The 56,255-nt window shown below is 58.7% G+C and carries 53 protein-coding genes, 1 tRNA gene and 1 pseudogene; 31 read left to right on the top strand and 24 right to left on the bottom strand.

Annotated elements, in window-relative coordinates; all coding sequences use genetic code 11:
- Positions 1-754: 754 nt before the first annotated feature.
- Both BK658_RS13615 and BK658_RS13610 read left to right on the top strand, forming a co-directional pair.
- Complete coding sequence (locus BK658_RS13615; protein WP_123582857.1) at positions 755-1,099, top strand: toxin; 345 nt, start codon at positions 755-757, stop codon at positions 1,097-1,099.
- Complete coding sequence (locus BK658_RS13610) at positions 1,096-1,410, top strand: helix-turn-helix domain-containing protein (RefSeq protein WP_123582736.1); 315 nt, start codon at positions 1,096-1,098, stop codon at positions 1,408-1,410. The genes BK658_RS13615 and BK658_RS13610 overlap by 4 nt, the downstream gene beginning before the upstream one ends.
- A 61-nt stretch (positions 1,411-1,471) precedes the next feature.
- Here BK658_RS13610 and BK658_RS13605 read toward each other — a convergent pair whose 3' ends face one another.
- On the bottom strand, positions 1,472-1,750 hold the full coding sequence (locus BK658_RS13605; protein WP_123582735.1) for a DUF3077 domain-containing protein: 279 nt from the start codon (positions 1,748-1,750) through the stop codon (positions 1,472-1,474).
- 610 nt (positions 1,751-2,360) lie between these two features.
- Here BK658_RS13605 and BK658_RS13600 point away from each other — a divergent pair.
- Positions 2,361-2,861, top strand: coding sequence for a phosphate-starvation-inducible protein PsiE (locus tag BK658_RS13600; RefSeq protein ID WP_123582734.1), 501 nt, complete (start codon positions 2,361-2,363; stop codon positions 2,859-2,861).
- On the opposite strand, the gene BK658_RS13595 is transcribed toward BK658_RS13600, so the two are convergent.
- Both BK658_RS13595 and BK658_RS13590 read right to left on the bottom strand, forming a co-directional pair.
- Entirely contained in the window at positions 2,858-3,175 is a 318-nt protein-coding gene (locus BK658_RS13595) for a DUF3509 domain-containing protein (protein WP_123582733.1), read from the bottom strand. The two genes, BK658_RS13600 and BK658_RS13595, sit on opposite strands and share 4 nt — an antisense overlap.
- 266 nt (positions 3,176-3,441) lie before the next feature.
- Positions 3,442-4,818 carry an L-serine ammonia-lyase gene (locus tag BK658_RS13590; RefSeq protein WP_123582732.1) on the bottom strand — a complete coding sequence of 459 codons (1,377 nt, stop codon included), beginning with the start codon at positions 4,816-4,818 and terminating at the stop codon, positions 3,442-3,444.
- A gap of 135 nt (positions 4,819-4,953) precedes the next feature.
- On the opposite strand from BK658_RS13590, the gene BK658_RS13585 reads away from it, so the two are divergent.
- From BK658_RS13585 to BK658_RS13560, 5 genes are all read left to right on the top strand, one after another.
- On the top strand, positions 4,954-5,901 hold the full coding sequence (locus tag BK658_RS13585; RefSeq protein WP_123582731.1) for a LysR substrate-binding domain-containing protein: 948 nt from the start codon (positions 4,954-4,956) through the stop codon (positions 5,899-5,901).
- Positions 5,902-6,114: 213 nt separating this feature from the next.
- Positions 6,115-6,522 (top strand): HPF/RaiA family ribosome-associated protein, encoded by a 408-nt coding sequence (locus BK658_RS13580; RefSeq protein WP_123582730.1) that lies wholly within the window; start codon positions 6,115-6,117, stop codon positions 6,520-6,522.
- Positions 6,523-6,742: 220 nt separating this feature from the next.
- A complete protein-coding gene (locus tag BK658_RS13575; protein ID WP_123582729.1) occupies positions 6,743-7,654 on the top strand; it encodes an SDR family oxidoreductase in 912 nt (303 codons plus the stop codon).
- A gap of 809 nt (positions 7,655-8,463) precedes the next feature.
- Positions 8,464-8,814: a hypothetical protein gene (locus tag BK658_RS13565; RefSeq protein WP_259740082.1), complete on the top strand. Its 351-nt coding sequence runs from the start codon at positions 8,464-8,466 to the stop codon at positions 8,812-8,814.
- 156 nt (positions 8,815-8,970) lie between these two features.
- Positions 8,971-11,445: a dermonecrotic toxin domain-containing protein gene (locus BK658_RS13560; protein ID WP_185019822.1), complete on the top strand. Its 2,475-nt coding sequence runs from the start codon at positions 8,971-8,973 to the stop codon at positions 11,443-11,445.
- A 25-nt stretch (positions 11,446-11,470) separates the two neighbouring features.
- Here BK658_RS13560 and BK658_RS13555 read toward each other — a convergent pair whose 3' ends face one another.
- On the bottom strand, positions 11,471-12,277 hold the full coding sequence (locus BK658_RS13555) for an IclR family transcriptional regulator (protein WP_123582727.1): 807 nt from the start codon (positions 12,275-12,277) through the stop codon (positions 11,471-11,473).
- Between the two features lie 165 nt (positions 12,278-12,442).
- Between BK658_RS13555 and hmgA the strand changes: the two genes are divergently transcribed.
- From hmgA to maiA, 3 genes are read left to right on the top strand one after another with little or no spacing between them, the layout of a single operon-like run.
- Positions 12,443-13,747: a homogentisate 1,2-dioxygenase gene (gene hmgA, locus BK658_RS13550; protein ID WP_123582726.1), complete on the top strand. Its 1,305-nt coding sequence runs from the start codon at positions 12,443-12,445 to the stop codon at positions 13,745-13,747.
- Between the two features lie 3 nt (positions 13,748-13,750).
- Positions 13,751-15,055 carry a fumarylacetoacetase gene (gene fahA, locus BK658_RS13545; protein WP_123582725.1) on the top strand — a complete coding sequence of 435 codons (1,305 nt, stop codon included), beginning with the start codon at positions 13,751-13,753 and terminating at the stop codon, positions 15,053-15,055.
- Between the two features lie 12 nt (positions 15,056-15,067).
- Positions 15,068-15,706: a maleylacetoacetate isomerase gene (gene maiA / locus BK658_RS13540; protein ID WP_123582724.1), complete on the top strand. Its 639-nt coding sequence runs from the start codon at positions 15,068-15,070 to the stop codon at positions 15,704-15,706.
- A 152-nt stretch (positions 15,707-15,858) separates the two neighbouring features.
- Here maiA and BK658_RS13535 read toward each other — a convergent pair whose 3' ends face one another.
- On the bottom strand, positions 15,859-16,662 hold the full coding sequence (locus tag BK658_RS13535) for a SirB1 family protein (RefSeq protein ID WP_123582723.1): 804 nt from the start codon (positions 16,660-16,662) through the stop codon (positions 15,859-15,861).
- A gap of 184 nt (positions 16,663-16,846) precedes the next feature.
- Here BK658_RS13535 and BK658_RS13530 point away from each other — a divergent pair, with 184 nt between their 5' ends.
- From BK658_RS13530 to BK658_RS13515, 4 genes are all read left to right on the top strand, one after another.
- Complete coding sequence (locus BK658_RS13530; RefSeq protein ID WP_123582722.1) at positions 16,847-17,866, top strand: Leu/Phe/Val dehydrogenase; 1,020 nt, start codon at positions 16,847-16,849, stop codon at positions 17,864-17,866.
- 101 nt (positions 17,867-17,967) lie between these two features.
- Positions 17,968-19,065, top strand: coding sequence for a pyruvate dehydrogenase (acetyl-transferring) E1 component subunit alpha (pdhA, locus tag BK658_RS13525; protein ID WP_123582721.1), 1,098 nt, complete (start codon positions 17,968-17,970; stop codon positions 19,063-19,065).
- Complete coding sequence (locus BK658_RS13520; protein WP_123582720.1) at positions 19,058-20,044, top strand: alpha-ketoacid dehydrogenase subunit beta; 987 nt, start codon at positions 19,058-19,060, stop codon at positions 20,042-20,044. The genes pdhA and BK658_RS13520 overlap by 8 nt, the downstream gene beginning before the upstream one ends.
- Before the next feature lie 28 nt (positions 20,045-20,072).
- A complete protein-coding gene (locus tag BK658_RS13515; RefSeq protein ID WP_123582719.1) occupies positions 20,073-21,182 on the top strand; it encodes a dihydrolipoamide acetyltransferase family protein in 1,110 nt (369 codons plus the stop codon).
- A 154-nt stretch (positions 21,183-21,336) separates the two neighbouring features.
- Here BK658_RS13515 and BK658_RS13510 read toward each other — a convergent pair.
- From BK658_RS13510 to BK658_RS13495, 4 genes and pseudogenes are all read right to left on the bottom strand, one after another.
- Positions 21,337-21,576: pseudogene (locus BK658_RS13510) on the bottom strand (YebG family protein); the annotation flags it as partial.
- 184 nt (positions 21,577-21,760) lie between these two features.
- Positions 21,761-22,465: a hypothetical protein gene (locus BK658_RS13505; protein WP_123582717.1), complete on the bottom strand. Its 705-nt coding sequence runs from the start codon at positions 22,463-22,465 to the stop codon at positions 21,761-21,763.
- Positions 22,466-22,725: 260 nt separating this feature from the next.
- Positions 22,726-24,252 carry a sensor histidine kinase gene (locus BK658_RS13500; RefSeq protein WP_123582716.1) on the bottom strand — a complete coding sequence of 509 codons (1,527 nt, stop codon included), beginning with the start codon at positions 24,250-24,252 and terminating at the stop codon, positions 22,726-22,728.
- Complete coding sequence (locus BK658_RS13495) at positions 24,249-24,965, bottom strand: response regulator transcription factor (RefSeq protein ID WP_123582715.1); 717 nt, start codon at positions 24,963-24,965, stop codon at positions 24,249-24,251. The genes BK658_RS13500 and BK658_RS13495 overlap by 4 nt, the downstream gene beginning before the upstream one ends.
- Positions 24,966-25,117: 152 nt before the next feature.
- Here BK658_RS13495 and msrB point away from each other — a divergent pair, with 152 nt between their 5' ends.
- From msrB to msrA, 3 genes are all read left to right on the top strand, one after another.
- A complete protein-coding gene (gene msrB, locus BK658_RS13490; RefSeq protein WP_123582714.1) occupies positions 25,118-25,636 on the top strand; it encodes a peptide-methionine (R)-S-oxide reductase MsrB in 519 nt (172 codons plus the stop codon).
- A 44-nt stretch (positions 25,637-25,680) separates the two neighbouring features.
- Positions 25,681-27,492, top strand: a complete 1,812-nt coding sequence (locus BK658_RS13485) for a cytochrome c biogenesis protein DipZ (protein WP_123582713.1) — start codon at positions 25,681-25,683, stop codon at positions 27,490-27,492.
- 228 nt (positions 27,493-27,720) lie between these two features.
- On the top strand, positions 27,721-28,428 hold the full coding sequence (gene msrA, locus BK658_RS13480; RefSeq protein WP_123582712.1) for a peptide-methionine (S)-S-oxide reductase MsrA: 708 nt from the start codon (positions 27,721-27,723) through the stop codon (positions 28,426-28,428).
- 7 nt (positions 28,429-28,435) lie between these two features.
- Here the strand turns inward: msrA and BK658_RS13475 are convergent, their stop codons facing one another.
- The gene (locus tag BK658_RS13475; RefSeq protein WP_123582711.1) at positions 28,436-29,449 is read right to left on the bottom strand and encodes a GGDEF domain-containing protein; all 1,014 of its coding nucleotides are present in this window, start codon (positions 29,447-29,449) and stop codon (positions 28,436-28,438) included.
- A 131-nt stretch (positions 29,450-29,580) separates the two neighbouring features.
- The gene (locus BK658_RS13470; protein WP_123582710.1) at positions 29,581-30,489 is read right to left on the bottom strand and encodes a LysR family transcriptional regulator; all 909 of its coding nucleotides are present in this window, start codon (positions 30,487-30,489) and stop codon (positions 29,581-29,583) included.
- Between the two features lie 102 nt (positions 30,490-30,591).
- On the opposite strand from BK658_RS13470, the gene BK658_RS13465 reads away from it, so the two are divergent.
- Positions 30,592-31,773 carry an aspartate aminotransferase family protein gene (locus BK658_RS13465; protein ID WP_123582709.1) on the top strand — a complete coding sequence of 394 codons (1,182 nt, stop codon included), beginning with the start codon at positions 30,592-30,594 and terminating at the stop codon, positions 31,771-31,773.
- 126 nt (positions 31,774-31,899) lie between these two features.
- Here the strand turns inward: BK658_RS13465 and BK658_RS13460 are convergent, their stop codons facing one another.
- Positions 31,900-32,478 (bottom strand): DedA family protein, encoded by a 579-nt coding sequence (locus BK658_RS13460; protein WP_123582708.1) that lies wholly within the window; start codon positions 32,476-32,478, stop codon positions 31,900-31,902.
- A 77-nt stretch (positions 32,479-32,555) separates the two neighbouring features.
- Positions 32,556-32,885, bottom strand: coding sequence for a hypothetical protein (locus tag BK658_RS13455; protein WP_123582707.1), 330 nt, complete (start codon positions 32,883-32,885; stop codon positions 32,556-32,558).
- A gap of 212 nt (positions 32,886-33,097) precedes the next feature.
- On the opposite strand from BK658_RS13455, the gene BK658_RS13450 reads away from it, so the two are divergent.
- Together BK658_RS13450 and BK658_RS13445 are read left to right on the top strand one after the other, a co-directional pair.
- Complete coding sequence (locus BK658_RS13450) at positions 33,098-33,808, top strand: response regulator (protein WP_123582855.1); 711 nt, start codon at positions 33,098-33,100, stop codon at positions 33,806-33,808.
- Between the two features lie 8 nt (positions 33,809-33,816).
- A complete protein-coding gene (locus BK658_RS13445) occupies positions 33,817-35,154 on the top strand; it encodes a sensor histidine kinase (protein ID WP_123582706.1) in 1,338 nt (445 codons plus the stop codon).
- Between the two features lie 102 nt (positions 35,155-35,256).
- Here BK658_RS13445 and BK658_RS13440 read toward each other — a convergent pair whose 3' ends face one another.
- Positions 35,257-36,501, bottom strand: a complete 1,245-nt coding sequence (locus BK658_RS13440; RefSeq protein ID WP_123582705.1) for an MFS transporter — start codon at positions 36,499-36,501, stop codon at positions 35,257-35,259.
- A gap of 104 nt (positions 36,502-36,605) precedes the next feature.
- On the opposite strand from BK658_RS13440, the gene BK658_RS13435 reads away from it, so the two are divergent.
- Positions 36,606-37,490 carry a LysR substrate-binding domain-containing protein gene (locus tag BK658_RS13435; protein ID WP_123582704.1) on the top strand — a complete coding sequence of 295 codons (885 nt, stop codon included), beginning with the start codon at positions 36,606-36,608 and terminating at the stop codon, positions 37,488-37,490.
- Positions 37,491-37,637: 147 nt separating this feature from the next.
- Here the strand turns inward: BK658_RS13435 and BK658_RS13430 are convergent, their stop codons facing one another.
- From BK658_RS13430 to BK658_RS13410, 5 genes are all read right to left on the bottom strand, one after another.
- Positions 37,638-38,096 (bottom strand): hemerythrin domain-containing protein, encoded by a 459-nt coding sequence (locus BK658_RS13430; RefSeq protein ID WP_123582703.1) that lies wholly within the window; start codon positions 38,094-38,096, stop codon positions 37,638-37,640.
- 377 nt (positions 38,097-38,473) lie between these two features.
- Entirely contained in the window at positions 38,474-38,695 is a 222-nt protein-coding gene (locus tag BK658_RS13425) for a formate dehydrogenase subunit delta (protein WP_123582702.1), read from the bottom strand.
- Complete coding sequence (fdhF, locus tag BK658_RS13420) at positions 38,692-41,580, bottom strand: formate dehydrogenase subunit alpha (protein WP_123582701.1); 2,889 nt, start codon at positions 41,578-41,580, stop codon at positions 38,692-38,694. The genes BK658_RS13425 and fdhF overlap by 4 nt, the downstream gene beginning before the upstream one ends.
- The gene (locus BK658_RS13415; protein WP_185019821.1) at positions 41,577-43,139 is read right to left on the bottom strand and encodes a formate dehydrogenase beta subunit; all 1,563 of its coding nucleotides are present in this window, start codon (positions 43,137-43,139) and stop codon (positions 41,577-41,579) included. The genes fdhF and BK658_RS13415 overlap by 4 nt, the downstream gene beginning before the upstream one ends.
- On the bottom strand, positions 43,136-43,612 hold the full coding sequence (locus BK658_RS13410; protein WP_123582700.1) for a formate dehydrogenase subunit gamma: 477 nt from the start codon (positions 43,610-43,612) through the stop codon (positions 43,136-43,138). Before BK658_RS13410 ends, BK658_RS13415 begins: the two co-directional genes overlap by 4 nt.
- A 669-nt stretch (positions 43,613-44,281) precedes the next feature.
- Between BK658_RS13410 and BK658_RS13405 the strand changes: the two genes are divergently transcribed.
- From BK658_RS13405 to BK658_RS13395, 3 genes are all read left to right on the top strand, one after another.
- Entirely contained in the window at positions 44,282-45,271 is a 990-nt protein-coding gene (locus BK658_RS13405) for an Abi family protein (RefSeq protein WP_123582699.1), read from the top strand.
- Between the two features lie 301 nt (positions 45,272-45,572).
- Entirely contained in the window at positions 45,573-45,956 is a 384-nt protein-coding gene (locus tag BK658_RS13400) for a DUF6124 family protein (protein ID WP_123582698.1), read from the top strand.
- A gap of 34 nt (positions 45,957-45,990) precedes the next feature.
- Positions 45,991-46,248, top strand: coding sequence for a hypothetical protein (locus BK658_RS13395; protein ID WP_123582697.1), 258 nt, complete (start codon positions 45,991-45,993; stop codon positions 46,246-46,248).
- 114 nt (positions 46,249-46,362) lie between these two features.
- On the opposite strand, the gene BK658_RS13390 is transcribed toward BK658_RS13395, so the two are convergent.
- The 5 genes from BK658_RS13390 to BK658_RS13365 all read right to left on the bottom strand — a co-directional run bounded on the left by BK658_RS13390 (position 46,363) and on the right by BK658_RS13365 (position 49,972).
- Positions 46,363-46,941, bottom strand: coding sequence for a hypothetical protein (locus BK658_RS13390; RefSeq protein ID WP_123582696.1), 579 nt, complete (start codon positions 46,939-46,941; stop codon positions 46,363-46,365).
- A gap of 286 nt (positions 46,942-47,227) precedes the next feature.
- Positions 47,228-48,292 carry a hypothetical protein gene (locus BK658_RS13385; RefSeq protein WP_123582695.1) on the bottom strand — a complete coding sequence of 355 codons (1,065 nt, stop codon included), beginning with the start codon at positions 48,290-48,292 and terminating at the stop codon, positions 47,228-47,230.
- Positions 48,293-48,689: 397 nt separating this feature from the next.
- The gene (locus BK658_RS13375; RefSeq protein WP_123582694.1) at positions 48,690-49,190 is read right to left on the bottom strand and encodes a DUF3916 domain-containing protein; all 501 of its coding nucleotides are present in this window, start codon (positions 49,188-49,190) and stop codon (positions 48,690-48,692) included.
- 148 nt (positions 49,191-49,338) lie between these two features.
- Complete coding sequence (locus BK658_RS13370) at positions 49,339-49,668, bottom strand: hypothetical protein (RefSeq protein WP_123582693.1); 330 nt, start codon at positions 49,666-49,668, stop codon at positions 49,339-49,341.
- A 219-nt stretch (positions 49,669-49,887) separates the two neighbouring features.
- A tRNA-Leu gene (locus tag BK658_RS13365) sits at positions 49,888-49,972 on the bottom strand.
- A gap of 107 nt (positions 49,973-50,079) precedes the next feature.
- Here BK658_RS13365 and queA point away from each other — a divergent pair.
- The 6 genes from queA to BK658_RS13335 all read left to right on the top strand — a co-directional run bounded on the left by queA (position 50,080) and on the right by BK658_RS13335 (position 56,167).
- A complete protein-coding gene (gene queA / locus BK658_RS13360) occupies positions 50,080-51,129 on the top strand; it encodes a tRNA preQ1(34) S-adenosylmethionine ribosyltransferase-isomerase QueA (RefSeq protein WP_123582692.1) in 1,050 nt (349 codons plus the stop codon).
- Between the two features lie 14 nt (positions 51,130-51,143).
- Complete coding sequence (tgt, locus tag BK658_RS13355) at positions 51,144-52,259, top strand: tRNA guanosine(34) transglycosylase Tgt (protein WP_185019828.1); 1,116 nt, start codon at positions 51,144-51,146, stop codon at positions 52,257-52,259.
- Positions 52,260-52,302: 43 nt separating this feature from the next.
- A complete protein-coding gene (yajC, locus tag BK658_RS13350) occupies positions 52,303-52,638 on the top strand; it encodes a preprotein translocase subunit YajC (RefSeq protein ID WP_019693477.1) in 336 nt (111 codons plus the stop codon).
- Between the two features lie 63 nt (positions 52,639-52,701).
- Positions 52,702-54,570 (top strand): protein translocase subunit SecD, encoded by a 1,869-nt coding sequence (gene secD / locus BK658_RS13345; protein ID WP_123582690.1) that lies wholly within the window; start codon positions 52,702-52,704, stop codon positions 54,568-54,570.
- A 9-nt stretch (positions 54,571-54,579) separates the two neighbouring features.
- Complete coding sequence (gene secF / locus BK658_RS13340; protein WP_123582689.1) at positions 54,580-55,494, top strand: protein translocase subunit SecF; 915 nt, start codon at positions 54,580-54,582, stop codon at positions 55,492-55,494.
- A 118-nt stretch (positions 55,495-55,612) separates the two neighbouring features.
- A complete protein-coding gene (locus BK658_RS13335) occupies positions 55,613-56,167 on the top strand; it encodes a glycine zipper 2TM domain-containing protein (protein ID WP_123582688.1) in 555 nt (184 codons plus the stop codon).
- The last annotated feature ends 88 nt before the right edge of the window (positions 56,168-56,255 follow it).

Genomic DNA, 56,255 nt, shown 5'->3' with positions numbered 1-56,255 from the left:
CGATTTACCTAATGTGGGAGCGAGCTTGCTCGCGATGGCGGTCTGACAGCCGACCAATCTCTTGCAGATGTACCCCAATCAAAATTGTGGGAGCTGGCTTGCCTGCGAAGGCGGCCTGATAGCCGACCCATCTCATGCTGGTGTACATATCCATTCCTGCGGTAACGGCCACTTAGGGTTTCGCCTGACGGCGACTCACTTTTTTTACAAGCGCCTAAAAAAAGTAAGCAAAAAAACGCTCGCCCCAAGCGTACGGCACCTCGCCTAGGCTCGGCGTTCCCTCGCTCCGGTGTCCATCAGGGGGCATCGCCTCCGGTCTGCTTCGCGACGACCTCCTCTCGATGTGTCCGGCTGCGCCGTACGGCGCTGCGCGCCCACCCCCTGATGAACACCTGCGCTCGGCCTGCCGAAGGGGCGGGTGGATCAAGATCAACTGCAACAGCACGGCGGCCTACCGGCCGGCCTGAGTGGTAAGAGCGCGAACGGCGTTAGATTGATCGTTCCCACGCTCTGCGTGGGAATGCATCCTGTGACGCTCTGCGTCACAATTCGTAAGCTGATGCAGAGCGTGGGAACGATCACAATCATGCGCAGATGTACACCAATCAAAACTGTGGGAGCGAGCCTGCTCGCGATGGCGGCCTGACAGTCGACCAGTATCTGGTGGTGTATGCGAGCCATCTGTGGATGACTGTTCGTCAGCGCGGGGAATCGTCGCTTGCGAAACTATAAGCAACTTGCCTATAGTTTTGTCATACGAACCGTTTTCTTCGAAACCTCCTCGTTTACGGCAACTGTCGGTGACTATCTGACGGATGATGAGTATCGAGCGCTTCAGGTTGATATGCAGTTGAATCCACAGGCGGGTGACGTTATGCCCCGCACTGGCGGTTTCCGTAAGCTGCGATGGGCAGATGGGCGCCGGGGCAAAGGCAAGCGAGGCGGTTTGCGGGTTATCTATTATTGGCTGATGAATGACGGTCAGTTCTGGATGTTCGCGATTTATGACAAAGATGAGCTTGAGAACTTGAGCACCGATCAAGAGAAGGCACTCAAGAGAGCGATAGAAGCCGAGTTGAAGGCAAGAGGTACCCTATGAAAAAGCGCGATCTGTTTGCAGAAATGATGCAGGGCGTGGGTGAAATGGCCGCGCAGCGCGAAGGCAAGATCACACTCCGTCAGAACACGATCGAAGAAATGCCCGTCCCCGAAGTTTCGGCGCAGGAGATTGTGGCGCTGCGTGACAAACTCCACATGTCTCAGACAGTCTTCGCCAGGCGTATTCGCACCAGTCCTGGCACGCTGAGGAACTGGGAGCAAGACAAGTCGAAACCCAACGCTCAGGCGGCACTTTTGATCAAATTGGTGGAGAAATTCCCCGACATGGTTGATCGATTGAGTACGGTCTAAAGACGTTCTGCAACTGTACAAAAAAGCCCCGCCTTCAAGAGAAGCCCGGGGCTTTTTCCATTCAAACGGGGTTATTACCCGGTGCCCCCAACACCTTCACCACGTCATCGATCACTGCCTTGCTCATCTCCTGCAAGTAATGCGACGCCCACGCATAGCGGTCCTTGCCGCGTTCCATCGCCGCGTCTTCGGCCAGCAGTTTGGAGCGGTGGAGCAAGTCGGAGACGTGGGACAAGGCTTCGTGGATCGAAACGCCGCTGTTGACGCGGAACAGGGCTTGGTCGGAGTGGATGGAAAAGGGCGTGAGGCCGGCGGTTGTCAGGTCTTGGAGATTAGTCATGGATCACCTCCGAGGGGGCGGAGGTGGTAAAAGCGCGAACTTTGGACGGATCAATAGCGTGCATTAGCAATACTCCAGAAACAAAGTAGAGCGGCCACGTTCGTTCTCAGGCGAATGGGTGGCAGCTATGCGCAGGCTGAGAAACCGGTATGCACGCGCCCCGGCAGACCCGAAGGTCTCCCACGCACAGCCGCCATTACACGGAAATTCGGACATAAAAACGCCGGCAGTCGTGATTTTTTGGTGCTGGTGCACGCGCATATTACCCAGGTTCTCAGGCCCGGTCGCTGAATGGGCAGCGACGGTTTGACGTTAGCGTGCAGAGATTGGTGGGCACAATCGTAGCGATGTGCTGGCTCTGTATGGTTTTTTGTCGCCTGTGAGGCTGCTAATCGCCGCAGGGCGCGTTCCTGCTGGCGCGCCCCCAGAAATCCATCCGATGCACAAAAACCAAATTCAGAACGGTCCTACATTTACCCAAAGCACCCCAACGTGCCTCATATCATCCCGCTACCATCTCACTCCATGCCGCTGGCCTTTTTTCTGCATGCAGAACAACCATCACGTCGAACCCGCATCATCGGTCGAACCGACCTAAGGAAGAACTACCGTGAATACCAATTGGGCTGAAAAGCTTCGCCAGAACGTCCATGAGTTGGCCGGATCGCTGGGCAACCTGTTTGTTGAGACGTTCCATTACCTGGCGCTGTTCGCCATCGGTGCAGTCACCGCCTGGGCGGCGGTGGTGGAGTTTTTGCTGATGATCAAGGAGGGTGACATCAAGATCGATGACATCCTGCTGCTGTTCATCTACCTCGAGTTGGGGGCGATGGTCGGGATTTACTTCAAGACCAACCACATGCCGGTGCGCTTTCTGATCTACGTGGCGATCACCGCGTTGACGCGCCTGCTGATCTCCAACGTGTCGCACCACAACCCGCCGGATATCGGGATCATCTACCTGTGCGGCGGGATTCTGTTGCTGGCGTTTTCGATTCTGGTGGTGCGCTATGCCTCGTCGCAATTCCCGTCGGTGAAGATCGCACACCCGCAGCGCACGACCGGGGTGGGCTCCGGTGAACATCCGGAAGTCGAGAAGGGCGAGCTTTAAAACCTTGCCGGCCGAGGGGGTTGAGTCTTGGGTGAGGGCGGCGGCAATTTGAGGTTGTCGCCGTTGGTCATCGCTTCAAGGATCGCCACGGCGCTGTGGCCCTGTTCGATGGCGATGCCGAACTGAATGCTTTGCACCAGCCGTTTCAGGCGTTGCGGGTCATTGCGTTGTTCGGCGCTGATCATCCGTTTGGCGACGATTCGGCCGGCGTTGGAGAGGGTCAGCATGATGCTGCCGTCGAGCCCTTGAATGCTCAGGTTGACCTGATAATCCGGCGCAAAAGCGTCGGTGATCAGTTGAAAGGGGTTATCCATAATGCGTCACCGCTTGATTGGATCGTGCAGTCATTGACCCGCCGGGATCAGGATTGGTTCGCTTTTCCAGACCATCGGCAGGCCGTTCGCTGAGGTTTCAACAACATCCGTGTGCCTCCATTCTGACGAAGCAAGGGCCATGCCGGTCCTGCTCCGGGTCAATAAACCGGCAATAAAAAGGCGAGCTCAATGGCTCGCCTTTCTCATTCATGGGCCGTTTCAGGGCATGACGGAGTAGATGATCGTTGACAGGGCGATCAAGCCGATCAGCACTCCACCCAGCTCACCGCCAGGCCGCCCCGTGAAGTCTCTTTGTATTTGTCGTGCATATCGGCGCCGGTATCGCGCATGGTGCGGATCACCCGGTCCAGGGAAATGAAGTGTTTGCCGTCGCCGCGCAGGGCCATTTGCGTGGCGTTGATCGCCTTCACGGCGGCTATCGCGTTGCGCTCGATGCACGGCACCTGAACCAGCCCGCCGACCGGGTCGCAGGTCAGGCCGAGGTTGTGTTCCAGGCCGATTTCGGCGGCGTTTTCCAGTTGCTCGGGTGTCGCGCCCAACACTTCGGCGAGGCCGGCTGCGGCCATGGCGCAGGCAGAGCCCACCTCACCCTGGCAGCCGACTTCGGCACCGGAGATCGAGGCGTTCTTTTTGCAGAGGATGCCCACCGACGCGGCGGCGAGGAAAAACGCCACGACATCGTCGTCCGAGGCGTCGGGGTTGAACTTCATGTAGTAATGCAGCACCGCCGGGATGATGCCCGCCGCGCCGTTGGTCGGTGCGGTGACCATGCGTCCGCCGGCGGCGTTTTCTTCGTTTACGGCGAGGGCGAACAGGTTCACCCATTCCATCGCCGAGAGGGTCGAACTGATGACGTTCGGTTTGCCGATTTCCAGCAGGCTACGGTGCAGTTTCGCGGCGCGGCGCGGCACATCCAGGCCACCCGGCAGCACGCCTTCGTGGCGCAGGCCTTGCTCGACGCATTCACGCATCACCGACCAGATGTGCAGCAGGCCGCTGCGAATTTGCGCATCACTGCGCCAGGCCCGTTCGTTGGCCATCATCAACTCGGAAACCCGCAGGCCGTGCTGGTTGCACAACGACAGCAATTCCACGGCGCTGGAAAACTCGTACGGCAACACCACGTCGCTGGCGGCCGGCACACCGGACTCGGCTTCGGCCGCTTCGACGATGAAACCGCCGCCGACCGAGTAGTAGGTTTGTTCCCACAACTGACCGTTTTCGCCAAAGGCTGTCAGCGACATGGCGTTGGGGTGGTAGGGCAGGCTTTCATCGAGCAGCAGCAAATCGCGTTGCCAATCGAAGGCAATGGTCCGGCGACCGGCCAGTAGCAGTTCGCCGCGTTCACGCAATTGCTGGATACGCGGACCGATGCAGGTCGGGTCGATGCTGTCGGGCCATTCGCCCATCAGGCCCATGACGCAGGCGCGATCGGTGGCGTGGCCGACGCCGGTGGCGGACAGCGAGCCGTAAAGACGCACTTCCACCCGCCGGACGTGCTCCAGCAAGCCCTGGTCAAACAGCGCTTGGGCGAAGGTTGCCGCAGCGCGCATCGGGCCGACGGTGTGAGAGCTGGACGGACCGATGCCGACTTTGAAGAGATCGAAAACACTGATAGCCATGCTAAAGCCTTACAAACAATGGAGTAGGAATCGCCGCCATTTTTTGTAGGCCAAGCGCAATGTCGGCGATACTGCCTACCTCGGTCAGCCCTGACCAACGAAACTTCCTAAGACAGGCTTTAGTAGGACTAAACGATGAGTCGTCAATTTCATGCCCAGACCTACGTCTGGCTGCATGTGTTTTCCTGTGCGGCACGCCACTTGTCGTTCACCCGCTGCGCCGAAGAACTGCACATCACGCCCGGCGCCGTGAGCCAGCAGATCCGCCAGTTGGAAGAGCGCCTGGGATTTCGCCTGTTTCACCGCCGCGCCCGGGGCGTCGAATTGAGTGCCGAAGGCCAGCGCCTGGCGCTGACCGTCAATGAGGCCTATGGCAGCATTGACGCGGAATTGCGCCGGCTGGATGCGGGGATGATCAGCGGCATTCTGCGTTTGCGCTCGATTCCTTCATTTCTCGGCAAATGGCTGACGCCGCGCCTGCCGCGATTGCAGCAACGGTTTCCGGATATCCAGTTGCGGCTGGTAGCCGAGGACAGCAGCGTGGCGCTGCACGAAGGCGACTTCGACCTGGCCATCGACTTGAACGATGGCAGTTACCCGGGATTGTTATCCACAGCCTTGCTCGACGAGCAGATTTTCCCGGTCTGCGCGCCGAGCCTGTTGCGTGGCCGACCGCCGCTGCATGGGCCGGCGGATCTGGTGCATTTTCCGTTGTTGCACGACATCACCGCCTGGCGCGGCAGTTATGAATACGCGGAGTGGGAGTTTTACCTGAACGCCACCGGCTTCGACGGTGCCGACGTACGGCGCGGGCATACCTTCAACCGCAACCACCTGACCATCGAGGCGGCGATTGCCGGGATGGGCGTGGCCATCGCCCGGCGGACCTTGCTTAACGATGAGCTGGAGCGTGGCACGCTGATCGTGCCGTTTGGCGTCGCAGTGCCCAACTACAAACGCTACGTGTTGCTGTATTCACCGGGGGCGCTGAGCCATCCGGGCGTGCGCGCGGTGCATGACTGGCTGGTGGAGGAGGCGGAGATTTTTCGCGGGTTGCACCCCCTGGGTGAGGGGCAATTGTGAGGATTTATTGCGGCGTTGCGGATCGAGTCGACTCCCGACATTAACAGCGCTTTTGTCGGTTGTCCGGCTTTTTTTGCGTAGGAATATTTATCTTTTTTTAGGGGTTGAATTGTTTCTCCATCTGCCCAACTCTGTAACTAAGAGGTCACGGTCACCCAGGTTTCAAACACTGCACCGGACCTCTCGCGAGCTAGCTGAAATAAGGGATGAACTATGCAAATCCAAGTCAATAGCGATAACCATATTCAAAGCAGCATCCGACTGGAGGAGTGGGTACGTACTACCATTGAGAGCACGCTCGAACGATACGAAGAAGACCTGACACGGGTCGAAGTCCACCTGCGGGACGAGAACGGCGATAAACCCGGTCCACACGACATGCGCTGCCAGCTTGAAGCGCGGCCAAAAGGCCATCAACCGGTTTCCGTTACTCATAAAGCCGACACACTGGAACTGGCCATCGACGGGGCGGCCACCAAGCTTGAACATGCGCTGGAACACCTGTTCGGCAAATTGCGCGGTAAACGCGCCACTGTCACGCCGATCAGCTCGGGGGCTCATGCCGACGCGCTGCTGGAAGAAGAATTTCTCGAGAACGAACAGGCCGCGCTCAATAGCTGATGCCTGAAACACCCTTACCACCCCACTGAAAACGGGCCTGCAAATGCAGGCCCGTTTCGTTTTACGCCTTGAGCACTGTCGTGCAGGGGCGTCAGCGTATCTGGCGCCCATCATCCCCCCGCCTTATTGCACACCATTCAGCCTCAGCCCTGTTGATTGTGACTGCCCGCGCCGTGCCTGACACTCGGGCTCACTGTCCCTGGCCTGCTGGAGTTTGGTAATGAAAGAGTCTGTGCGCTTTGAAGATAAAGTGGTGATCGTCACCGGTGCAGGCGGCGGTCTCGGACGGGCTCATGCGTTGTTATTCGCCAGGCAGGGCGCCAAGGTACTGGTCAATGATCTCGGCGGCTCGGCTCAAGGCGAAGGCGCCAATGCCTCGGCAGCCGACCGCGTGGTGGCAGAGATTCGCGAGGCCGGCGGCACTGCTGTGGCCAACCACGATTCGGTGACCGACGGCGACAAACTCGTGCAACACGCCCTCGATACCTTCGGCCGCATCGACGTGGTGGTCAACAACGCCGGGATTCTGCGCGACAAGACCTTCCACAAAATGGAAGACGGCGATTGGGACCTGGTTTACCGCGTGCATGTCGAAGGTGCTTATAAAGTCACTCGTGCCGCGTGGCCGCACATGCGTGAGCAAAACTACGGTCGAGTGATCTTCACTGCCTCGACCTCCGGCATCTACGGCAACTTCGGCCAGTCCAACTATGGCATGGCCAAACTCGGTCTTTATGGCCTGACCCGCACCCTGGCCATCGAAGGCCGCAAGAACAACATTCTGGTCAACGCCATTGCCCCGACCGGCGGCACGCGCATGACCGAAGGCCTGATCCCGCCGCAAGTCTTCGAACAGCTGAAGCCGGAACTGGTCAGCCCGCTGGTGGTGTACCTGGCCAGTGAGAACTGCCAGGAAACCTCCGGCCTGTTCGAAGTCGGCGGTGGCTGGATGGGTAAAGTGCGCTGGGAACGCAGCCTCGGCGCCGGTTTCGATCCTCGCGAGGGCTTCTCGCCGGAAGACGTTGCTGCCCATTGGCAACAGATCTGCGACTTTGAAGGCGCAGCGCATCCCAAGGACAACATTGAAGCGTTGAAGGAAATGATGGCGAATCTGCAGAAGTATTCGCTGTAACTCCGAAGACTATTGCCGGCGTGCGCTCAATCAGCTTCGCCTCCGAACACTTCCCCCATCGAACCCCGTGCTCACGGGGTTCTTTTATTTCGCCCATAAAAAAGGCCGCTGCAAACGCAGCGGCCAAGGTAAGACGTTGGATCAAGGAGCTACAAATCAACGTCAGTAAACACGGGGCGATGAACTGAAGGGATTGCTTCAACTCATCTGAACTCAGTCGCAGTGCTAGCGGGCTGTTCACACTTCACTGCGTGTGCGTTTTCAGGCGGTTTGCCGTGAAAGCCAGGCAAGGATAAGTCCTTATCCCCAAAGGAAAAATAGCGATTCGGGACAATGACTGTTACAGCATCGGCAACAGTCGCTGCCACGGCCCGATGCACGTCAGGTGCCGTCAGCGACGCTGGAGTTGATCCAGGGGCCGGACTAGCCAGAGGTGGCAACTCTTGTACAAAACCAGTTGAGTCAACGTGAAATAGAAGTGTTTAAGTTAGTCGCTCAAGGTAACGCGAACTAACGAATTGCCGACCCTTTGTTTATATCGTTACATACGGTAAAAGCCGGGCGCGACGGATCAATGGAACGTTGGGCGTGGGGCGAGGAACTCAGGAGGTGGCCAGGGAAACAGTGCAGGGGTTCAGTATTTTAAGTGTGGGTTGAGCACGATCTTGTTGTGGTTGTTTACGAATGCATACATGTTCTGGGGTGTACTTTGATGGCGGGAATCTTTATAAGGTGTTCGTCGGCCCGGCTCATGTGAATTTATCTATTGTGCGGGGGGTGATCACTTATTTATTAAAAGGATTTCAGAGATGTTGAATATGGATTTGTTGAATATGGATTTGTTGGAAGAGATCAGTGCGATGCTGGATAAGGATTTTGAACAGTTGAAGTATGGTATCAAAGCCGATGAGACTTACCTGAACTCGACAGTGGTCAATGACCTTGGGCAGCAGGTAGTCGATTACTCGCAAACCCTGAGCTGGGCGATCATGGAGAAGGTCCAGGATGACGAGTTTCCAGCGTTCGGTGATGAGTATGCGGGTGTGTTTACCCGGCAATGGACGTTTGATCCGCTTTATCGCGTGGATGACAAAATCTTCAATATTGAAAAGCTGAATTTGTTTGGTCGCGGTATCGTCGAGTATTACCGAGCGCAATAAGCAGCTTCTTATAAGTCTGTGCGGTGGCCGATGAATGGATTGAGTCGGTAAAATCCCTCGTGCGATCAGTGTGCGGGGTGTTAAAGAATTTTATTGGCTGTGACTAATAATAATTTTGTACTTGGTAATATCATTGGATGCCAAAAGGAAGTGTGCATGAGTGTTAATGATTTAACGACAGGTGCGGGTAGTGAAGTTCAGGAAGAACTTCGACGCCCTTCGAAACCAGCAATGGCCGAACAACCTCACCTGATACCGGACTGGCTACAGCGTGCCAGTGAAGAAGATCGCCAGTATTATGTCGATACGGAACAGTCCCTGGCAGCAAAAGAACAAGCGCTTGATGCACTGCTGAAAGAAACCAGGTCCCTCAAGGCGTTCGCACATTTTTATGCCCAGGAGTTTGTCCGAATTCTCTCCGGCGAACTCATCGACCCGGAGCAGATTTTCGTCAACGCTCGTCATACGTTCTATGTGGGTCAGCAAAAGGTTGTTCAACGTAATCGCCTGACGCTTCCCGAGTTCATGCTCAATGGTTTGTATGATCCGGCCTCTGTTCCATTGGAGATCACCCTTGAAGGTGAAGCGCTGCCGACAGGCTTGACCGAACAAGACCTTTTGGAGGTGATGGGCAGCCAGAGCGTGCGCTCGCTGTATGCCGAGAAATTTGAAGAAAAATACACCAGCGAAGCGGTGCTGCATGCCCTGCAAGCCGTGCTGGACAGTCGCACGGACCTGAGTTCGTTCAGCGCAAAGTTGCAAGGGCATATCAGTGACGACAGTCTCAAGATCGTCGAATTGGCCAGCCAGAACACCGGAAATTATTCGGCGGGAGAGCTTTCGTTCGATGGCTGGAAAATCCCCTTTCAAGGGATGATTGTCTATTGCGGACCGGAAGGTGAGGGCGGTGCTTGCGTGCTCTATGCGCCGGACGCTCCGGGGGGCAGGGTCTGGTTCGAGTTTGCAAGCTTCAAACAACTGAACTTCCATGTGTTCGACTGGACGAGGCTGCCAGAAGCACGCAGTTACCTGAGTCGGCAGTCTCACGCCAGTGAGCGAGAGCGCACCCAGTCGTACATGCGGCATTTACAGGCAGAGCTACCGGTTCAATGGGGTATCAAGCGCAACGCCTGGCCATCGGTGGGGCATGGTGCATTACGCCACGCTGTCTTGCTCAATGTCGGTTGGCTGCGGGGCGAAGTGGAGGCGGTCATTCCTGTCGGTTATCGTTCGGCTACACCCTACCATCGACAGTATTTCGCCCGGTTGAATACCGAGCTTAAAGCGCTGACCCGGCTGGCCAGCCACGAGGCGGCGCTGATCAGTTACGAGAAGTTTGCGTACAATCTAATCAAACAAAGGGTTGAAGATGTTCTGGCGGAACACGGTGAAACAGTCGTCGTGAATCCCGATCTGATAAAGGTGATGCTGGACGAGTCGCAAGAAATGACCTTGTCTCAGCTCATCATCAAGGAACAACACATCACGGAAGATAGCGGGCCGATACATAACCCGGGAATCTATCCGAAACTGCGTTTGTTGGCCGGCCATCCCCCCATCTCCGACACGTTGATGGCCGACGTGCTGATGAAATACATGGTGGGCTGGTCGAAGACGTTGCGTCCGGGCGAAAAATACATCGACATGCTGTCCACCGACTACCTGGACCCCTATGCCCTTGGTTACGCGTTCAAGCGTGATGTTTATGTCAACCTGCAACTGCATGAAATGCAGCGAGCCGCATTGGCGGAACTGTTCAGCGGTGTGCTTTCGCGGGAACACTATGAACGTATCGAACAAGCTATTGATCGGTTGCGAGTACCGGAGTCCACCGATCCAATAGAAAATGATGACCCTGAATCTCCCCAACGCAACGGTGTGTACCAGTTTTATCTGCAAAACCGCAGGGTCCAGGGCGTTTATGTTTTCCGCTTGATGAACGATGGCGTGGCCACGGATCTGTTGTATACCCCGAATGCACCTGACGGCCGATGGTTTCGACCACGGGCCGAGTTCGCCAGGTCGGTAAAAGTGGGGGGGTTAGGCAGTTATTACTGCAAGCGAGTCAAATACACCGACCAACGAGTGATCAGCGCATACATCGAAGAGATGACGCAACGTAGTACCGACGACGAGCCGCCGGCACTACACGTTAATAGCCGTGTTTTCGACTTTTCGCATTGTTACAGCGAGATGATCAGGCAGATCATTGACGGTGTCGATGCACAAACCACGAGTCTCATCGAGATTGTTGCCAAAGTATCCTACGAAGCTGCAGTAGCGGCGGTTGCCGTCGTAGGCTGTGTGTTCCCGCCGATCGGTTTTGGATTGAGCGCCGTCGTGATGGCAAAAGGGGTGTTTGAGGGGGGAATGGCTTACCACGAAGGTGACTATAAGAAAGTTTTCTCCAGCTACCTCGATTGCATGCTGGAACTGGCCACGATGCGTATCGGCAAGTTGGGTTTCTCGCAGGTGCAGAAGGCGATTGCCAAGCGCTTGGGCGATGCGAATACCTGTTTGAGCGTTGTCTCTGCGTGCAGTGGAAAAACCGTGGATCTGGCGGTGATGAGCGCATTGATGAAGGAGGCGCTCGAAGAGCCCGACTCCAGCGAGCAGACACTACTGGAGTAAACACAGGCGTTCAGCACCGAACGATTTAACCGACGACGGCGCTGGGCTCATAGCCCATCCGCCAACTCACGGCCCGGGTCGCCGCCAGCAATCGCTGCGCCGCCGGGCCGTTTTCGTCGGCGTGGAACAACGACGTCGGGCCGACGATGGTCAGTACTGCCGCCACCTGGCCGACGGCATTGAACACTGGGGCCGAGAGCGCATCGACTCCCGGCATCAGCAAACCATGAACATGATGCAGGCCGCGTTCGCGGATCTGTTCACACAAGGTCGCGTAGGTCTGGTCATCGGCCAGCGGATGGGCAGCTGTTGCCTGCACTTCCAGTTCGCGTAACTCAACGGTTTCGCGGTTCGGCAAAAAAGCACTGAACACCAGTCCGGTGGACGAACTCAGCAGCGGCAGCACCGAACCCAGTTGCGTCACCACCGTCACTGCACGCACCGCCGGTTCGATATGCACCACGGTTGCGCCCTGGTTGCCCCATACCGCGAGGAAGCAGGTTTCGTTCAGGTCGTCGCGTAACTCGGCGAGTGGCAGGGCGGCGACTTTCAGCACGTCCATACTGTTTAAAGCGGCCAGGCCGACGCGCAAGGCTTCGCGGCCGAGCCCGTAATGATTGGTGGCGGCGTTTTGCTCGGCAAAGCCGCTGGCGATCAACGCCTGTAAATAGCGATGAACCTTGCTCGCTGGCATTTGCACGTGTTCGGCCAGACGCGACAACGATGTCGATGGCGACAACTCGGCCAAGGCCTTGAGGATGTCGGTGCCGACCTCGGCCGAGCGGACTTTCTGTTTACCGCTGTCGGCGGTGCTGCTACGCGGCTTTTCCATGGAGGCGGTGTGATCCCGGGACGAATGGGCGTCTTTATAGCTTGACGGTCAATACCAATCAAATTACGTTATGCGTAATCGAATTACGATAAAAATAACCTGGGCGTGCCGAGACTTCTGAAAAGGAGCCATAGGCCACGGCCTACTCCCTGTTCAGGAGGCTCCATGAACCTTGATTCAACGGCGCCAGCACTGGTTTACCAGTCAGGTTTCGGCAACGAATTCAGCAGTGAAGCGCTGCCCGGCGCACTGCCCGTCGGCCAGAACTCCCCGCAAAAAGCCCCTTACGGCCTCTACACCGAACTGTTCTCCGGTACCGCGTTCACCATGGCGCGCAGTGAAGCGCGACGCACCTGGATGTATCGTATTCAGCCGTCTGCCAATCACCCTGCGTTCGTTAAACTGGAGCGGCAATTGGCTGGCGGACCGCTGGGCGACGTGACGCCCAACCGCCTGCGCTGGAACCCGTTGGATATCCCTGGCGAGCCGACCGATTTCATCGACGGTCTGGTGCGTATGGCGGCCAATTCGGGTTCGGAAAAACCGGCCGGGATCAGTATTTATCACTACCGCGCCAATCGCTCCATGGAGCGGGTGTTCTTCAACGCCGATGGCGAGTGGTTGCTGGTGCCGGAGCAAGGTCGGTTACGCATCGCCACCGAGCTCGGCGTGCTGGAGCTGGAACCGCTGGAAATCGCCGTGCTGCCACGCGGTTTGAAGTTCCGCATCGAACTGCTCGACCCGCAAGCTCGTGGCTACCTGGCCGAGAACCACGGTGCGCCGCTGCGTCTGCCGGACCTCGGGCCGATTGGCAGTAATGGGCTGGCCAATCCACGGGACTTCCTGACTCCGGTCGCGCACTATGAAGATCTCAAGCAACCGACCACCCTGGTGCAGAAATTCCTCGGTGAGTTGTGGGGCTGCGAGCTCGACCATTCGCCGCTGAACGTGGTCGCCTGGCACGGTAATAATGTGCCGTACAAATATGACCTGCGCCGCTTCAACACTATTGGCACGGTCAGCTTCGATCACCCGGACCCGTCGATCTTCACCGTGCTGACGTCGCCGACCAGCGTGCACGGTCTGGCCAACCTCGATTTCGTGATCTTCCCGCCGCGCTGGATGGTGGCCGAAAACACCTTCCGTCCACCGTGGTTCCACCGCAACCTGATGAACGAATTCATGGGCCTGATCCAGGGCACCTACGACGCCAAGGCCGAAGGTTTCGTGCCGGGTGGCGCGTCGTTGCACAGCTGCATGAGCGCTCACGGGCCGGACGGTGAAACCTGCACCAAAGCGATCAATGCGCAGCTGGCACCGAGCAAAATCGACAACACCATGGCCTTCATGTTCGAGACCAGCCAGGTGTTGCGCCCAAGCCGCTTTGCCCTCGATTGCCCGCAACTGCAAAACAACTACGATGCATGCTGGGCCTCGCTGCCTGCCACTTTCAATCCGAATCGGAGATAACCCATGACTCAGACCACCCCCACTCGTAGCTGGGTTGCCTCCGCCAACGGTCACACTGACTTCCCGCTGCAAAACCTGCCGCTGGGCGCGTTCAGCACCAAGGGCTCGGCGCCGCGCAGCGGTGTGGCGATCGGCGAGCATATTTTCGACCTGGAAGCGGCGCTCGAAGCCGGTCTGTTTGACGGTGCGGCGCGTGCGGCTGTCGAAGCCACTCGTGGCGGTCAGCTGAACGCGTTCTTCGACCTCGGTCGTGGTGCCCGCGTGGCCCTGCGTGAGCGTCTGCTGGAACTGCTCAAAGAAGGCGGCACCCTGCGCGGCAAGATCGAAGCCCAAGGCGCAAAACTGCTGCCATTGGCTGCTGATTGCCAGATGCACCTGCCTGCGAAGATCAATGACTACACCGACTTCTACGTCGGCATCGAGCACGCGCAAAACGTCGGCAAACTGTTCCGCCCGGACAACCCGCTGCTGCCGAACTACAAGTACGTGCCGATCGGTTATCACGGCCGTGCATCGACCATTCGCCCGTCCGGCACCGACGTGCGTCGTCCGAAAGGCCAGACCCTGCCCGCCGGTCAGACCGAGCCAACGTTTGGCCCGTGCGCGCGTCTGGACTATGAGTTGGAGCTCGGCATCTGGATCGGCCAGGGCAATGAGATGGGCGAGTCGATTGCTATCGGCGACGCCGCCGAGCACATCGCCGGTTTCTGCCTGCTGAATGACTGGTCGGCGCGCGACATCCAGGCCTGGGAATACCAGCCACTGGGGCCGTTCCTGTCGAAAAGCTTTATCACCAGCATCTCGCCATGGGTTGTCACCGCTGAGGCGCTGGAGCCGTTCCGCCGTGCCCAACCGGCGCGTCCCGAGGGCGATCCGCAACCGTTGCCGTACCTGTTCGACAAACGCGATCAGGCTGCTGGCGCCTTCGATATCGAACTGGAAGTGCTGCTGCTCACCGAAGCCATGCGCGAACAAAACCTGCCAGCCCATCGCCTGACGCTGAGCAACACTCAATACATGTACTGGACCGTGGCGCAAATGGTTGCGCACCACAGCGTCAACGGTTGCCAGTTGCAGGCCGGTGACCTGTTTGGCTCGGGCACTTTGTCGGGGCCGGAAAGCGGTCAGTTCGGCAGCCTGCTGGAAATCACCGAAGGCGGCAAAAAACCGATCGAATTGCCTTCGGGCGAGGTGCGCAAGTTCCTTGAAGACGGCGACGAAATCATCCTGCGCGCACGCTGCAGCCGTGACGGTTTCGCCTCCATTGGTTTCGGCGAATGCCGCGGCAAAATCCTGCCGGCACGCTAAGAGGTTCAGGCTATGGAACTCTTTACCTACTACCGTTCGACGTCGTCCTTTCGGGTGCGCATTGCCCTGGCACTCAAAGGGCTGGAGTACCAGGCGCTGCCGATCAACCTGATCGCGCCGCAAGGTGGTGAACACCAGCAACCGGCTTATCTGCACATCAATCCGCAAGGCCGGGTGCCGGCCTTGCGTACCGATGAAGGCGAATTGCTGATCCAGTCCCCGGCGATCATCGAGTACCTGGAGGAGCGTTATCCACAGGTGCCGCTGCTGTCCAAAGACCTGGCCAGGCGCGCGCATGAGCGTGGGGTGGCGGCGTTGATCGGTTGCGACATTCATCCGCTGCACAACGTCAGCGTGCTCAATCAGCTGCGCCAACTCGGTCACGATGAGCCGCAGGTGGTGCACTGGATCGGTCACTGGATCACTCAGGGGCTGGCGGCGGTCGAGCACTTGATTGGCGACGAGGGTTACTGTTTCGGCAGCGCGCCCGGGATGGCGGACGTCTACTTGATCCCGCAGTTGTACGCGGCCGAGCGTTTCAACATTTCTCTTGAGGCGTATCCACGGATTCGCCGGGTCGCGGCGCTGGCAGCGCAGCATCCGGCGTTCATCAAGGCCCACCCGGCCAATCAGCCCGATACCCCGAGATAACGCTGCGATCTTTTGCTGATGATCGTTCCCACGCTCTGCGTGGGAATGCATCCCGTGACGCTCTGCGTCACAGCTGGACGCAGAGCGTCCATAGCGGCATTCCCACGCGGGAGCGTGGGAACGATCAGCGTTGAGGCGGCTTTCGAGTCAACTCAATGCACAATGGAATTAGGTGGCAAATGCCCCAGCCGTTCGGTCAGGCGAATGCGCTGGATCGGGTCGTCGGTGAGCAACAAGGCATGCTCCAGGTCGAAACGCTCGGCGTTGGGGCATTCCAGCCGTTGATAGAGGCTGGCGCGGGCCAGGTAGTCGCTGACGCAGGCATTACCGAGCTCCAGCACCCGCTCGGCATCGATCAGCGCGTTGATGTTGTCGTCGTTGGTTAAATGCAACTGGCGCAAATTGCGCGACAGTCGCTGGAGCATCTGGACCGGTTCGCTGGTAAGCAGATGCTCGGCGTTGAGCTGCATGTTCGGACCGTACTGGCGCTGCAGCAACTCGCGGCAATCGTTGGGGTACAAGCGCCGACCGCCACACGGGTCGAGTAAATGATCGGCACCCTGCACCCGCAACAAAAAGTGCCCGGGAAAATTCACCCCGACCATTGGGATCTCCAGCCGTCGGGCCAACTCCAGCGCTATCAAACCGAGGGCCAGCGGTTGCCCGCGTCGGCGTTCCAGCACTTTGTTGAGCAGTGCTGCCTGCGGGCGCAGCGGGACGGATTCGTCCTGTCGATAACCCATGTCGTTGAGTCGCCGCAACAACGGTTGGGCCAATTCGCTGACCGGCAACATGGGTAAACCGGCACTGACCCGTTGTTGCAGATCCTTGAATTGCTCCAGCAGCACCTCGGGCTTCACCTGTGGATCGTGTTCGGCAGCGATCCACAGCGCCGCTTCGAAGAGCGCCGGTGGCGAGCGTTGCAGACAAGCGAAAAAAGCGTGGCGCGGGTTCATCAAAATCTCCGGCGGATGCCTCGTTTTAGCCCCGTCTCAGGCATTCGTCCAGTGCTCTACACATGCCGTTGCAGGTTATGTCTTAAAGGCTGTAAAACCTCTTCTGCTTATTCCGGTGCGCTTCAGCAATTTTCAGCCGCAGGCCTATACTGGCGACTACAAGAAGTGATTCGGGAGCCCTACGATGTTCGCTCTCATGCAAAGCACTCGCCTTGAATCGCTGCACCTGAGCGTTGACCCGGTAACCGGGTTGAAGGCGGTGATTGCCATTCATTGCAGCCGTTTGGGCCCCGCCCTCGGTGGCTGCCGTTACCTTGCCTATCCCGACGATGAAAGCGCCGTGATGGATGCTGCGCGCCTGGCGCAAGGCATGAGTTACAAGGCCGCGCTGGCCGGGCTGGCGCAGGGTGGCGGGGTGGCGGTGATCATTCGTCCACCTCACGTCGAAAGCCGCGCAGCCTTGTTCGAGGCCTTCGGACGCGTTGTCGAACAGCTCGACGGTCGCTACATCACGGCCATCGACAGCGGTACTTCGGTCGCCGACATGGATTGCATTGCCCAGACAACCCAGCATGTCACCAGCACTACGGCCGCCGGCGATCCGGCGCCACATGCCGCCATGGGGGTGTTCGCCGGTATTCGCGCCACGGCCATGGCCCGCTTGGGCAATGACAACCTCGAAGGCCTGCGGGTGGCGGTCCAGGGGTTGGGCAATGTCGGTTTTTCGCTCGCCGAGCAACTGCATGCCGCCGGGGCCGAATTGCTGGTCAGCGACATCGACGCCGGCAAGGTGCAACTGGCCATCGAGCAGTTGGGCGCTCGTCCGATTGCCAACGAATCGCTGCTCAGCACACCGTGCGACATCCTCGCGCCTTGCGGGCTGGGCGGCGTGCTCAACAGCCACAGCGTTGCGCAATTGCGCTGCGCCGCAGTAGCCGGTTCGGCCAACAATCAGTTGACCAACCTGCAGGTTGCCGACCAGTTGGAGAACCGCGGCATTCTGTATGCGCCGGACTACGTGATCAATTCCGGCGGGTTGATTTATGTATCGCTCAAACACCGTGGCGAGGCGTTGTCGAACATCACCGCGCACCTCTCGAAAATCAGCTCGCGGCTGACTGAAGTCTTCGCCCACGCCCAGGCTGAAAAGCGCTCGCCGGCCCGGGTGGCGGATGAGCTGGCAGAGAAAGTGCTGTACCGATGAGGGAGTGAGGGTCTTACCCGGTCGACTTGCTCCCTGAGCCTGGCGCCACAAGCATCAGGCCCGACAATGGCACGCTGACCCGGCGTGCAAGGAGCCGTTTCATGCCTCATAACAAGGTCGACCTTCCCTACACCCGCTATTTATCCCCCGACGGCCAGGCATTGAGCGAACTTCCCGCTTGGGCCGACGACTTCAATCTGCTGACCCGCCTCTACCGGCAAATGGTCCTGACCCGCCTCTTCGATCAAAAAGCCGTCGCCCTGCAACGCACCGGGCGCATCGGTACTTACGCGCCGACCCTCGGCCAGGAAGCAATCGGCGTGGCAGTCGGCAGCCTGATGCATCCTGAAGACGTGCTGATCCCGTATTACCGCGACACTGGCGTGCAATTGATGCGCGGGGTGCGCATGGAAGAGATTTTGCTGTACTGGGGCGGCGATGAGCGCGGCAGCGACTTTGCCGAACCCGCTGCGCTCGAGGACTTTCCGATCTGCGTGCCGATCGCCACCCAAGCGCTGCACGCGTGCGGAGTCGCCAGTGCATTCAAGATTCGCGGCGAACACCGGGTAGCCGTGACCACCTGCGGCGATGGTGCCACCAGCAAGGGCGACTTTCTTGAAGCCTTGAACGTCGCGGGGGCCTGGCAGTTGCCGGTGGTGTTCGTGATCAACAACAACCAGTGGGCGATCTCGGTGCCACGGCGGATTCAATGCGCGGCGCCGACCCTGGCACAGAAGGCGATAGGCGCCGGGTTCCACGGCGAGCAAGTCGATGGTAACGACATAATCGCGGTCTACGACCGGGTGCAAATCGCCCTCGAACGTGCGCGTCACGGTAAAGGTCCGGTGTTGCTGGAGTGCGTGAGTTACCGCCTTGGCGATCACACCACCGCAGACGATGCGACCCGCTATCGTCCGGCCGAAGAGGTCAAACAGGCCTGGCTTGAAGAACCGGTCAAGCGCTTGCAACGTTATCTGGCCGGGCAGGGCGTGTGGGACGAAGGGCGCGAACAGGCACTGATTGCCGAGTGTCAGGCGCTGGTGCAGGGCGCTGTGGATAACTTCGATGCAGCCGGCCATCAGTCACCTGAATCGGTGATCGATCATGTTTATGCCCAGTGGCCGGCGGCATTGGCCGAGCAGCGCGAGTGGTTGCTCGAACGCGCGGCGCGCCGAGCAGGAGGGCCCGCCCATGAGTAACGGCAAAGTCACGCTGCTGGAGGCGGTCAACCTGGCGTTGCATCGGGCCATGCGCGAGGACGAAAACGTGATTGTGCTCGGCGAGGACGTCGGCGTGAACGGCGGTGTGTTTCGCGCCACGCTAGGGCTGCGCGACAGCTTTGGTTTTAAGCGGGTGATCGACACTCCGCTGGCCGAAACCATGCTCGGCGGCCTGGTGATCGGCATGGCTGCCCAAGGACTGAAACCAGTGCTGGAAATCCAGTTCATGGGCTTCATCTACGCGGCCATGGAGCACCTGGTGTCCCACGCCAGCCGCATGCGTAATCGCACGCGCGGGCGGATCACTTGCCCGATGGTGCTGCGCACGCCGATGGGCGCCGGCATTCGTGCACCGGAACACCACAGTGAAAGCACCGAGGCGCTGTTTGCGCATATCCCGGGGTTACGCGTGGTGATTCCTTCGTCACCGGCGCGGGCTTACGGCCTGCTGCTGGCGGCCATCGATGACCCGGATCCGGTGGTCTTTCTCGAACCGACGCGGCTCTACCGAATGAACCCGCAACCGTTGATCGACGATGGCAAACGCCTGCCGCTCGATACCTGCTTCACCTTGCGTGAAGGCAGCGATATCACCCTGATCAGCTGGGGTGCCAGCGTCATGGAAACCTTGCAGGCAGCCGATGCGTTGGCGGAACAAGGGGTTTCGGCCGAGGTGATCGATGTTGCCAGCATCAAGCCGCTGGACCTCGACACGCTGGAGGCCTCGGTGCGCAAGACCGGCCGTTGCGTGATCGTCCATGAAGCGCCACGAACCTGTGGTGTCGGCGCGGAAATCGCCGCCAGCCTCTACGAACGTGCATTGCTGGATTTGCAGGCACCGATCCTGCGGGTCACCGCGCCAGACATTCCGCCACCGCTGTATCGGCAGGAGTTGCTGTACATGCCCAACGTCGAAGACATCCTTCACGCCTGCGACAGCGTGCTGCACCACTTCTAAAGAGGCGCCTGAGGCCTTGGAGGCTGCAATGAAATATTTCAAATTGCCTGACTTGGGCGAAGGGCTGCAAGAAGCGGAAATCGTCGAATGGCACGTCAAGGTCGGCGATACGGTGAAGGCTGATCAATTGTTGGTTTCGGTGGAAACCGCCAAGGCCCTGGTGGATATTCCTGCACCTTACGACGGTGTGGTGGCGAAAACCTTCGGCGGTGAAGGTGACATCCTGCACGTCGGCGAACCCTTGATGGGGTATGAAGGCGAGGCGGATGCCGGCACCGTGGTAGGCCGGCTTGAAGGTGGCGGCAGCCATCAGGACGATCAGTTTTTCGTCGGCGCCGCGCCCTCGACCCGCGAACACATGAGCGCGCGCGCTACCCCGGCGGTGCGGCAATTGGCCCGGCAACTGGGCGTCGAATTGACTGGGTTGAGCGGGTCCGGCCCCGATGGGCTGATCACCCGCAGCGATGTGGAAAGTGCCTCGCAAACCGAGCGCGACAAATTTGGCGGAGAGAAGCTGCGCGGGGTGCGCCGCAGTATGGCGCAGAACATGGCCAGGTCCCACGCCGAGGTGGTGCCGGTGACCCTCTACGCCGATGCCGATCTGCACCGCTGGGGTCGTGCGCGTGATCCGTTGATCCGTTTGGCCAAAGCCATGGCGGCAGCCTGTGACGTGGAGCCGATGCTCAACTGTGGGTTTGATGGCAAGTCCTTGTCGATCAAACACCACGACACCCTGAATCTGGGCATTGCCGTCGACACCCCCGACGGTTTGTTCGTGCCGGTGTTGCGCGATGTGGGCAATCGCTCGTCAGATGATTTGAAAGAAGGCATCACCCGCCTGCGCGCCGACGTGCAGGCGCGTTCGATCCCGGCCAGGGAAATGATGGGCGCGACCCTGACCTTGTCGAACTTCGGCACCATGTTCGGGCGCTATGCCAACCCGGTGGTGGTGCCGCCGCAAGTAGCAATTCTTGCCGCCGGAACCATTCGCGACGAACCGGTGGCGATGGACGGCAAGGTGCTGGTGCACCCGGTACTGCCGCTGTCGTTGACCTTCGATCACCGGGTGGTGACGGGGGGAGAAGCGGCGCGGTTCTTCAAGGTGTTGGTCGAGGCACTGGAACAACCGGACAGTTGAAACGCGGGCATGAAAAAGGCCCTGAGTCAGTGACTCAGGGCCTATTCAATTCGGGCGTTGTTTACTTCGCAGGCTTAGCCGATTTTGCGGGTTTGGCAGGCTCGGCTGATTCCGTTGGGTCAACGGGTTCAACGGCTGCAACAGGCACGTTGAGCAATTCGGACAGGGCGTCCGGCTGGCTCTTGAACGCCTTGGCGAACACATCGCGATTTTTCGCCATGTAGATCCCGGCTTCTTCCACCTGTTGCTCGGTCAGCGACGGAACCGCTTTTTGCAACACTTCAGCCAGCAATTCAGCCAGTTCGAGCATTTTGTCATGACGGTCAGCTTCGGCTTTATCCATGAACAAGCGCTCCAGATCTCGGCTGCTGCGGTATACCACTTCGACGGCCATTCACCACCTCACATGCCTTCACGATAGTTGTCTTTTGCGACTACTGTATTTATATACAGCCAAAAGAATAAGCGAATCCCTGCGCTTTGGGTAGTGGCTTTTTAATGTAGACCGGATTCAGGATTTGTCAGGCGGGCCGAGGCCGCAATCGCTGGCAAGCCAGCGATTTTTTGAAGAGGAGCGGTTATTGCGCGGCGATGCTGTAACCGTCGAACGCCGTCTGCTGTTGCAGGGCGGTGACGATGGCTTTGCGGGTGGCCGGTTGTTCGATGCCGGCATTGTCAATGAAGGTCTCGCTGGCAAGCTCCGCCTCGTCGCCTTCACCCACAAAGGTGAAACCGAGGAATTCGAAGGCTTCACGGTCGACGTACGGTTTGGAGCGCGGATTACGCAGCGGCAGGCTGACGCTGACGCCGTCCTTGCTGATGCTGAACACTTCGATTTCTTTCTTGGCGCGGGCCGCTTTACTCTTGCCGGCGCTTGGGTTGCTGATGGCCTGATGGGTCTGGTTCAGCACTTTCAGCGCCAGGCCATAGACCAGTTCCTGAAAGTCTGGGTCATCCTTGAAGCTCGACAGAATCCGGCTGATCGGGAACTTGCTGCTCAGGTCTTCCAGGGCGGCGATATCCGCTGCCTCGGCGTCCTTGAGCTGTTTGAGCTCGCCCATCAGTTCGTAGGCTTTGTCGTCGTCGAAGCGGTCGTGAGCCTGGCGGATGGCCGTGCGCAGCTCGCGAATCTGGTCGCTTTCTTTCGAGGTGTGGAAGGCGTCCAGGACCATCTCGCTGATGGTTTTGGCCTGCGGCACGTGTTGTGAAAGATTGATGGAGTTTTCGTATTCCGCTTTGGACGACAAGGTGATTACGGATTCAGCGGTATTGGAATCTGGCATTGAAATTTCACTACTTCTTTAAACAGAATTTAAGACGAGAACAGCATCGGCGTTTTCGGATTGCCTAATCTATTGGACCGCTGCGATGTTGTCACGGACCAACGGACGATCAGGGCAGCGCGGCGACCGATGTGACCGCAACAGCGGCCAATCGTTGCGCAAAAAAAGCCCTGCGTTCGATTCGAGGGCGGGGCTAAAGGCAGTCCGGCGGGCAAGCCGCCGACGTCCTTGCTTGAGTGAGTATCAGGGAGGCTAGCGGATTATCGCTGGGGCGAATTCAGGTTCATCGACCGAACCGCCAACGCGCTCGCCGTTTCCTCATCTACAGGCAGCGAAAAGCGGAAGGTCGCGCCCTGGCCTGGCACATCGAGCAAGTGAATTTCGCGGCCATGCAGTTGCAGAATCCGGTGCACGATGCGCAAGCCCAGACCACCGTCGCGGCGCGCCCCGCCAATGTTGAAGGGCCGCAGGAACAAGCCTTCGCGCAGTTCTGCGGCGATGCCCGGGCCGCTGTCGCTGACGGTGATCTCGACGAACTTGCCTTGCGGGACAAGGCTGATGTCGATTTCCCCGCCATCGGGGGTGTGGCGCAAGGCGTTGTCGAACAGGTTGGTCAGCACACGCTCTATCAACCCAAGGTCAGCGCAGACCGCCGAGACATTCGGTGCGAAGCTTGCCTTGAGCTGCACGTGCCGGGCTTCGGCGGTCAGCTCGAATTTCTGAAAGATGTCCTGCACCAGATCGGTCAGGGAAAAACGCTCCAGCACCGGTTGGACGAAGCCGTGTTCCAGGCGCACCAGTTCCAGCAACGACTGCGCCAGACCGCCGACCTTGCGGCTCTGATCGAGGGCGATGCCCAGGTAGCGACGGCGCTCGGCCGGGGTCAGGCTGGCGTCCTTCAACGACAGGGTTTCGAGGTAGCCATGCAGCGACGCCAGCGGTGTGCGCAGGTCGTGGGAGATATTGGCGACCAGCTCGCGGCGCTCCTGATCCTGGCGGGTCAGTGAACGCCATTGTTCGCCCAGGCGTTTTTGCATCTGCCGGAAGGCGGCATCGAGCACGGCGATTTCGTCCTGAGTGGCGAGGTTCTCCGCTGTACCTGAGGGCGCTGGCGAGGGCGGTGTAACCGGTGCGCCGTCAATGTCGAAATGTGCGACCGTGTCGGTCAAGCGGCGCAGCGGCCGGGTGATCAGGGTAAACGCCGTGAGGCCGGCGATCAGGCACAGCAACGCGACCATCCCGATCGACCACAGCGCGGTGTTCAGCGCCGCGCTGGTGGCGCCGCGTTCGGCGTAGCGGTCATGTTCTTCGCTGAGCAGCACCACGTAGAGATAGCCGACCTGCTGACCGTTGACCTTGAGCGGTGCGGCGCTGAACACCTTGCGCCCGTCGATGCTGCGCGGATCGTCGCCGAGAATCGGCAGGGCTTCACCATTGAGCAGGCGCCGCACGGGCGCCAAATCGACCTGCTCGCGACGCAGGTGGCCTTCGGGCGCCGCATTGCCGACCACCCGGCCGCTGCTGTCGAGCAGGTACACCTCGACACTCGGGTTCACCAGCATCAACTGGCTGAACAACTCGCGCAGTGCATCGGGTTTCAGGCCATTGGCGTCCATCAACTGGGTGTCGTGGGCGATGTGCTGCGCCAGATCCCGGGACAAACCTTGCACCACTTCCAGCTCATGCATGTGGTTGGAGCGCACCTGCATCCACACCGACGTGCCGCTGCACACCAACAGCAACAGGGCGAACACCGCCGACAGGCGCTGGGTGAGTGTCAGTCTCATGGCTGCTCCTGCGCCGTGGCAAATTTATAACCACGGCCCCATACCGTGAGAATCCGCGCCGGTTGCGCCGGGTCGGTTTCGATCTTGGAGCGCAGACGATTGATGTGAGTGTTGACGGTGTGCTCGTAGCCTTCGTGGCTGTAACCCCAGACGGCGTTCAGAAGGTCCATGCGCGAGAAGACCTTGCCCGGCTGCCGGGCGAAAAAGTACAGCAAGTCGAACTCGCGTGGGGTGAGGTCCAGGCGCTTGCCGTCGAGCGACACGTCGCGGGTGATCGGGTCGATGAACAGCCCGTCGCAGGTCAGGCTGCCAGCGTCCATTCTCAGGTTGCGGGCCATGGCGTCGACCCGTCGCAGCAGGGCCTTGACCCGCGCCACCAGCTCAAGCATCGAAAACGGTTTGGCCAGGTAATCGTCGGCGCCCAGCTCCAGGCCAAGAATGCGGTGCACTTCGCTCGACCGGGCGCTGGTGATGATGATCGGGGTGTAACGGGCCATGGCGCGGGCGCGGCGGCAAATTTCCAGACCGTCGACACCCGGCAGCATCAGGTCGAGGATCAATGCATCCCAACTGCCTTGCTCAAGCAGGCGCAAGCCTTCGTTGCCATCGGCGCTGTGCACGACTTCGAACTGTTCGTCGCGCAGGTGCAGGCAGATCAGGTCGGCGATGTGTTTGTCGTCCTCGACCACCAGGACGCGTTTGGGTTGATCCATTTGGATTTAATCCTGTTGCGCAGTGCACGTATTGTGCGGGGTTTTCCCTCGGCGAGTTATCACGAATTGTTTAACTCCACGTGAGGATTTGGCGATCACCTCAAGCCTAGGCTGTGTTCCATGTCATCCACGGCGAATTTAGGGAGAAGGCCATGTTTTCACGGCGACAGATTCTTCTGGCGGGCGGCGGGCTGGGCCTTGCAGCGCTGGTTACCGGTGTATTGCCAAAAATGACCATGCGCTCGGCGCTGATCGGCGAGGCGAGCGCCGCCGAGACCTTTGAGGTCAGCCATAGCGATGCGCAATGGCACCAGCTGCTCAGCGCCGAGCAGTACGAAATCCTGCGTCAAGAGGGCACCGAACGGGCCTATTCCAGCGCACTGAACAACGAACACCGCGACGGTATCTTCGCCTGCGCGGGGTGCGACCTGGCGCTGTTTTCATCGAAAACAAAATTCGACAGCCATACCGGTTGGCCGAGTTTCTGGGCGCCCCTGGAGCATGCCGTCGCGACCCGCGAGGACCGCTCGTTCGGCGTGCTGCGCGAGGAAGTTCATTGTCGACGCTGCGGCGGGCACTTGGGCCATGTGTTCAACGACGGGCCAAAACCGACCGGTCTACGCTACTGCATGAACGGTCTGGCGATGACCTTCAAGCCGCAAGCGGCCTGACACCATGGGCAGGCTTTTTCCTTCACTTCATACAGGTCCTTGTTATGTGGCTTCTGGTCCTCGCTTATCTCGGTGGTGTGCTGACGATTCTCAGCCCGTGCATTCTGCCAGTACTGCCGTTTGTCTTCGCTCGCACCGGGCAACCGTTTATCAAGAGTGGCTTGCCGCTGTTGGCGGGGATGGCGCTGACCTTCGCGCTCGTCGCCTCGTTGGCGGCGGTGGGCGGCGGTTGGGTGGTGCAACTCAATCAGTACGGTCGCTGGCTCGCGTTGCTGTTCGTAGCACTGTTCGGGCTGACGCTGCTGCTGCCACAACTCGCCGAACGGCTGACGCGTCCACTGGTGGCCGCCGGCAGTCGATTGTCGGAAGCGGCGGGCGCCGATACCCGGCCGCGTCCCGGCGCTTCGTTGCTGATCGGCGTCGCCACGGGCCTGCTTTGGGCGCCGTGCGCCGGGCCGATTCTCGGGCTGGTGCTGACCGGCGCGGCGCTGCAAGGGGCAAGCATCGGCACCACCTTGCTGTTGCTGGCCTATGCGTTGGGCGCCGCCACTTCCCTCGCGGTCGCCTTGCTGCTGGGCGGTAAAGTCTTCGCGGCGATGAAGCGTTCGATCGGCGCCGGTGAATGGCTGCGCCGTGGCCTTGGTGCGGCGATGCTGGCGGGGGTGGCTGCCATCGCCTTGGGCCTGGACACCGGGATTCTGGCGCGGGTGTCGACCGCCTCCACCGGTGGGCTTGAACAGGCGCTGGTTGGTCGACTGGCGGGCAAATCACCCGCCAACAGCGGGGCGATGATGGCGCAGATTCCGCCGTCCGCCGACGATCAGTCGGGCTCAGCCATGATGGTTGCCGGCGGTGCGATGAAAGTGGCCGCCAACGCTCCCACAACGTTGCCCGTCGAAGGCAACCTGCCGCCGCTGGAGGGCGCCGTGCAATGGCTGAATTCAGCGCCGCTCAGCACTCAAGCGTTGAAGGGTAAAGTGGTGTTGGTGGATTTCTGGACCTACTCCTGCATCAACTGCCTGCGCACCTTGCCGTACGTCAAAGCCTGGGCCGAGAAGTATCGCGATCAGGGCCTGGTGGTGATCGGTGTGCATGCGCCGGAGTTCGCCTTCGAACGGGATGTAGGCAACGTGACCAAGGCCATGAAGAACCTGGGTATCAATTACCCGGTGGCCATCGATAACGACTACAGGATCTGGCGGGCTTTCAACAACGAATACTGGCCGGCGCACTATTTTGCCGACGCTCAGGGACGCATTCGCTACCACCATTTTGGTGAGGGCAACTACGCCGAATCGGAACGGGTGATCCAGCAGTTGTTGCGTGAAGCCGGTGCGGCGAAAGTCGCCGATGGCCTGATCGATGCCAGCGCCCAAGGCGTGCAACGGGCACCGGACATGAACGAAGTGCGTTCGCCGGAAACCTACGTCGGCTACCAGCGTTCGGAACATTTCGTACCTGAGGCGAGCCTCGCGCCCGACAAGGTTGCCGCGTACAGCGCACCCGCGACATTGGCGCTCAATGACTGGACGCTGGACGGTCACTGGAACGTCGGTTCGGAGCGCGCCACATCGGCGGCCCCGGCCAGTCGCATCGTTTACCGCTTTCATGCCCGCGACCTGCACCTGGTGCTGGGCCCCGGCGCCGACGGCAAACCGGTGCGCTTCAAGGTCATGATCGACGGCAAAGCTCCAGGCGATGCCCACGGCACCGACGTCGCTCCGGATGGCAGCGGCAGTGTGACCGAACAACGCCTCTACCAATTGGTGCGCCAACCCGGCGACGTGGCAGATCGGACCTTCAGCATCGAGTTCCTTGACCCGGGCGTGTCGGCGTATGCGTTTACCTTTGGTTGATGAGTATTCAGTTGCCCAGAACACACTGATCCCTGTGGCGAGGGAGCTTGCTCCCGCTGGAGCGCGTAGCGATCCCACAACCATTGACCGGGATGCATCAGATACACCGCGTTAACGGGATTACGACTGCTTCGCCCGAGCGCGGACCGGCCGGCGGGAGCAAGCTCCCTCGCCACAGGTTTTGTGCTCGCCACAGCACTCAGAATTGTTTATTCAGGAGTCGTCATCATGAAAACCCGATTTACCTGGCGCCAGACCCTGCTCGGGCTGGCCGTCGCTGCAATTGCAGGTCAATGCATGGCCTTTTCATTCGGCGTTGCCGAAGACGCGGTCGCCATCGCGCCGCCAGCCCTTGATGAAACGCCCAAGGCCAACAGCGAAACGGCGGTGTTCGCCGGTGGCTGCTTCTGGGGTGTTCAAGGCGTGTTTCAACATGTCAAAGGCGTCAAGAATGCGCTCTCCGGTTACGCCGGAGGCGCAGCGAACACGGCGCAATACGAGCGTGTCAGCGAGGGTGATACCGGTCATGCGGAATCCGTTCAGGTCACTTTCGATCCTGCTCAGGTGAGCTACGGCACCTTGCTGCAAATCTACTTCTCGGTCGCTCACAACCCCACCGAACTCAATCGCCAGGGCCCGGACACCGGAACCCAATATCGCTCGGCGATCTTTGTCGAAAGTGCCGAGCAACAAAAAGTCGCCCAGGCCTACATCGCACAACTCGATGCCGCACATACCTTCAACAAACCGATCGTGACCAAACTCGAAACCTACAACGGCTTCTACCCGGCAGAGGCCTACCATCAGAACTTCCTGACGGAGCATCCGACGTATCCCTACATCGTGATCAACGACCTGCCGAAAGTGGCGCAACTCAAACAGCTGTATCCGGAGCGGTATCAGGAGAAACCAGTGTTGGTGAAGACCGGTATGTAGTGCTGGATCAACCGGAAATCATGTTCTTGCCGATGATCTTCGAGCGATACAACGCCTGATCCGCCCGAGCCAGCAGACCGGTTTGTTGCTCGTCTTCAAAGCGTTGCGCCACGCCAAAGCTCATCGTGACCTGGAAGTCGCCTACCGGTGGCAAGCTCGACAGCTCAAGGCGGATGTTTTCGGCGAGGGCGCGTGCGGTGGCAGCGGTGCTGTTGGGCAGGATCACGATGAACTCGTCGCCGCCCCAACGGGCCAGCAAGTCACCTTCGCGCACGCAGCGTTTGACGCTTTCGACCACGTGCACCAACGCCGCGTCACCCAAGGCATGGCCGTAATGGTCGTTGATATTTTTGAAGTCATCGATGTCCATGGCGATCAGCGACAGCGGCTGACGAAAACGCTGGGAGCGCTCGCATTCCAGTGGCAGGGCTTTTTCCAGGAGATAGCGGTTGGCGATCCCGGTCAGGGTGTCGCTTTCTGCCAGTTTGCGGTTCTCGTCCAACTGAGCCTGTAACTGCTGATTGAGCAGAGACAACTCGCGGGTCCGTTCCTCGACCATCGCTTCGAGGGAATGATTGCGCCGTTCGAGTTGCTCCAGCAGACGCTTCTTGTCTTCAATGCAGCGACTCGCCCCGATCATCCGCGCCACTGAGCCATCGCTGTTACGTGCGATCACATGACCGCGATCTTCGATCCAGATGTAGCGGCCATCCTGCCTGCGGCAACGGTACTCGGTTTGATAGCGGGGTGAGCGCTGATGCAGGTGAGCATCGAATTGCAGCATCACCTGCTGGTAATCGTCGGGATGAATCGCGTTCTCCCAGGCCAGCACGTTGTTCTCAAGTGCATGAGGCGCGTAGCCGAGCATGTCGTACCAACCGCGATTGCGGTAGACAAACCCGGTGTTGGCGTTCCAGTCCCAGATCCCGTCGCTGACCAGCTCCAGAATCGCGTGCAGGATGTCTTCATTCAGATCAGTCAGGCTGACCTTCAACGGCTCGATACTGGACAACTCAACCATCACCGCTCTCCCTGCTGCCCTGATCTTCAAGTGGCCGGCCAGTCGTAAAGACTAACTCATGGCGCGTTGACACTGTAGCGCCGGAAATCAAGGGATAGAAGCCTCTTGCGTAGTAATAATGGTGCGCGCGATCAGTTCTGTTTACCCCACGTCTGCAACGCAAACTCGACAAAACTGCGCAGCTTCGGCAAACGGTATCGGTCCTGCGCGTAGATCAGATTCATCGGGCGACGGGGCAGTTGATAGTCCTGCATCAGGGCCACCAGTTTCCCTTCCCGAAGGTCTTGATCCACCAGAGCATCCGGCAGCATCACCACACCCATCCCAGTGCGCGCCGCCTGGTGCAGGCCCGATGAACTATTGATCAGCATCGGGCCGCTCACCGCCACGACGATCTCCCCGTCAGGGCCGCTCAGACGCCACTGTTTTTCCACCGAGCGCCATTCATCGCCCGCCGGGTAGGCAAAGGCCAGGCAGTCGTGATCGGCCAGGTCCTCCGGTTTTTGCGGTGTGCCACGGCGTGCCAGATACGCCGACGATGCACACATGGTCAGCGTGTAGTCCTCCAGTGGCCGGGCGATCAGGTTGGACGGTTCGGTGTTACCCAGGCGAATCGCCACGTCAAAACCGTTGTCCAGCAGATCAAGACGTTGATTGGTCAACACCACGTCCAGCTTGACCTGCGGGCAACGCAGCACGAATTCGCTCAAGGCCGGCGCCAGGCGTTCCGTGCCAAAGGTCAGCGGGGCGGTAATGCGCAGCGTACCGCTGGGTTCGCCCTGGGTTTGTTCGGCCAGCCGCTCGGAGTCGGCCACCAGCCCCAATACCTCAAGGCAGCGTTGATAGTAGGTCGAGCCAAATTCGGTCAAGCGCTGACGCCGTGTCGTACGGTGCAGCAAACTGACGCCCAGACGTTGCTCCAGTGCTCGCAGATGATTGCCGACCATGGTGGTCGACATTTCGCACTCCAGGGCGGCAGCGGTCATGCTGCCAGCCTCGACCACTTTCACGTAAACCGACATCGCCAGCAGTAAGTCCATTATCAATCTCAGCTTTAAAATGATTGAAGTGTTAAGGCGTTTATCCAGCTCAGGTGGCTAACGATACTGCAAAAACACTGACCAATGATGGAGCTTGATGTCATGACCGCCGCCTGCCTGATGACCACGTATCAACCCCTGGCCTTGAGCTTTACCAAAGGGCTGGGCACACGCCTGTGGGATCAGGCCGGTCGTGAATACCTGGATGCGGTGGCGGGCGTGGCCGTGACCAATGTCGGCCACTCGCACCCGAAGGTGGTCAGCGCCATCAGCGAACAGGCCGGCCTGTTGCTGCACACGTCCAACCTGTACAGCATCGACTGGCAGCAACGGTTGGCGCACAAGCTGACGCAGTTGTCGGGGCTCGACCGGGTGTTCTTCAACAACTCCGGCGCCGAGGCCAATGAAACCGCGCTGAAACTGGCCCGGCTGTACGGTTGGCACAAAGGTGTCGAGCAGCCGTTGGTGGTGGTCATGGAAAACGCCTTTCATGGCCGCACGCTTGGCACCTTGTCTGCCAGCGATGGCCCTGCGGTGCGCTTGGGCTTTCAAGGGTTGCCGGGGGATTTCATCAAAGTGCCGTTCGGCGATCTCGCCGCACTGGATAAGGCCCACCAGACTCACGGCCAGCGCATCGTGGCGGTTCTGATGGAGCCGATTCAGGGCGAGAGCGGCGTACAGCTTGCACCTTCCGGCTACCTGAAAGCCCTGCGCGAACTCTGCAATCGGCGCAACTGGCTGCTGATGCTCGACGAGATCCAGACCGGTATCGGCCGCACCGGGCAATGGTTCGCCTTTCAACACGAAGGTATCGTCCCGGACGTCATGACCCTGGCCAAAGGCCTGGGCAATGGTGTCCCGATCGGCGCTTGCCTGGCTCGCGGTAAAGCCGCCGAACTCTTCACCCCGGGCAGCCACGGCAGCACCTTTGGCGGAAACCCGCTGGCGTGCCGGGTGGGCTGCACGGTGCTGGAAATCATCGAAGAGCAAGGCTTGCTGGAAAACGCCAAGCGTCAGGGCGAACGCCTGCTCGCACGCTTGCACGCCGAACTCGATGGCAACCCGCAGGTGCTGGCGATCCGTGGCCAAGGCTTGATGATCGGCATCGAACTGGCCCGGCCCATTCGCGACCTGACCCTGATCGCCGCACGGGACCACGGGCTGCTGATCAACGTGACACGGGGCAAGACCATCCGCTTGCTGCCACCGCTGACCATCGATGAGCGGGAAGTGGAGATGATTGTGCGGGGAGTAGGGCGGGTGGTGAGAGGCACGGATAGCTGATCGATCTCGCTTACCCCATTCCCGTAGGAGCAAGGCTTGCCCGCGATGGCGGTCTCACGGATGTCATCGCTGGCAAGCCAGGCTCCTACGGTTTTCTGTCCGTCATAACGTACGAAGGGGACCGATTTACTGCTGCAACTTACGCTTGTTCCTCTGGTGCACGATCACCGCCACAACCACAACGACCACCACAACACCCAAGGCAATCGGCAGCCGGTAAGGCCTGAGGTCACCGAACACTTGCTGAAGCGCTTCGCCCGCCCAATAACCGCCGCTGACAAACAGTGTGGCCCAGACCATTGCACCGAGCATGTTCCACAGTGAAAAACGCAACGGCGACAGGCCACTGGCACCGATCACCATGGGGCCCACCAACCGCATGCCGTACAGAAAGCGCACCGAAAAAACCGACATCGACGGGTAGCGTGCGATCAATCCGCTGACTCGCTTGATCTGCGCTTGATGGCGTTTGAGACGAGGCAAGAGTCGCGCGCCGAAATACCGACCGCTCCAGAACAACAGTTGATCCCCCAACATTCCGCCGGCGCTGGCCCAGGCAATCACCGGCCAAAGCTTCAGCAAATGCTGATGCGCCGCCATGCCGCCCAATATCAGAATGGTTTCGCCTTCCATGACACAGCCAATAAAAACCGCCCAATAGCCGTAGGTCGCGAGGAGGTGATTGAGGTCTATGTGCTCGAACATGGGCGGTTGGCGGCCTTTGGCGTGTTGCGGAGGCTGGGCAATGGTGGACCGTTATAGGGTGATTCATTGCAGCCCAATCAATGTGCGCTCAGGATAGCGTCTTGATCGTTCCTGCGCTCTGCCTGAGAACGATCGATCGGCAAGACTTCCGAAACGTCCCCACCTTGCATCAACGTTTGCGCCTCACCATTCTCAATCACCCAGCGCAGCAGGTCGGTCACCGGCACGCGGTGGCTGCGTTCGACCCATTGCAGGCCGTCGGGGCTGTAGTGTTCGGTGTAGCGGGTGAGGATCAGCTCGCGCTGGTCACTCGACAGTTGCAGGCTGACTTCGCGGCAGTGCAGGTTGGCGTTGGCGTGTTTCACCACGCGTTGTTGCAGGATCAGGGGCTGGTTTTCAGAGATCATCGGTCTGGGCTTCCTGGCAGCGGTGGAACGCGTGAGCAAGGGCGTGAGCAAACAGTCTTCGGGAAAAGAGGATAGATGCTGGCATTCGGACCTTGCGCAAAGATGTCTGCTTTTTTACTGCGCCGTCGCTTTGTTACCCGATTGAAATATATGACGGAGCGCGCCGAATGGTTTTAGATGATGGTTCTTTCAGACCTTAAGTGATGCCGCTGGTGAGCAGTCTTTTGATCGTGGACGACGACCTTGAGGTCCTCGCGCTGCTGAAGAAATTTTTTGTGCAACAAGGCTATGCGGTGGAGGTCGCCACCGATGGCGCCTCGATGTGGGCGGCGATTGAGGGCCAGGCGCCGGACCTGATCATTCTCGACCTGATGCTGCCGGGCGAGAACGGGCTGACGCTGTGCCAACGCCTGCGCCAGCAATACCCGACACCGGTGATCATGCTCACCGCCATGGGTGAGTTGAGTGATCGGGTGGTCGGGCTGGAGATGGGCGCAGATGATTACCTGAGCAAACCGTTCGACGCCCGGGAGCTGCTGGCTCGCGTGCGCGCCGTGCTGCGCCGGGCCGGCGAAAGCTGTCCGCTGACCGGGGAAGCGCCGCGCCCGCTGATCAAGTTCGCCGACTGGCAACTGGACCTTACCCGTCGGGAACTGCGCTCACCGGATCAGGTGATGATTCCGCTGTCGGCCGGGGAGTTCGACTTGCTGCTGGTGTTTGTCGAGAATCCGCAGCGCATTCTCACCCGGGAACAGTTACTGGACCTGGCGAGGGGCCGCACGCATGAGGCGTTCGATCGCAGCATCGACGTTCAGGTCAGCCGCTTGCGGCGCAAGCTGGAATACGACACCAAGCGCCCGGAGATGATTCGTACCGTGCGCAACGGCGGGTATCTGTTCACCCCCAGCGTGACCCGCCAGTGAAGAAACTCATGGCCGCTTTGCGTCTGCGCCCGCGGGATACGGTGGCCCGCTGGATCGCCCTGACCACCCTCGTCGCGATGCTCACATCGCTGGCGTTCAACGCGCTGTTTATCCAGTTGGCCGGCGTCTGGGCTTATCCACCGTTGGCCGAAACCGGCCTGCTGGAAAAGACCGCGTCCATTACCCGGATGATTGAAGCCTCGCAAGCGTCGCAGCGCGAACTCCTGGCCGAGGCCGCCAGCAATGACGCTTTTAGCGTGAGTTGGCATGCCACCCGTCAAGGCCTCGACTTGCCGGACACTCCCGAAGCGGCTTACCGCGCGGCCTCACCGGAGGCCCAGCGACTGTTCAACACGCCGACCCGCCGAGTCGAAGCCTATCAACCCGGCGACTGGCCACAGAAGAACGGTCACTACGCTTTGCTGGTGCAACTGGCGGATGAGTCCTGGCTGATGTTCAGCGTGCCGTCACGCAGTTGGGGGCTGGCGGAAGGGCCACGAACCCTGATCGTGATTCTGCTGGTGTTGCTGTCGACCAGCGTCGTCGCGCTGATCGCCACCCGCCGGCTGGCCAAACCCTTGCAGCAATTCGCCCTAGGCGCCCGACGCTTCGGCGTCGACTTTCGTGCACCGCCCATCGACCCGGTCGGCCCGCATGAAATCCGTCAGGCGATCCTCGCGTTCAATGCCATGCAGGCCCAATTGCAGCACTTCATCAAAGACCGCACACAGATGCTCGCCGCCATCTCCCACGACCTGCGCACCCCGCTGACCCGCATGCGCCTGCGCGGCGAATTCATCGAAGACTCCGAACAGCAACAACGGCTGTTTCGCGACGTCGACGAAATGCAGGCCATGATCAACTCCGCCCTGGAGTTCTTCCGCGACGACGCCCGCCTGGAACAGGCAACCCAGTTCGACCTGGCCGAGCTGCTGCAAACCCTGATCGACGACTACCGCGACCAATCCATCGACATCACCTTCAGCGGCCCACCCCGACTGGTCTACTTCGGCCGCCCGCTGGGGCTGAAACGGGTGATCACCAACTTGCTGGACAACGCGATCAAATACGCCAGCGAGCCGGCGATTGAACTGTGCCAGGAGGACGAACAGGTGATCGTTCGGGTACTCGACCGTGGGCCGGGGATTCCTGCGGAAAGTCATGAACAGGTATTTGCACCGTTCTTTCGGCTGGAAGGGTCGCGGAATAAAAGCACGGGGGGCGTGGGGCTGGGGTTGTCGGCGGCGCGGGCGATCGTTCTGGAACACGGCGGCACGCTGACCGTGCGTAATCGGACGGGGGGAGGGTTGGAGGCGCGGGTGGTGTTGCCGGTGCAGGAGGGGTAGAGAAAATTAAGAGGGAACTGATTTCATTCTCGTAACTGGCGTCCAGTTGTCACGAATATTCATCAGCTCCCTTTTTTCCATGGCATTACAGGGAGAACGATTTCAGACCGAGCCAAGTTCCAATGCATAGGCTTTTTCCACGCGTGGAAAGAGCGGCACCGTCAGCAGGGCACAAAAGGCAGCAGCCAGCCACACCACGCCCCATGAGAAATGAGTCATGAGGGCGGACGCAGCGATAGGGGTCGCGAACAGCACGACAAAGACGCAGGTATTGCCCATGGCCAGCGCCGTGCCTGCCCTGCTGGCGCCTGCCAGTGTCGCGAGTTCGGTGTAAGCCACACCGTGCCAGGCGGATACGCTGATCCCGGCGATTACCATCACGCCGATGATCAGGGCACTGGCCAGCGGTGTTTCGCTCATTCCGTAAAAGCTGGCGGCCGATACCGTGCAGCCCAGAACCAAAAAGGTCAGGGCACTCAACCATGCACAGGTTTTAAGGTAACTACGGCGGTTTTTATTTTTATCGGTCCAGCGCCCGCTCCAGATTCTGCTGACGATCGCGCCGATCTGTATGACCGCCAACGTCGCGGAAACCAGCGTGATGTTGAGGTTGCCAACGTCATGAAAGAACACGGCGGCATAGGTGAGAATGGCAAATTGCGGGGCGCATAGCAGGCCGATGGCTAAAACGATTCGCCAGACTCTGGAATCTTTCAACGGGCTGGCTGTGGGCTCCTGACTCTGTTTTTTCGCCGCGTCGCTGGAGAAGTCCGGCTCATACAACCAGAACCCGGCAAACAGGCAGGCAATGAGACAGAAGATGGCAGAGGCACTGAATACTTCGACAAATCCATAGGTATGGGCAAGGTAGGGCAGCATGATCGCCCCTAAGGCATAACCTCCCGGGACCGCCGTTTGCCGAATGCTCATGGCCAGCCCTCGTTCGCCCTCTTTGAACCAGGCCATGATGGCTCGACCACTGGCGCCGTTGACGCTGCTTCCCAGCAGGCCCACCACGAACAGCCCTATGGCCAGCAACACTATCGTGGGTGCATACAAGGCAAGCATGGCCAGCCCAAGCAGTGCGATCCCGGAGGTGAGCAGCCCCGTCAGCAGCACAGGGCGATCACCCCAGCGATCAGTCAATAATCCCCACGGGATCTCGCTGACGGCAATACCGAGTCCCAAAATCCCCAAGACCAGCCCCAGCTCGGTGTTATCGAGCTGATACGTTGCTCGCATATAAACCGCTGTCGCGGGTAGTCCACCCACGACACTGGAAAAGCTTGCGTTGGCTGCAACGCCGACACCCAGCACTTTCCAGCGGTGACCGTTATCCACAGGCATAAGAATCCCACTCGTTGAATAGTTGTGGGTCAAAAGACTCTCATGAGGGTATCGTCTCGAATATCAAATTATTTTTTGTATTCGTCCCAAAAAACAGGATTGTTATGAGGCCGGTAAATTTCGATTTAGATGCCATGCGCAGTTTCGTCACCGGGGTCGAACTGGGGAGCTTTGCCAAGGCGGCGCAAAAACTCGCGCGTTCGACTTCAGCCATCAGCGCCCAGTTGAAGAAGCTGGAAGCCCAGGTGGGCTCAGCGCTTTTCAAAAAGGCAGGTCGCGGGCTTGCCCTGACTGATACAGGAGAGGTGCTGCTCAATTACTCCAGGCGTCTATTGAGCCTCAACGACGAGACCATCACTGCAGTCTCCGAGCTGAAGCTCAAGGGATGGGTACGCCTCGGGCTTCAGGAGGATTTCAGTAGCTTCTTGCCGACGGTGCTGGGCAGGTTCGCCAGGGCGCATCCCGATGTTCGAGTGGAAGCCCGGATTGCGCGCAATGCTGACCTGCTGAGCCGGATCGAAAATGGCTCACTCGATTTGGCGGTGGTATGGGGGGACGTGCAGGAAGTCGGATATCGGGAGCCGGTGGCGGAACTGCAAATGGAGTGGATCGGCTCTTCTCACCAGTACCTCGACTGGCGCGTCGAATCAGGGACACCGCTGCCCATCATTGCGTTTGACACGCCATGTCCTTTTCATTCAGTGGCCACTGCGGCGCTGAATCGCGAGGGGATTCCCTGGCTACTGTCGTTCACCAGTTCCAGCCTCAACGGCCTGTCCGCCGCGACCGAAGCAGGTTTGGGGTACACGATCAGGACAGCCTTGGGCTTGCAACCGGGGACCGAACTGTTGGCTGCCGGCGAACGAGGTTTGCCGCCTTTACCCTCCATAGCCCTGACGCTGCATCGAAGAGAGGCTAACCCTGATCCGCTGACCGAGCGTTTGTCGAATATCGTCATGCAGGCTATTCGAAGTGAAATTGTTTACTGAGCGATAAATTGCGAGCGTTAGTGTGATGTGCATGTAAAGCGGACATGAGAGGGTAAACCACGGTTTCTCGTATTCATAACCGTGGTTTGTCCCTGTATTTTTACTGCGTGTTGGCTGCGATTTGTTGGACGTGGTTGAACACTCCAACTAATGCCACTGGCGCTTTATTTCCTGCCACTGAGTGTCTGACAGCGACTTGTCTGCCATCGGAAAGAAGATATTCTCCTCGGACTCCATATGGTCATAGTATTTCTTGATAAAGTCATCGATGGCATCAGCGATCACTTTTATCTCCTGAGTTGAGTCTTCCAACATCTTGAGTTGTCCAGCAATGCGCCCAAATGCCAGATGATCGCGCTCGATATCCTTGACCCGTTGGTGGATCGGTGCCTCAGTCTCCAGCAAGGCCTGCCGGATAAGCTCTTCATTTTCATGGTGATGCCGCTCTGCTTCACCGTGCAAGGCTTCCAGTACCTGAAACAACTGCTTGCGATCATCCGCACCCGCGGACTCATGCCTGATTTTCCCAAGTAATCCTTTGATCTCGGTAATTTTGAGCGCCACCTCATGATGATAGGTGTGCAGTTCATTCAACAACTCGTTCATATAAAATCCTCTCCGCTACACCAAGGCATCATGGGGAATTATTAATCAGCAACTTTCAAGGGTGGGGCTATATATAAACTTCCATCGCTTCTAATACATTCACCCATCGCGTTCATCAAAACGTACTAAACATTTTTAGTATAGTCGGGCGCCAAATTCTCACCCCGGTAAACGTGCCGCCCTTGGATGAATTTGAAATATCAGGTCAGCGTTTATATACGCTGTTTGATCTACTGCAGGAGACGTTGCAAATAACAGGGGAGGGGATTGTTGGTTTTGGAGGGGGGAAGAACGGGAGGCGTTATCAAGCGGAGCATGGGTTTACCCCTTGGCCTGTCTTCACAAACCAAGGGGTAAACCCAAGGGATCAGGTGAACCTAAGCCTCCCAGCCCGCGCCACTGACCGCCGATTGCACCAGCGGGTGCAAATCTGCGCCCTGATGCGCCGTCTGCCAGGCCAGCAATTCCTTGCGCATGCCGGGCGTCCAGTACATTTTCAGGTGATTACGCACGTCGAGCACGGCCTGTTTCTGGTCCGGTTCGCTGGCGAAGTACTGGGCGATCTGGTTAGCCATTTTGATCAGGTTGGCGGTGCTCATCGGCGTACCTCGGCTTTTGCTCCGGTGGTGCGGGCCTGGCGGCGTTCGTCGAGCAAGCGTTGTTGATCGTCGCTGAACTCCTGATAGCGTTTTTGCCACTCGGAAGGGTGGTAGACGCGGCTGACTTCCACGGCGGTAACCTTGTACTCCGGACAGTTGGTGGCCCAGTCGGAGTTGTCGGTGGTGATGACGTTGGCCCCCGACTCCGGGAAGTGGAAGGTGGTGTACACCACGCCTGGGGCGACCCGTTCGGTGATCCGCGCACGCAGGACGGTCTGTCCGGCGCGGCTGCCGATACCAACCCAGTCACCTTCGTTGATGCCACGGCTCTCGGCGTCGGTCGGATGGATTTCCAGGCGGTCTTCGTCGTGCCAGGCGACGTTTTCGGTGCGCCGGGTCTGGGCGCCGACGTTGTACTGGCTGAGGATGCGCCCGGTGGTCAGCAGCAGCGGATAGCGACTGTTGACCTTTTCCTCGGTGGGCACGTAGCCGGTGAGCATGAAGCGTCCTTTGCCGCGCACGAACTCCTCGATGTGCATGGTCGGCGTGCCGTCCGGCGCCGCGGCGTTGCATGGCCATTGCAGACTGCCGTGGCTATCCAGTGAGGCGTAGCTGACATTGGTGAAGGTCGGCGTCAGGCTGGCGATTTCATCCATGATTTGCGACGGATGCTGGTAGTTCATTGGGTAACCGAGGGCGTTGGCCAGGGCCACGGTGCCTTCCCAGTCGGCCTTACCGCCCAGCGGTTCCATGACTTTGCGCACCCGGGAGATGCGCCGCTCGGCGTTGGTGAAGGTGCCGTCTTTTTCCAGGAATGAGCTGCCCGGCAGGAACACGTGGGCGAACTTGGCGGTTTCGTTGAGGAAAATGTCCTGCACCACGATGCATTCCATGGCCGACAGGGCCGCGGTGACGTGCTGGGTATTAGGGTCGCTTTGGGCGATGTCTTCGCCTTGGCAATACAAGCCCTTGAAACTGCCGCCCAGGGCGGCTTCGAACATGTTGGGAATACGCAGGCCCGGATCGGGTTGCAGCGTAACGTTCCAGGCCTGTTCGAACTGCGCTCGTACCACCTCGTTGGAGATGTGCCGGTAGCCGGGCAACTCGTGCGGGAAGGAACCCATGTCGCAGGAGCCCTGAACGTTGTTCTGCCCACGTAGCGGGTTCACGCCCACGCCTTCGCGGCCGATGTTGCCCGTGACCATGGCCAGGTTGGCGATGCCCATGACCGCGGTGCTGCCCTGGCTGTGTTCAGTTACGCCCAAACCGTAGTAGATCGCCGCATTGCCACCAGTGGCATACAGCCGGGCGGCGGCGCGGATGTCGGCAGCGGCGACGCCACAGATGTCGCCAAGGACTTCCGGCGAGTTTTCCGCGCGGCTGACGAATGCCTTCCACTGAGCGAAATCGCTGCCTTCGCAACGGGCGTCGATAAAGGCCTGGTTGAGCAGACCTTCGGTGACGATGACGTGGGCCAGGGCGTTGAGCATGGCGACGTTGGTGCCGGGGCGCAGGGCCAGGTGCAGTTCGGCGCGGGCATGCACCGTGTCCACCAGATCAATGCGGCGTGGGTCGATGACGATCAGCCGCGCACCTTCACGCAGGCGGCGCTTGAGCTGGGAGGCGAACACCGGGTGAGCGTCGCTGGGGTTGGCGCCCATCACCAGGATCACGTCGGCCTGCATCACCGAGTCGAAACTCTGGGTGCCGGCGGACTCGCCCAGGGTTTGTTTCAGGCCATAGCCGGTCGGCGAGTGGCAGACCCGCGCACAGGTGTCGACGTTGTTGTTGCCGAACGCGGCGCGCACCAGTTTTTGCACCAGATAGGTTTCTTCGTTGGTGCAGCGACTGGACGTGATACCACCAATGGAATCGCGACCGTATTTTTGCTGCAGGCGGCGGAATTCGCTGGCGGCGTAGGTCACCGCTTCATCCCAGCTGACTTCCTGCCAAGGGTCGTTGATGTGCTTGCGGATCATCGGCTTGGTGATGCGATCCGGGTGGGTCGCGTAGCCCCAGGCAAAGCGCCCTTTGACGCACGAGTGGCCGTGGTTGGCCTGGCCGTTCTTGTCGGGGACCATGCGCACGACCTGGTCGCCTTTCATCTCGGCGCGGAACGAGCAGCCCACGCCGCAATAGGCGCAGGTGGTGATCACGCTGTGTTCGGGCTGACCGAGTTCGACCACGCTTTTTTCCATCAGCGTCGCGGTCGGGCAGGCTTGCACACAGGCGCCGCAGGACACGCATTCCGAGTCGAGGAAGTTCTCGCCACCGGCGGCCGCCACCCGGGATTCGAAACCGCGCCCGGTAATGGTCAGGGCAAAGGTGCCCTGGGTTTCTTCGCAGGCGCGCACGCAGCGGTTGCAGACGATGCACTTGCTCGGGTCGTAGTCGAAGTAGGGGTTGGAAGTGTCCTTCTGGTCGTCCAGATGGTTCTCGCCTTCATAGCCGTAACGCACTTCCCGCAGGCCGACCTGGCCGGCGACGGTTTGCAGCTCGCAGTTGCCGTTGGCCGAACAGGTCAGGCAGTCCAGCGGGTGATCGGAGATGTACAGCTCCATGACGTTGCGGCGCAGGGTCGCGAGCTTCGGTGTCTGGGTGTGCACGCTCATGCCTTCGCTGACCGGCGTGGTGCAGGACGCCGGGTAGCCGCGCATGCCGTCGATCTCCACCAGGCACATGCGGCAGGAACCGAAGGCTTCCAGGCTGTCGGTGGCACACAGTTTGGGAATGGTGGTGCCCAGCAGCGCGGCGGCGCGCATCACCGAAGTGCCTTCGGGCACGCTGATGCTTTGGCCGTCGATGTTCAGGGTGACCTGCACTTCGCTGTTGCGGGCCGGGGTGCCGAGATCGATATCGGTGTTCGGGTCGAAGAGAGTGATCATTGGTCGGCCTCCGAGGCTTGCAGACCGAAGTCAGCGGGGAAGTGCTTGAGGGCGCTGACCACCGGATAGGAAGTCATGCCGCCCAGCGCACACAGCGAACCGTACTGCAGGGTGTCGCACAGGTCCTTGAGGATGATCACCTGTTCATCGCGACTGCTCTGGTCGGGCGCGGCCAGCAATCGGTCGATCACCTCCACGCCGCGGGTCGAGCCGATGCGGCAGGGAGTGCATTTGCCACAGGATTCCTCGGCGCAGAACTGCATGGCGAAGCGCGCCATGTGGGCCATGTCGAGGCTGTCGTCAGCCACCACCACACCCCCGTGACCGAGCATGGCGCCGATGGCAGCGAACGCTTCGTAATCCAGCGGCGTGTCGAATTGCCCCGGCGGCACCCAGGCGCCGAGAGGGCCACCCACTTGCGCGGCTTTCAGCGGCCGGCCACTGGCGGTACCGCCGCCGTACTCTTCCACCAGTTCCCGCAGGGTAAGGCCAAAGGCCCGCTCTACCAAACCGCCGTGACGAACATTACCCGCTAGTTGGAAGGGCATGGTGCCCAGCGAACGGCCCATGCCGTAATCGCGATAAAACTGCGCGCCCTTGGCCAGAATCAGCGGCACCGAGGCCAGCGTCAGCACGTTGTGCACCAGGGTCGGCAGGCCGAACAGGCCCTGCAAGGCCGGGATCGGTGGCTTGGCGCGGACGATCCCGCGCTTGCCTTCGAGTGAGTCCAGCAGCGCGGTTTCTTCACCGCAGATGTAAGCGCCGGCACCGACCCGCACTTCCATATCAAAAGCCTGGCCGCTGCCGCCGACATTGGCGCCGAGGTAACCGGCGGACCGGGCGATATCCAGCGCCGCGCGCAGTGTGGCCACAGCCTGTGGATATTCCGAGCGCACATAGATGTAGCCGTAGCTGGCGCCGACGGTGATGCCGGCAATGGCCATGCCTTCGATCAGCAGGAAGGGGTCGCCTTCCATCAACATGCGGTCGGCGAAGGTGCCGGAGTCGCCTTCGTCGGCGTTGCACACAATGTATTTCTGCGCCGCTTGGGTGCCGCGCACCGTGCGCCATTTGATCCCGGCCGGGAACGCCGCGCCGCCACGGCCACGCAGGCCCGAATCGAACACGGCGGTCGCGGTTTGCTCGCCGCCCAGGGCGACGGCCCGGCTCAAGCCCTCGAAACCGCCATGGGCCCGGTAATCGTCCAGGGACAGCGGCCGGGTAATGCCGGCGCGGGCGAACAGCAGGCGTTGTTGCGTCTTCAGATAAGGCAGCTGTTCCACCAGGCCCAAGGCCAGTGGATGGGCGGACGGCTCGCCTTGCAGCGCCTCGAGCAGCGACGGCACGTCGGCAGCGGTCAGCGGGCCGAAGCCGATACGGCCTTGCGGCGTGTCCATTTCCAGCAGCGGTTCCAGCCAGTACAGGCCGCGAGAACTGGTGCGTTGCAGGTCCAGCGGCAGATTGCGTTCCCGGGCCTGAGTGGCCAGGGCCACGGCCACCTCTTCGGCACCCACGGCACGGGCAAGCGAATCACAGGGTAGATAGAGACTCGGCATCATGCGTCCTCCAGGCAAGCGTCGAGCAGGGCATCCAGGCGCTCGGCACTAAGCCGCGCATGCACCTGACCATCCAGCTCAAGGGCCGGCGAGCAGGCGCAGGCGCCGAGGCAATACACCGGGCGCAGACTGATGTTGCCGTCGGCACTGCTGCCGTGGTCGTCCAGTTGCAGGCGTTCACGCAATTGCGCCGCGAGCTGCTCGGCACCGCGGCTCTGGCAGGACTCGGCCCGGCACAGACGCAGGATATGCCGCGCCGGAGGGGCGGTACGGAAGTCATGGTAGAAGCTGATTACCCCGCGAACCTCGGCCTGACTCAGGTTGAGCGCATGGGCAATCTCGGGGACGGCGGCATCGGGGATGTAGCCGATGCCCTCCTGAATATCATGAAGGATCGGCAACAGCGCGCCGGGCGAACCCTTGTGGCGCTCCAGCAGGTTGTTGACCATAGACAGGTGCAACATCTCATCAGGCATACAGCATTCCTCACGGTCACGGGCAAACCAGGCGGTTGTCGGTTGTCCGAAAGTGTCGGCTGCGGCACTCACGCCACGTCACGGTATCGTGGCATTTTCAGGCCGTTGGCCAGGCACCCTGAGCGGGCATCTTGTTGGGCCCGGTACGGTCTTTGCCGCACCTCTTCAGGGCATATACGGCAGCTTGCCACGCTGCCTTTGAATCATCTGCACGAAAGCGACGTGTTTGGTTCTTTCTACGACCAATCATTGAGTGTAGAAGAGTGTGGCCGAAGGCGCCGTCTCTGGAGCGGGGTTATGCCTTTTTGCTTTAGGGGTTATGCACAAAGGATTGCAGGCGGGGTAGGTGATGGCTGAGTTCACCGGGAGGACTACGATGGTGGTGAAATTTGCTCGCGTCAGGCATCGCAGAAAATATCCCTACCGCTATTTCGGAATGGCCTGACAACAATCCGCAGTGCTCTGTTTAGGTTGCTCATAAGCGGGCGGTATCGTCAGCAAGAGATCGTCGCAAACCCGCATAAACCCTAGTGTTTGCCGCGTTTACGTGATGTATGCATTGACATAGTCATTAGGCTACGGCAGCATTAATCCCAATCGCGCCCGATCCTCTGGTGTTGGCTTAGTCCGGCATTACGTTCGGGCCTTCTTATTTCTGGAACATGGAAGTTGCCTACGCCAGCCCCTCCGAAGCCGTTCCGTACATATCCTGATTTGGTTGCGCTGCTGGCCAGCAGGGGTGTGCAAATCAATGACCAGTCTCGTGCAGAGCGCAAGCTCGCGCAGCTAGGGTATTACCGTCTCAGCGGATTCTGGTATCCGGCACGGGAATTCAAAATGAACGGCCAGCAGCAAGAAGTCTGCTCGGTCACGGGCAAGCCTCTGCGTCTGGATACTTTCCAGGCAGCCACCTCTTTCGATACGATCGTAGAGCTTTACAAGTTCGATAAACGACTGCGAATGCTCATGCTGGATGCAGTCGAGCGTCTGGAGGTTCACTTCAAGACCGTAATGGCTCACGAAGTTGGCTATCACGACCCGATGGCCTACGCCAATGCGAAATTCATCCTGCACAAATGGACTCAACCGTACACGGACACCCGCGGTAATACGCGGAACAAGTGGGCAGAGTGGAGCCAGAAGCAGCAGTCGCACATTGTGCGTAGCAAAGAGGACTGCATTCAGTGGCACTTCAGAGCCGGCAAGTCCATCCCCATTTGGGTCGCGGTGGAGGCATGGGATTTCGGGGATCTATCGGAATTTTTCGAGCTGCTGAATAGCAAGTATCAGAATCTCATACTCGCGCGCCTTGGCTTGAACAACGCCAAGATGCTCAGTCGGTGGATGCAGCAAACCAGCCATTTACGCAACCGCTGTGCGCACCATACGCGAGTCTGGAATCAGGCCTCACCTAACCCATTAGCGGTCCCCGCTGAACCGTATTTTCAGACGTTGGGGCTGGATCAATATGCGCTCAAGCGATTGTATGGGTTAGTCGCAGTCATATGGTTTCTGTTGCAGAGGATTGCACCAGCCTCGACCTGGATCAACGATGTCGCGGATCTGATCGATAGCAAGCCTGCTATGCCAGGCTGCACCTTCAAAGCGATGGGATTCCCGGATGAAACCGGGTTCCCTCGGAAACAGTTCGGGATCTAGCCGGCGTATCAAACAGATCCCGCAGACTTGCCGTAACCCCATCCCTGGGCGCATCGAAGTGGGCGGCATCCCCACCTCACGGAGGGAAGAAACGGGGACAGACCACGATTATCAATGTGATGAAGCCTTATCTATCCCGCGTATCTCCCCGTCCTAGGACATTTCCCGCAAACCGTAGCGCCTTCCATGAACTGGCAAGCAACACTCCTGGAAGATAATCTCCTGTCTTCGCTGCAGCCGAGCGGACGGTTTTGACAGGCCGAAAAAAACGCAGGGATCCTGAAAATCCTGGAGATTCCTTATGAAAAAGACAACCCGAAATCCACTTGATAACCCGTCGCTCTCTACATCAGAAGACCTCGATCCACTAGAGCTTTCCGAAACCGCCCAACGCACCGTCAGTGCCCGTTTGCGTAACCCCAGTCACCCTGATCCCGTCAGCCATGTATTCACTATTGTTCCCAACGTAGACACGCCAACCTTGCTGGTCCACGCCAGCGAAACCCTCGCCTCTATCAACGCCATGACCACCGACCTGGCGTTCGAACTAGAAGGTTCGCGGCGCAATGTGGCACTGGCGATTCAACAGTTGGCCGTGCTGGCCGAGTTGCTGGTAAACCGAGCACTGGATCACCTCGACCCGCCCGATGAGGCGGGTGAGAGTCAGCCCACCGTCCACCACTGAGTGGCCGCGCTCGTTTACCCAATGGAGGTTTGTCATGGATCGATACATGCCAGTCACCGGCATTGACTGCACCATCCCGTCTCTGCTGATCGATACCCAAGCGCCACTCGACGTACTGCACGAAACCGCGGCCTACCGCATCCGCACCGCGACCCAACTATTGGAGAACATCGCCATGGGCGAGGGGATTCACAGTGAACTGGCTCGGGTGCTGGTGACTTCACTGCGCGATGGTTGCGATTTGCTGGATGTGGTTGGGCGACGATTGCAGGCGCAGGTGCTGTTGGTATGAAAAATGGGCGACCTTGTTTAGGTCGCCCGTTTTAGTTGGGGCAGGAAAAGGGAGGGCAGATTACGTTTTACTCAGACCACGTAATCGTGATCTGTTTCGTATTCTCCTCACCACTCAGTAGTTTTCAGCGAATTCGTGAAACTTACTAAACACCTGAAATCCAACATAGTCGGACCGGTGCTTGTACTGCGTCCGGTAGTAGCAATCCCAGTAACTGATCATGCGATCTTGCGTCGCTTGAAAATAATTCTGATTATCCCGAATGAAGCTGCCGTAAAGCGTCGGACTGATTTCGGACAGGTGAGCTTCAACGGTGTTAAGAATCTCGATTACGTACTCGCCAGTAAGCTGGAAAACGAACGGGACAATCCATGGTTCATGAACTGAAAGAATGCATTCCAGTTGACGTTGACGCACACGCCCATCGTAGTGTCGTGTCAGAAGACATGAGTACAAGATGCTCTGAACGCCAGTCAGCTGCCCGCAGGCTTGTTCATCACCCTCGTGATGAATCCGATAAGGGATGATCAGGTTCTCTTCACCGATTTTGACCTCTATACCCCGATGCGTTGCTAGCCTGGTAAGACCCAAGATCTGGCTAAGACCTTCTGCCTCCAATCTGAGCGAGGATGGGAACGCAGTGGTGATTGAGCCTAGTGGAACTGGCGGAGGGGAGACAAAACGGAGCGACATATGAATGTCTCGGCGGACTGGACGATTTACAGCATGCCTACTTTGGCAGAAAACAGCACGGTTGGATGGGGGATCTAGGCGGCTAGGTGAGTCTTAGCTAGCAGCCACCGGCAATTGGTGCGCATGGAGTATGGTGGGGGCACCAAATTTGCCCCAATCCTTGTGAAGTGTCCTACCGTGCGTAAAGTGCGTAATGGGTGTCTCCCCTTTCTTTACCTTTTTTCCTACTTTCTGATGGGCGGATTAATAATTGGTATTATTCTAAGTCCTGATGGCAATGCATTTATTATGCAATTGGTTTTCTGGTCAGTACATAAAAATTTCTTCTCTGGCCTCCATCAAGTCCTGTAGCAAAGTCACTAATTTGATAGCCCCCTGGCGTAGCTATTTTTTGTACTAATGCGGGATCATTTTTGGCATCGTCTGGGATTTTTACATACTCTGTATTCATCAATATACCAAATACTTTTCTCATGTCATTTCTCCACGCTATTTTTTCTTCCTCCTCAAGCTCATCAGCATTGGCAGGGATTTCATAGAGAAGGGATAAGTGTCTATCTTGTTCGATTTGTTTGATATTATCTCCTGTTGCAATAGGTAACGCTTGTATATCCTCTAATGTTAATCCTTGAGAAATGCCTTGCGAGATAGCTGTTATTTTTTGTTGAGTGCGCGGCGACAGAAGATCCCATTCAACAGTAATTCTGTCTGTTGTTCCAGGTCCATAGAGCTTGTATTTCATGTCTCTATATTTATCAATGGTAAAAGAAGAAGCTATGCCTCCCAATTTACTAATGCTTAGTTTTGCAATTTCACCCCGTAAAGGACCTTGCATCCATTCGATTTTAGTAGATCCATTTTCTAAGGCATCATTTGATTGGAGTAGTCTTAGATGAAAGCCAATAGCATTTTTGCTTCTGTTTTTTTCTCTAACTCCCAAGAATGTAGATTCCAATGAATTGTTTTTCCCTCCAAAAACAAATCCAAAACCTAACCATCCTTCATCTGTAAATCCTTCCTTTTCAGTGTATGCTACAAAAGCGGATCCACCAGTTTTTGCAATATTACTTATAAGGTAAGGAGGCATGATGTCACGATGATCCTTCATGCCAAAAATACTTTCTTGTTGTTGGGAGGCAAGCTCTAAACCATTTCCTTTCTGACCATCCTTCAAGTTTGTTAAGAAGTGAGCGTGTTCCCAGTCAAGAGGGGTGAAAATAGTTGAGCCTATTCCAGGTATAACTTTTTTCCAGCCAATCCCGTGCTTTTCAAAACCGAAATTTTCGGGAGCAAAAAAAACTCGCGCTGCTGCAATTTCTAGCTCTTGTGGAGTATGTTTAGATGTAATCATGCGTTTAGTCCTTTAATCGTTCAGTCCTATAATTTGCCTCTCAGTATAGTCGTAGGTAATAAGAATATGAGTGGAGATTATTATCTAGTTGTTACAAGTAATTGCCGGTTTTTATCTTTTGTAAAATGTGTAAGCTGCCCCCATTTGCGGCACCCAGCAGTCCATGGCATTGAGCGTCAGTGCTCCATAAACCCCACATTCAAAGTCATCACCTGATCCCTGATGCTGTGCTCCCGATTCCTTTCCGGAGCCAGCACCTCATGATGCATCCCGATGCAAAAGTCGAAAAAGTCTATCTTTACCCCAAGCCCGTCGACTTCCGAAAATCCATTGATGGCCTCGCTGCGCTGGTCTAACGGGACAGTAGAGAAAAAATTTGTCCTCCCTTTCCCCCACGTCAGGCTGGCTCCCCGATGCACCACCACTGCACTGCGACGTCATCGTCAGGTTGGGTTACGTCATGCCCGTGCTCGATGAAATGCGCTGGCGTGTGCAGCGCAAGAGCATCACTGATCTGCTCTGGCTTGAGCGCGTTGGTTTCACCGAGAAAACTCAGATAATAGTCCCGGTCATAGAAGAGGGTGATCTCGCTCTGATGAACCCATGGCCACACCAGCAGGCAAGCGACCCGGTAATAACCCTGTGAGCGGTCGGCAGCGTTGGACAGGTGGCTAGCGGCTTCGAGCAGTTGCTGAATACAGAAGGCCTGAACTTCGATCCTGGCTTGAGGGCCTTGGACCAGGGCCGCATGCACCGGGATCTTCCAGTGTGTGTAGCGCTCCATATGCACGGATCGCGGGTGAAACTCGTCGCGAAAACTGGAGGCCCAGCGTTCCAGAGCGCGAAGGCGGCGGGGAATGCCTCTGAGTGGCTTGTTGCTGAGGGCGATTTGCCGCATTGATACGTCCTTGTGATGCCGAAAAAGTCTTTCGTTGTTGTCTGCTGGCGCAATGGAAAAGTGGACAGGTCCATTTTCATATCAGCCAAAGCCCTGCCCAATATCAGCCGGTGGAAAGGGGCATCAAACTTGCTCCCAACCCGATCATTCACTGAATATCTTTCAAATAATCCTTAAGCGCAATCAGCGGACTATCAAGCTGCTCCAGCGTCTGCACAGCGCTGAAATCTCCCGACAACCTATCCAGCTCTCGACCCAGCGGCGTACCCGCCCCACCTATCGCCTCAAGCGCCAGCCCCACGCATTCAGCCACTTTGACCTTGATGGTCGCGACATCACCTCTGCGTACCAGCAAGCCGAATACGTCCCGCTGGTAGTCGCCCATCATCAGGTCGTCGCGCAGGATCGGGCTTTGATCTTCTGTTTCGTAAGCGAGTTTGAGGGAGAAGAGGGCGACTGTTTCCAGGGGTAATTCCATGGGGGGAATCCTTGAGGGAAAAAATGGGGGCAGAATCATTTTTTCGCAGGTTTTTTGGGTGGAAGAAAGAGCGGGGTGGTGCCTCTTGTTGTGACGCGGAGCGTCACGGGATGCGTTACCACGCAGAGCGTGGGAACGATCAGTGGGGCGGGCATGCCTGTGCACCACTTTTCTATAGGCGAAAAAAAAGGCCTTGCTAAGCAAGACCTTTCTTAATTTTGGTGCCCCGAGGGAGACTCGAACTCCCACTCCTTTCGAAAACGGATTTTGAATCCGCCGCGTCTACCAATTCCGCCATCAGGGCTCAATGGCGGCGAAGTATAGAGATGAGATAACCGTCGGTCAATCAGGTACATGGAGAATTTTCACTATTTCCGCTAGACTTCCCGGCCCTGCTAGACGAACCCCATCATGCGCGTTGCTGACTTTACTTTCGAACTCCCTGATTCGCTGATCGCTCGCCACCCTTTGGCTGAGCGGCGCGGTAGTCGCCTGTTGACCCTGGATGGGGTCAGCGGCGCTCTGGCACACCGTCAATTCACTGATTTGCTTGAGCATTTGCGCCCGGGCGATTTGATGGTGTTCAACAATACCCGGGTGATTCCGGCGCGGCTGTTTGGCCAGAAAGCTTCCGGCGGCAAGCTGGAAATTCTGGTCGAGCGGGTGCTCGACAGTCATCGCGTGCTGGCCCATGTGCGCTCCAGCAAGTCGCCGAAGCCGGGTTCGACGATCCTCATCGACGGCGGTGGCGAAGCGCAAATGCTCGCGCGTCATGATGCGTTGTTCGAACTGGGGTTCGCCGAAGAAGTGCTGCCGCTGCTCGACCGTGTCGGGCACATGCCGTTGCCTCCTTATATAGACCGCCCGGACGAAGGCTCGGACCGCGAGCGTTATCAGACGGTCTACGCCGAGCGTTTGGGCGCGGTGGCGGCACCGACGGCGGGGCTGCATTTCGATCAGCCGTTGCTCGAGGCGATTGCCGCCAAGGGTATCGAGACGGCGTTCGTGACCTTGCACGTTGGCGCGGGCACCTTTCAGCCGGTGCGTGTCGAGAAGATCGAAGACCACCACATGCACAGTGAATGGCTGGAAGTCGGCCAGGACGTGGTGGATGCGGTTGCTGCGTGCCGTGCGCGGGGCGGGCGCGTGGTGGCGGTGGGGACCACCAGCGTGCGTTCTCTGGAAAGTGCGGCCCGCGATGGCGTGCTCAAGCCGTTCAGCGGTGACACCGATATCTTTATCTACCCAGGCCGGCCGTTCCATGTGGTCGATGCCTTGGTCACCAACTTTCATTTGCCCGAATCCACGCTGTTGATGCTGGTTTCGGCGTTCGCCGGTTATCCCGAAACCATGGCCGCCTACAAGGCCGCCGTCGAGCATGGATACCGCTTTTTCAGCTACGGTGATGCGATGTTCATCACCCGTAATCCCGCGCCACGCGGCCCTGAGGATCAAGCATGAGTCGCACCAGTCGTATGTCTTTCGAATTGCTGGCCACTGACGGCAAGGCTCGCCGTGGTCGCCTGACCTTCCCGCGTGGCACTGTCGAGACGCCAGCCTTTATGCCGGTCGGTACTTACGGCACGGTCAAGGGCATGTTGCCGCGGGATATCGAGGCCACCGGCGCCGAGATCATTCTGGGCAACACCTTTCACCTGTGGCTGCGTCCTGGCACGGAAGTGATCAAGAAGCACGGCGACCTGCACGATTTCATGCAGTGGAAAGGCCCGATTCTGACCGACTCCGGCGGTTTCCAGGTGTTCAGCCTGGGCGCCATGCGCAAGATCAAGGAGGAGGGCGTGACCTTCGCCTCTCCGGTGGATGGCGCGAAAGTGTTCATGGGCCCGGAAGAGTCGATGCAGGTTCAGCGCGACCTGGGCTCCGACATCGTGATGATTTTCGACGAATGCACGCCGTACCCGGCCGATGAAGATGTGGCGCGGGTGTCCATGGAGTTGTCGTTGCGCTGGGCCCAGCGTTCGAAAAATGCTCATGGCGACAACACGGCGGCGCTGTTCGGTATCGTTCAGGGCGGCATGCACCAGGACCTGCGCATGCGCTCCCTGGAAGGCCTCGACAAGATCGGTTTTGACGGCCTGGCCATCGGCGGTCTATCGGTGGGCGAGCCCAAGCATGAGATGATCAAGGTGCTGGATTATCTGCCGGGCATGATGCCGGCTGACAAACCTCGTTACCTTATGGGCGTTGGCAAACCGGAAGACTTGGTTGAGGGTGTGCGCCGCGGTGTGGACATGTTCGATTGCGTGATGCCAACCCGTAATGCCCGCAATGGGCACTTGTTCATTGATACTGGTGTGCTGAAGATCCGTAACGCGTTTCATCGCCATGATGATTCGCCGCTCGATCCGACCTGCGATTGCTATACCTGCCAGAACTTCTCCCGTGCTTATCTGCACCATCTGGACAAGTGTGGAGAAATGCTGGGTAGCATGTTGAATACAATCCACAATTTGCGTCATTACCAAGTGCTTATGGCTGGTTTGCGCGAGGCTATTCAACAGGGTACATTGGCCGCCTTTGTCGATGCCTTCTACGCCAAACGCGGGTTACCTGTACCGCCTTTGGACTGAGTTTTCTGACCCCAAGATTCAACATTTGCAACTGGAGTGCTAAATGAGCTTTTTTATCTCTAATGCCATGGCTGATGCTGGTGCCCCTGCGGCAGGCCCAATGGGCGGCGGCTTTGAGTGGATTTTTCTGGTCGGCTTCCTGGTCATCTTCTACCTGATGATCTGGCGTCCACAGGCCAAGCGCGCCAAAGAGCAGAAGAACCTGCTGAGCAGCCTGCAAAAAGGCGACGAAGTTGTGACCACCGGTGGTATCGCCGGCAAGATCACTAAAGTGGCAGATGATTTCGTTGTTCTGGAAGTTTCCGACACTGTCGAAATGAAATTCCAAAAGGGCGCCATTGCCGCCACGCTGCCAAAAGGCACGCTAAAAGCGATCTAAGTTCCAACTTCTACTCAATCGACGGGGCGCGCAAGGCGCCCCGCGTCATAAGCGGGCGGCGTGATGCTGAACAAATACCCTCTGTGGAAATACATTCTGATCCTGGCGGTGCTGGCGGTCGGTCTGATTTATTCCGCTCCCAATCTTTATCCTGACGATCCGGCCATTCAGGTCAGCGGTGCAAGCACTGCGCTGCAGGTTAATCAGGCTGATCTGGATCGCGTGAGCAAAGCGCTCAACGATGCCGGGATCAACGTCAAGGCTGCCACTCTTTCGGCCAATGGCAAGGGCGGTTTGTTGCGCCTGACCAAGGCAGAAGACCAACTGCCAGCCAAAGACGTCGTGCGCAAGGCGCTGGGTGATGACTACGTCGTCGCACTGAACCTGGCACAAACGACTCCGCAATGGCTGCGCACTGTCGGCGCGCATCCGATGAAGCTGGGTCTGGACTTGTCCGGTGGTGTGCACTTCCTGCTCGAAGTGGACATGGAAAAAGCCCTCGATGCCCGCCTGAAAGTCTATGAAGGCGACGTCAAGAGCCTGTTGCGTAAAGAGAAACTGCGCTATCGCAGCCTGCCGCAGATCAATGGTGCCATTCAGCTGGGTTTCAGTGATGAGGCTTCCCGCGAAGATGCTCGTGCGCTGATCCGCAAGAACTTCAACGATTTCGACATTGTTCCGGCCGACCTCAATGGCCAACCGGTACTGCGTCTGGCGATGACCCCAGCCAAGCTGGCGGAAATCCGCGAATACTCCATCAAGCAGAACTTGACCACGGTCCGTAACCGCGTCAACGAGCTGGGTGTTGCCGAACCGATCGTTCAGCGTCAGGGTGCCAACCGCATCGTGGTTGAGCTGCCAGGCGTGCAAGACACTGCCGAAGCCAAGCGTATTCTCGGCAAGACGGCCAACCTCGAGTTCCGTCTGGCGGCTGATCCGGGTGCTTCGAAAGCCACTTCCGAGACCTTCGAGTTCCGTGAGGGCAAGCGTCCTCCTGCGCAAATCGAGCGTGGCCTGATCATCACGGGCGACCAGGTAACTGACGCCAAGGCTGGCTTCGGCGAGCACGGTACGCCGGAAGTGAACATTCGTCTGGACGGTCACGGCGGTGAGCTGATGAACCGTGCGACGCGCTCCAACGTCGGTCGCAGCATGGCGGTGATCTTCATCGAGCAACGCCCGGTGACGACTTACGTCAAGCAAATGGTCAACGGTGTCGAGAAAGACGTGCCGGTCCAGACCTTCAAGGAAGAGAAGAAGATCATCAGCCTGGCGACCATTCAGTCGCCGCTGGGTGCTCAGTTCCGCATCACTGGCCTGAATGGTCAGGGCGAATCCTCGGAGCTGGCCTTGCTGCTGCGCGCCGGTGGTCTGGCGGCACCGATGTACTTTGCTGAAGAACGCACCATCGGTCCAAGCCTGGGTGCTGACAACATCACCAAGGGTATCGATGCGTCGCTGTGGGGCATGCTGTTCGTTTCGCTGTTCATCATGGCCATCTACCGCTTCTTCGGCCTGATCGCCACGGTTGCGCTGGCGGTGAACATGGTGCTGCTGCTGGCCTTGATGTCTCTGCTGGGGGCAACGCTGACCCTGCCGGGTATCGCCGGTATCGTCTTGACCATGGGTATGGCGGTCGACGCCAACGTACTGATCTTCTCGCGGATACGTGAAGAGATCGCGGCCGGCATGACCGTGCAGCGGGCAATCAACGAAGGCTTCGGCCGGGCATTCACCGCGATTCTCGATGCCAACCTGACCACCCTGTTGGTCGGCGGCATCCTCTTTGCGATGGGCACCGGCCCGGTCAAGGGTTTCGCAGTGACCATGTCCCTCGGGATCTTTACCTCGATGTTCACGGCCATCATGGTGACCCGCGCGATGGTCAACCTGATCTTCGGCGGTCGTGACTTCAAGAAGTTGTGGATTTAAGGGGCTGCCATGTTACGTACTATCAACTTCATGGGCGTTCGCAACGTTGCGTTCGGCGTCACATTGTTCCTTACCGCTCTGGCGTTGTTCAGCTGCTTCCACAAGGGCATGAACTACGGTCTGGACTTCACCGGCGGTACGCTCATCGAGCTGACCTACGAGCGTCCGGCCGACGTCATGAAAGTTCGTTCCCAGCTGACTGAGGCGGGTTATCACGAAGCGATCGTTCAGAGCTTTGGCGCGACTACCGATTTGCTGGTGCGCATGCCTGGTGAAGACCCGCAACTGGGTCACCAGGTCGCTGAAGCGCTGCAGAAAGTCGGCGGCGACAACCCGGCTGTGGTCAAGCGCGTCGAGTTCGTGGGCCCGCAGGTCGGTGAAGAACTGCGCGACCAGGGCGGCCTCGGCATGCTGATGGCGCTGGGCGGCATTCTGATCTACCTGGCGTTCCGCTTTCAGTGGAAGTTCGCGGTCGGTGCGATTGTCTCGCTGATCCACGACGTGATCGTGACCATCGGTATCCTGTCGTTCTTCCAGATCACCTTCGACCTGACGGTGCTGGCGGCGGTACTGGCGATCATCGGTTATTCGCTCAACGACACCATCGTGGTATTCGACCGGGTTCGTGAGAACTTCCGGGTACTGCGCAAGGCGACGCTGATCGAGAACATCAACATCTCGACCACCCAAACCCTGCTGCGGACCATGGCGACGTCGATCTCCACCTTGCTGGCGATCTCGGCGCTGCTGTTCTTCGGTGGTGACAACCTGTTCGGTTTCTCCATCGCGCTGTTTATCGGTGTTCTGGCGGGTACTTACTCGTCGATCTACATCGCTAACGTGGTGCTGATCTGGCTGAACCTGAGCAGCGAGGACCTGATTCCTCCGGCCAATACCGAGAAGGAAGTGGACGACCGTCCTTGAGGCGTTATTTCCTCTCGTTATAACCAGAAGGCGCGAGTATTGAACTCGCGCCTTTTTTTATGCTCCAACGTTGGGAGAAGCGCGGGCACGTCCCGCATGTGATGGTCAGGAGGTTCATGTGAACAAGTCGTTACTGGTTGGTGCGGTATTGGGTGCTGTCGGTGTGACTGCCGGAGGCGCTGTTGCCACCTACAGCCTGGTAAAAAGCGGCGGACCTGAGTATGCGCAAGTACTGGCAGTCGAGCCGGTCAAAACACAGATCAAGACGCCGCGTGAAGTGTGCAGGGATGTACCTGTTACCCGTCAGGCGCCGGTGAAGGATGAGCATCAGATCCTCGGTACGGTGATCGGTGCGGTCGGCGGTGGTTTGTTGGGTAACATGGTCGGTGGCGGTAATGGCAAGAAACTCGCCACGGTGGCGGGTGCGGTTGGTGGCGGTTATGCCGGTAACAAGGTGCAAGAGCGCATGCAGAACGGTGATACCACCACCACGATGCAAAGACGTTGCGAGACGGTCAATGATCTCAGCGACAAGCTCGTAGGTTATGACGTTCGGTATTCGCTGGGCGGCAAGGAAGGCAAAGTGCGGATGGATCGTGATCCGGGCAACCAGATTCCGGTCGACAAGGACGGTCATCTGATCCTGGGGCAAAACCAGCCCGCTCAGAAATAAGCTGAATGCCAGACTCAAAAAAAGCACCCGAACGGGTAATGCCAGTCAGTTAAGCTGACTGGCATTTTTATTTCTGATCGGATACTTC

It is taken from the genome of Pseudomonas brassicacearum, assembly GCF_003732175.1.
Classification (GTDB): domain Bacteria; phylum Pseudomonadota; class Gammaproteobacteria; order Pseudomonadales; family Pseudomonadaceae; genus Aquipseudomonas; species Aquipseudomonas brassicacearum_G.
This window is presented reverse-complemented; position numbering and strand designations above follow the sequence as displayed.

What these genes read in the sequence shown, in the direction of transcription:
- BK658_RS13610 (WP_123582736.1), top strand. Translation starts at nt 1,096, where the DNA reads ATGAAAAAGCGCGATCTGTTTGCAGAAATGATGCAGGGCGTGGGTGAA.
- BK658_RS13605 (WP_123582735.1), bottom strand. Translation starts at nt 1,750, where the DNA reads ATGACTAATCTCCAAGACCTGACAACCGCCGGCCTCACGCCCTTTTCC.
- BK658_RS13595 (WP_123582733.1), bottom strand. Translation starts at nt 3,175, where the DNA reads ATGGATAACCCCTTTCAACTGATCACCGACGCTTTTGCGCCGGATTAT.
- BK658_RS13590 (WP_123582732.1), bottom strand. Translation starts at nt 4,818, where the DNA reads ATGGCTATCAGTGTTTTCGATCTCTTCAAAGTCGGCATCGGTCCGTCC.
- BK658_RS13585 (WP_123582731.1), top strand. Translation starts at nt 4,954, where the DNA reads ATGAGTCGTCAATTTCATGCCCAGACCTACGTCTGGCTGCATGTGTTT.
- BK658_RS13580 (WP_123582730.1), top strand. Translation starts at nt 6,115, where the DNA reads ATGCAAATCCAAGTCAATAGCGATAACCATATTCAAAGCAGCATCCGA.
- BK658_RS13575 (WP_123582729.1), top strand. Translation starts at nt 6,743, where the DNA reads ATGAAAGAGTCTGTGCGCTTTGAAGATAAAGTGGTGATCGTCACCGGT.
- BK658_RS13565 (WP_259740082.1), top strand. Translation starts at nt 8,464, where the DNA reads ATGTTGAATATGGATTTGTTGAATATGGATTTGTTGGAAGAGATCAGT.
- BK658_RS13560 (WP_185019822.1), top strand. Translation starts at nt 8,971, where the DNA reads ATGAGTGTTAATGATTTAACGACAGGTGCGGGTAGTGAAGTTCAGGAA.
- BK658_RS13555 (WP_123582727.1), bottom strand. Translation starts at nt 12,277, where the DNA reads ATGGAAAAGCCGCGTAGCAGCACCGCCGACAGCGGTAAACAGAAAGTC.
- hmgA (WP_123582726.1), top strand. Translation starts at nt 12,443, where the DNA reads ATGAACCTTGATTCAACGGCGCCAGCACTGGTTTACCAGTCAGGTTTC.
- fahA (WP_123582725.1), top strand. Translation starts at nt 13,751, where the DNA reads ATGACTCAGACCACCCCCACTCGTAGCTGGGTTGCCTCCGCCAACGGT.
- maiA (WP_123582724.1), top strand. Translation starts at nt 15,068, where the DNA reads ATGGAACTCTTTACCTACTACCGTTCGACGTCGTCCTTTCGGGTGCGC.
- BK658_RS13535 (WP_123582723.1), bottom strand. Translation starts at nt 16,662, where the DNA reads ATGAACCCGCGCCACGCTTTTTTCGCTTGTCTGCAACGCTCGCCACCG.
- BK658_RS13530 (WP_123582722.1), top strand. Translation starts at nt 16,847, where the DNA reads ATGTTCGCTCTCATGCAAAGCACTCGCCTTGAATCGCTGCACCTGAGC.
- pdhA (WP_123582721.1), top strand. Translation starts at nt 17,968, where the DNA reads ATGCCTCATAACAAGGTCGACCTTCCCTACACCCGCTATTTATCCCCC.
- BK658_RS13520 (WP_123582720.1), top strand. Translation starts at nt 19,058, where the DNA reads ATGAGTAACGGCAAAGTCACGCTGCTGGAGGCGGTCAACCTGGCGTTG.
- BK658_RS13515 (WP_123582719.1), top strand. Translation starts at nt 20,073, where the DNA reads ATGAAATATTTCAAATTGCCTGACTTGGGCGAAGGGCTGCAAGAAGCG.
- BK658_RS13505 (WP_123582717.1), bottom strand. Translation starts at nt 22,465, where the DNA reads ATGCCAGATTCCAATACCGCTGAATCCGTAATCACCTTGTCGTCCAAA.
- BK658_RS13500 (WP_123582716.1), bottom strand. Translation starts at nt 24,252, where the DNA reads ATGAGACTGACACTCACCCAGCGCCTGTCGGCGGTGTTCGCCCTGTTG.
- BK658_RS13495 (WP_123582715.1), bottom strand. Translation starts at nt 24,965, where the DNA reads ATGGATCAACCCAAACGCGTCCTGGTGGTCGAGGACGACAAACACATC.
- msrB (WP_123582714.1), top strand. Translation starts at nt 25,118, where the DNA reads ATGTTTTCACGGCGACAGATTCTTCTGGCGGGCGGCGGGCTGGGCCTT.
- BK658_RS13485 (WP_123582713.1), top strand. Translation starts at nt 25,681, where the DNA reads ATGTGGCTTCTGGTCCTCGCTTATCTCGGTGGTGTGCTGACGATTCTC.
- msrA (WP_123582712.1), top strand. Translation starts at nt 27,721, where the DNA reads ATGAAAACCCGATTTACCTGGCGCCAGACCCTGCTCGGGCTGGCCGTC.
- BK658_RS13475 (WP_123582711.1), bottom strand. Translation starts at nt 29,449, where the DNA reads ATGGTTGAGTTGTCCAGTATCGAGCCGTTGAAGGTCAGCCTGACTGAT.
- BK658_RS13470 (WP_123582710.1), bottom strand. Translation starts at nt 30,489, where the DNA reads ATGGACTTACTGCTGGCGATGTCGGTTTACGTGAAAGTGGTCGAGGCT.
- BK658_RS13465 (WP_123582709.1), top strand. Translation starts at nt 30,592, where the DNA reads ATGACCGCCGCCTGCCTGATGACCACGTATCAACCCCTGGCCTTGAGC.
- BK658_RS13460 (WP_123582708.1), bottom strand. Translation starts at nt 32,478, where the DNA reads ATGTTCGAGCACATAGACCTCAATCACCTCCTCGCGACCTACGGCTAT.
- BK658_RS13455 (WP_123582707.1), bottom strand. Translation starts at nt 32,885, where the DNA reads ATGATCTCTGAAAACCAGCCCCTGATCCTGCAACAACGCGTGGTGAAA.
- BK658_RS13445 (WP_123582706.1), top strand. Translation starts at nt 33,817, where the DNA reads ATGGCCGCTTTGCGTCTGCGCCCGCGGGATACGGTGGCCCGCTGGATC.
- BK658_RS13440 (WP_123582705.1), bottom strand. Translation starts at nt 36,501, where the DNA reads ATGCCTGTGGATAACGGTCACCGCTGGAAAGTGCTGGGTGTCGGCGTT.
- BK658_RS13435 (WP_123582704.1), top strand. Translation starts at nt 36,606, where the DNA reads ATGAGGCCGGTAAATTTCGATTTAGATGCCATGCGCAGTTTCGTCACC.
- BK658_RS13430 (WP_123582703.1), bottom strand. Translation starts at nt 38,096, where the DNA reads ATGAACGAGTTGTTGAATGAACTGCACACCTATCATCATGAGGTGGCG.
- BK658_RS13425 (WP_123582702.1), bottom strand. Translation starts at nt 38,695, where the DNA reads ATGAGCACCGCCAACCTGATCAAAATGGCTAACCAGATCGCCCAGTAC.
- fdhF (WP_123582701.1), bottom strand. Translation starts at nt 41,580, where the DNA reads ATGATCACTCTCTTCGACCCGAACACCGATATCGATCTCGGCACCCCG.
- BK658_RS13415 (WP_185019821.1), bottom strand. Translation starts at nt 43,139, where the DNA reads ATGATGCCGAGTCTCTATCTACCCTGTGATTCGCTTGCCCGTGCCGTG.
- BK658_RS13410 (WP_123582700.1), bottom strand. Translation starts at nt 43,612, where the DNA reads ATGCCTGATGAGATGTTGCACCTGTCTATGGTCAACAACCTGCTGGAG.
- BK658_RS13400 (WP_123582698.1), top strand. Translation starts at nt 45,573, where the DNA reads ATGAAAAAGACAACCCGAAATCCACTTGATAACCCGTCGCTCTCTACA.
- BK658_RS13395 (WP_123582697.1), top strand. Translation starts at nt 45,991, where the DNA reads ATGGATCGATACATGCCAGTCACCGGCATTGACTGCACCATCCCGTCT.
- BK658_RS13390 (WP_123582696.1), bottom strand. Translation starts at nt 46,941, where the DNA reads ATGTCGCTCCGTTTTGTCTCCCCTCCGCCAGTTCCACTAGGCTCAATC.
- BK658_RS13385 (WP_123582695.1), bottom strand. Translation starts at nt 48,292, where the DNA reads ATGATTACATCTAAACATACTCCACAAGAGCTAGAAATTGCAGCAGCG.
- BK658_RS13375 (WP_123582694.1), bottom strand. Translation starts at nt 49,190, where the DNA reads ATGCGGCAAATCGCCCTCAGCAACAAGCCACTCAGAGGCATTCCCCGC.
- BK658_RS13370 (WP_123582693.1), bottom strand. Translation starts at nt 49,668, where the DNA reads ATGGAATTACCCCTGGAAACAGTCGCCCTCTTCTCCCTCAAACTCGCT.
- queA (WP_123582692.1), top strand. Translation starts at nt 50,080, where the DNA reads ATGCGCGTTGCTGACTTTACTTTCGAACTCCCTGATTCGCTGATCGCT.
- tgt (WP_185019828.1), top strand. Translation starts at nt 51,144, where the DNA reads ATGTCTTTCGAATTGCTGGCCACTGACGGCAAGGCTCGCCGTGGTCGC.
- yajC (WP_019693477.1), top strand. Translation starts at nt 52,303, where the DNA reads ATGAGCTTTTTTATCTCTAATGCCATGGCTGATGCTGGTGCCCCTGCG.
- secD (WP_123582690.1), top strand. Translation starts at nt 52,702, where the DNA reads ATGCTGAACAAATACCCTCTGTGGAAATACATTCTGATCCTGGCGGTG.
- secF (WP_123582689.1), top strand. Translation starts at nt 54,580, where the DNA reads ATGTTACGTACTATCAACTTCATGGGCGTTCGCAACGTTGCGTTCGGC.